The sequence below is a fragment of the Streptomyces sp. NPDC042364 genome (assembly GCF_056437585.1).
Genome location: NZ_JBWKAJ010000016.1, coordinates 57,439 through 113,548, shown reverse-complemented (window position 1 = coordinate 113,548; position 56,110 = coordinate 57,439). Strand labels below are relative to the sequence as shown.

Genomic DNA, 56,110 nt, shown 5'->3' with positions numbered 1-56,110 from the left:
TTGTGCTGGGCGGAACCACCGACGCGGGAGACGGAGATACCGACGTTCAGCGCGGGGCGCTGACCGGCGTTGAAGAGGTCCGACTCCAGGAAGCACTGGCCGTCGGTGATGGAGATGACGTTGGTCGGGATGAACGCCGAGACGTCGTTGGCCTTGGTCTCGACGATCGGCAGACCGGTCATCGAGCCCTTGCCCATCTCGTCGGAGAGCTTCGCGCAGCGCTCCAGCAGACGGGAGTGCAGGTAGAAGACGTCACCCGGGTAGGCCTCACGGCCCGGCGGACGGCGCAGGAGCAGCGACACGGCACGGTAGGCGTCGGCCTGCTTCGAGAGGTCGTCGAAGATGATGAGGACGTGCTTGCCCTCGTACATCCACTGCTGACCGATGGCCGAACCGGTGTACGGCGCCAGGTACTTGAAGCCGGCCGGGTCGGACGCCGGGGCGGCGACGATGGTCGTGTACTCGAGCGCGCCGTTCTCCTCCAGCGCGCGGCGGACCGACGCGATGGTCGAGCCCTTCTGGCCGATGGCGACGTAGATGCAGCGGACCTGCTTGTTCACGTCGCCCGAGCGCCAGTTGTCGCGCTGGTTGATGATCGTGTCGACGGCCAGGGCGGTCTTGCCGGTCTGGCGGTCACCGATGATCAGCTGACGCTGACCGCGGCCGATCGGGGTCATCGCGTCGACGGCCTTGTAGCCGGTCTCCATCGGCTCGTGCACCGACTTGCGCTGCATGACCGTGGGGGCCTGCAGCTCGAGGGCGCGGCGACCGGACGTCTCGATCTCGCCGAGGCCGTCGATCGGGTTGCCGAGCGGGTCGACGACGCGGCCGAGGTAGCCCTCGCCCACGGCGACCGACAGGACCTCGCCGGTACGGGTGACCGGCTGACCCTCCTCGATGCCGCTGAACTCACCGAGGACGATGGCGCCGATCTCGCGCTCTTCCAGGTTCAGCGCCAGCCCGAGGGTGCCGTCCTCGAACTTCAGCAGTTCGTTGGCCATGGCCGAGGGAAGACCCTCGACCTTCGCGATGCCGTCGCCGGCAAGGGTGACCGTACCGACCTCCTCGCGCGAGGCCGCGTCCGGCTTGTACGACTGGACGAAGTTCTCCAGCGCGTCCCGGATCTCCTCCGGCCGGATCGTGAGCTCCGCCATCTGGGTTCCCTGCTCTCCTTGTTGGGCCCGAAGTTTCAACTTGGGGGTCTGGGGGCGACCCCCAGGAATCCTCTGCACGGCCCAACCGGGCCGTAGGTCTGTACTGCGTGTGAAGTTGCTCAGCTCGCCAGGCGGCGGCCGGCGTCCTCGAGTCGGTCCGCGATCGAGCCGTTGATGATCTCGTCGCCGACCTGCACCCGGATCCCGCCGAGGACCTCGGGGTCCACGTCCAGGTTGAGGTGCATCGGGCGGCCGTAGAGCTTCGCCAGGGCGGCGCCGAGGCGCTGCTTCTGGGTGTCGCTCAGCGGGACCGCCGAGGTGACGACGGCGACCATGCGGTTCCGGCGCTCGGCGGCGAGCTTGGACAGGGACTCGAGTCCCGCCTCCAGGCTACGTCCCCGCGGCGCGGTCACAAGGCGCGTCACCAGACGCTCGGTGGTGACCTTGGCCCGGCCGCCGAGCAGGCTGCGCAGCAGCTCGCCCTTGGCCGACGCGCTCGCGGCGCGGTCGGTCAGCGCGGACCGCAGCTCGGTGTTCGAGGAGACGATCCGGCCGAACCGGAACAGCTCGTCCTCGACGTCGTCGAGCGTGCCCGACGTCTGCGCGGCGGTGAGGTCGGCCAGTGCGGCCAGCTCCTCCAGGGCGTCCACCAGGTCGCGCGACTGCGACCAGCGGGAACGCACCAGACCCGCAACCAGGTCGGCGGTCGTCCCGCTGACCTGGCCGCCGAGGATGCGCCCGGCCAGTTCGGCCTTGGCCTCGCCGGCCTGCGCCGGGTCGGTGAGGACCCGACGCAGCGACACCTCGCGGTCGAGCAGCGCGGTGACGGCGGCCAGCTCGTCGGCGAGCGCGGCCGCGTCCACGGACGTGGAGTCCGTCAGCGCGTCGAGACGCTCACGTGCGGCTGCCAGGGCCTCGCGGCTCGCTCCGTTCATCGCGTCGCCTCGGCCTTCTCCTCGAGGTCGTCGAGGAAGCGGTCGATGACGCGGCTCTGCCGGGCGTGGTCCTCGAGGGACTCACCGACGAGCTTGCCGGCCAGGTCGGTGGCGAGCCTGCCGACGTCCTGGCGCAGCGCGGAAGCGGCGGCCTTGCGGTCGGCCTCGATCTGGGCGTGACCGGCGGCGACGATCTCCTCACGCTGCCGCTGGCCCTCGGCGCGCATCTCGGCGATGAGCGCGGCACCCTGCTCCTGCGCCTCCTGGCGCAGTCGCGCGGCCTCGTGCCGGGCCTCGGCGAGCTGAGCCTTGTACTGCTCGAGCACGCTCTGGGCCTCGGTCTGAGCGGCCTCAGCCTTCTCGATACCGCCCTCGATGGCCTCGCGGCGCTCTTCCAGAACCTTGTTGATGTTCGGGAGGAGCTTCTTGGCGAGGAAGCCGAAGACGATGACGAAGGCGATCAGGCCGATGACGAGCTCGGGGATCGGCGGGATGAGGGGGTTTTCGGCCTCCCCAGCCGCCAGGGTAACCAGGCTCATATCAGTGCCTTCCGTCTAAAGGGGCGGTCCGACGAACCTGGTCAGGAGCTCGGGTAGACGAACGGCATGACCAGACCGATCAGGGCGAGCGCCTCACAGAAGGCGAAGCCGAGGATCTGGTTGGCGCGGATCAGGCCGGCCGCCTCGGGCTGGCGGGCGAGGGCCTGGGTGCCGTTACCGAAGATGATGCCGACGCCGACGCCCGGGCCGATGGCCGCCAGGCCGTAACCGATGGAGCCAAGGTTGCCCATGATCTGAGTCTCGGCGAGGGTCTGGAGAGCGGACATGCCGGTTCTTCCTTCTCTTTCAATGACCGGTGGGGGTTGGCCACCGGATGTCTGGTGGTGGGTCGGGGCTCTCAGTGGTGCTCGGCGAGAGCGCCCTGGATGAAGCTGCAGGTCAGCAGTACGAAGACGTACGCCTGAACGGCCTGGATGAAGAGCTCGAAGGCGGTCATCACGATGACCATCGTGAAGGACACGGCGGAGTAGGCGATGCCGATGCCGTTGAGCATGTACCAGGTGGCGATCGTGAACAGCAGCAGCAGCGTGTGGCCGGCGAACATGTTCGCGAACAGACGAACGGCGTGGGTGAAGGGCCGGACGATGAGGTTCGAGAAGAGCTCGATCGTCATCGACAGCGGGAGCACTCCGCCCAGCGACTTGTCGTAGCCGGTGAAGTTCTTGAAGGCGCCGACGAAGCCGTGCCGCTTGAAGGTCAGCGAGACCCACAGGATGTAGACGATCCCGGCAAGGACGGCGGGATACGAGATGATCGCGGTGACCGGGAACTGGGCGATCGGGACGATCGACCAGACGTTCATGATCCAGACGAAGAAGAAGAGGGAGACGACGAGCGGAACGTACTTCTCGCCTTCCTTCTTTCCGAGCGTCTCGTAGACGACGCCCCGCCGCACGAAGTCGTAACCCGCTTCGGCCACCATCTGGAGCTTGCCCGGGACGACCTTCGGCTTGGCGAAGGCGGCCCAGAAGAAGCCCACGATGATGATCGAGCCGAGCAGCGCCAGCAGCATCGTCTTGTTGAAGTAGACGGCGTCGTCCTGGTGGCCCATGAGGGGCTCGAAGAGGAACGAGTGCAGGCCCGGAGCGACATCGGCGAAGCCACAGCCGTCGAAAATGTGGCAGTCGGTCTCGAAGGCGAGCACCTGCGTCGGATCAGCACTCACCGCGGGCTCCTTCAGCGTGGCGCATGGGTACGGCAACCTCGTTGTGTCGGCGCGGCATGCAGCCGCGGGTCGGCACTGGACTGGTGTTACGGATGTGGGGGCGGCTGTGGGGCATCGAGCCTCGCACTAGGGCAGGCGTCAGCTCGATCGCCCGCGCCCGCGATGCCGCAGTTGGCACCGGACGATAGCAGGATCTCCTGCGGACACTTATCCCGGCCCTACCCCTCACGACGAATGCCCCGACTTTTCGGCCTTGTTGCCGGTCGAGGAGTCGGGTTCGACGTAGAGGACCTTGGCCTTCATGTGAGCACGCGTCTGGGCGGCGATCCACACGAGGGTGGTGCCGACCAGCGTGAACGCGAAGGCGCGGGGGTGGAAGAGCGTGGTGTTCTTGAACGCGGCCAGGAAGATGAACAGCAGCAGGATCTGTGCCGCGTAGAGCATCAGGCCCATCGCCTGGAACAGGTGAGGAAGCGATTTGGCGGTGCGCTGCAGAACGTAGAGCCCGATTCCCATGAAGAGGATCGTGATCACCGCGGCGACAATGGCACCGATCGCCCCCTTGCCCCCGACGACCACACCGCTGATGACGGCGGCGATCACGCCGGCGGCAGCCGTGGGTACGGCGGCCTGAAGGAGGATCCGGACGTCATTGGACGGCATGGCGGCAACTCCGCTTACTAAGGGGGCAGGTGTCGTCATGGACGAGCGTAGTCCCCGGGGGCGAGCGGAAATCTCACGCCGGCGGACCGTCGCACTGCGGTCCTTCGGCTCCATCCGGGGTTCTCGTGAACGGTATCACAAACTATTTGATGAGGTCTTTACCTGAACGGTGTGCACGGCGTCACACATGAGAGTGAACGCGCCCGTCTGTGCAAAATCATCGCCGACTTGTCTGGTATAAGGAGGGTTTGCCCTCCCAGGTTCTTGCATGCCATCGGCAAAGGCTTAGTCAGATTCTTACCTTGGCGTCAGCAGCGGAGGGACCACCGCCGCCGCACGACGGACGGCCGGGGGACGTGTGCGGTGCCACACGTCCCCCGGCCGTCCGGGCTCACTCCCCCGCGTCCCCCGCGGAGTCGGGTCAGGCCTTCTTGATCTTGCCCTTGAGCTTGCCGTCGATGTAGCCGGCCCAGCTGCGACCCGCCTGGATCTTGAAGCACTGGTTCTTCTTCAGGGCCTTGTCGAAGGTGTAGTACTGCCCCTTCTTCTTCTTGAACTCCTTCCAGCCCGTCAGCGACTTCCAGTCCTTGCCGCAGGTGATGAGGCGGATGCCGATGCCGTGGTCGTAGGTCTTCTTCGTGATCGTGAACTGGACCTTGCCGGCCGCCGTCGTCTTGAACCTGGCGTCGTCCTCGACCTTCTGCACCTCATTGGTGTTGAAGTTGAACGGGAGCACCTTGGTGGCGGGAGCGGCAGAGGCCTGCGTCGCGGTCAGGCCGAGTGATCCGCCGAGCGCCACGACGGCGAGGGTGGTGGCGATGGACTTGCGCATGGGTCCCCCATGAATGGTCGGGTGGCGGGGGCGTCCCGTCCGCGCGGCCATGTCTCCGGCGCGGACAGCCCCCGCTGTCGGCCACGACCTTTCCAGGGCGGCGCGGAGTGCTCAATTGTCCTTAGGTGAGCTGTACTTGGGGGCGTTGTCCGAGGAGGAGCCCCGCCCGCCCCAGGGCGTCACCGCCGCGCACCCGCCGGGCTCGGCTCCTCGTCCTTGGTGCGGGCGCCGAGGGCCGTGGCGCCGTTGAGAGAGGGCGTCCAGTCCGGCGCGGGGTCGAGGGCCGTCTCGGGGGCCACTCGGCGGCGGCGGTAGCGGGGCGGGACGAAGGCCTCGGCCCAGCGGGGGGCGCGGGGCGTGAAGCGGGGCAGCAGGAGGAGGAAGAGGCCGACGCCGCTGAGGGCGGCGATGCCCAGGACGATCCACATGGACGCGGCGTTCACGGTGTAGGCCAGCGCGCCGAAGGCGATGACCGCCGACCAGAAGTACATGATCAGCACGGCCCGGCTGTGGGAGTGACCGATCTCCAGCAGCCGGTGGTGCAGATGGCCCCGGTCGGCGGCGAACGGGGACTGGCCGCGCCAGGTGCGGCGCACGATGGCGAGGATCAGGTCGGCCGCCGGGATCGCGATGATGGTCAGCGGCATCAGCAGCGGGATGTAGACCGGCACCAACTGGTACACGGTGTCGCGCTCGGAGCGGGAGAACAACTCCAGCACATCGGGATCGACCTGCCCGGTGATGGAGATCGCGCCGGCGGCCAGCACCAGGCCGATCAGCATCGACCCGGAGTCGCCCATGAAGATCCGCGCCGGGTGCATGTTGTGCGGCAGGAAGCCCAGGCACATGCCCATCAGGACGGCCGCGAAGAGCGTCGCCGGGGCGGCGGCCTCGATGCCGTAGCTGTACCAGAGGCGGTAGGCGTACATGAAGAACGCGGCGGAGGCGATGCACACCATGCCGGCCGCGAGGCCGTCGAGGCCGTCGACGAAGTTCACCGCGTTGATCGTGATGACGACCAGGGCCACCGTCAGCAGGGTGCCCTGCCACTGGGTCAGCGCGACGATGCCGACTCCCGGCACGGGCAGCCACAGGATCGTCAGGCCCTGCATGACCATCACGCCCGCGGCGATCATCTGCCCGCCGAGCTTGATCAGCGCGTCGATCTCGAACTTGTCGTCGAGCACGCCGATCAGCCAGATCAACGCGGCGCCGGACAGCAGCGCGCGCGGTTCGTTGGAGTCGGCGAAGACCTTGCTGAGGTTGGTCAGGTGGTCGGCGACCAGCAGCCCGGCGCACAGCCCGAAGAACATCGCGATGCCGCCGAGGCGGGGCGTGGGTTCCCGGTGGACGTCGCGCGCACGGATCTCCGGCATGGCTCCGGCCACGATCGCGAACTTCCGCACCGGCCCTGTCAGCAGGTACGTCACCGCGGCCGTGATGCAGAGCGTCAGGAGGTATTCACGCACGGGCTTCCCCACAGGTCTCGCTGGCCATCTCAGCCCCACACCCTAGCGATGCATGCATATGGTTGGGGACTTCCGGGTAGCGACGATGGTTGCACGTGATGCTGTGTGCAGGGGTGCGTCTACCCCACCTCAGCGCGGATACGGCGGAAATCTTCCGGCCAGGTCCCGTACTTCTTCACGCGTCCGCCTGCCGTCGCCGCCGTCCCGCACCACCCGCGCGAACAGCCCGGCGAGGTGCGTCATCTCCGCCTCCGCCATGCCCTGCGTGGTAAGCGCCGCCGTGCCGAGCCGCAGGCCACGGGCGTCGTCGTGCGGCAGCGCGCAGCAGTCCAGCACGATCCCGGCCGCCGCGAGACGGCCGCGGGCGGTGCGGCCGTCGACGCCGAGCGGCGCGGGGTCGACGGCGAGGAGATGGGTGTCCGTGCCGCCGGTGATGACGACGAGCCCCTCCCTGGCGAGGCCCTCGGCCAGGGCGCGGGCGTTGGCGACGACCTGGTGGGCGTATCCGGTGAAGGCCGGTGTCGCCGCCTCCCCGAACGCGACGGCCTTCGCGGCGATGGTGTGCATCTGCGCGCCGCCCTGCGTGAACGGGAACACCGCCCGGTCCACCCGTTCGGCCAGCTCGCTCCCGCACAGCAGCATGCCGCCGCGCGGCCCCCGCAGCACCTTGTGCGTGGTGGCGCAGACGATGTCCGCGTACGGCACCGGGTTGGGCGCCGCTCCCCCGGCCACCAGCCCGATGGGGTGGGCGGCGTCGGCGATCAGGAAGGCCCCGACCTCGTCGGCGACCTCGCGGAAGAAGGCGTAGTCGAGATGGCGGGGGTAGGAGATCGAGCCGCACACGATGGCCTTGGGGCGGCGTGTACGGGCGAGGGTGCGCACCTGTTCGCGGTCGACGAGCCCCGACTCGGCTTCGACGCCGTAGCCCACGAAGTCGAACCAGCGGCCGGAGAAGTTCGCGGGCGACCCGTGGGTGAGGTGACCGCCGAAGTGCAGGCCCATCGCCAGCACCGTGTCACCGGGGCGCAGCAGGGCCGCGTAGGCGGCCAGCACGGCCGAGGACCCGGAGTGGGCCTGGACGTTGGCGTGTTCGGCCCCGAAGAGCGCCTTGGCCCGCTCCACGGCGAGCCGCTCGGCGGCGTCGGCCATCTCGCAGCCGCCGTGGTACCGGTTGCCCGGATAGCCCTCCGCGTACTTGTTGGCCAGTGGTGACCCGAGGGCCGCCAGCACCGCGGGCGAGGTGAAGTTCTCGGCGGCGACGAGCTGGAGCGTCGTCGACTGCCGGTCGAGTTCGCCGAGGAGGATGTCGGCCAGTTCGGGGTCCTGCCGCCGCAGGACATCGGCCTCTAGGACAGGGGTGACCGACATGGTGGGCTCCGGGCGTCGACGGTGACGTACGACCAATGTAGGCCCGCGTGTCCAGGGGCGCCCGGTGTCGGCCCCGCCGTTACGCCCGGGCGGGGACCCCCGTCAGCGCGGTCACCACCGGATCGAGCGCCTGGTGTATCTCGTCCCCCACGGAGCGGAAGAACGGCAGCGGGGCGCCGTACGGGTCATGGACCTCGTCCGCCTCGGCCGTGGGGGCGAGGAGCCACCCGCGTAGAGCGGCGGCTGCCCGTACCAGCGCACGGGCCCGTACGACCATGCCCTCCTCCAGCGGCGGCAGGGTGGCCGGGTCTATCGCCCGGACGAGGCGCGTGAACTCCTTCAGGGTGAACGTGCGCAGCCCCGCCGAGTGGCCCATCGAGATGACCTGGGCCCGGTGGTCGCGGGTGGCGGTCAGCACGAGGTCGGCCATGATCACGTGCTCGTCCAGCAGTTCCCGCCCGGTGAAGCCGGAGGCGTCCGCGCCGAAGTCGGCGAGGACGGCCTCCGCGTTGGCCTCCATGGGCGCCCCCTCGTGCCCCCAGGTCCCGGCGCTCTCGACGATCAGACCGCCGCCGAGCGGGTCCCCGAGCCGGTCCACCAGGGCATGACGGGTCAGCCGCTCGGTGATCGGCGAGCGGCAGACGTTGCCGGTGCTGACGTGGAGGATGCGGAAGGTGTCACGCGGCAGCCCCGTGAAGGTCCGCGTCTCTTCCCCGTCCCATATGCCACGCCCCGCGTCAGGGGCCGTCAATTCGCCACCTCGAGGTCGGGTACGACCTTGCGCAGCTCCTCCGCCGACAGGGCGCCCGCACGCAGCAGCACCGGCACCTTGCCCGTGACGTCGACGATGGACGACGGCACGTTGCCGGGGGTGGGGCCGCCGTCGAGGTAGACGGAGACGGAGTCGCCGAGCATCGCCTCGGCGGCGTCGCAGTTCTCCGGCGCCGGGTGGCCGGTCAGGTTCGCCGAGGAGACGGCCATGGGGCCGACCTCGGTGAGCAGCTCGATGGCGACCGGGTGCAGCGGCATCCGCACGGCGACCGTGCCGCGGGTGTCGCCGAGGTCCCACTGGAGCGACGGCTGGTGCTTGGCGACGAGGGTGAGCGCGCCCGGCCAGAAGGCGTCGACGAGCTCCCAGGCCATCTCCGAGAAGTCGGTGACGAGGCCGTGCAGGGTGTTCGGGGAGCCGATGAGGACGGGCGTGGGCATGTTGCGGCCCCGGCCCTTGGCCTCCAGCAGGTCGGCGACGGCCTCGGAGGTGAAGGCGTCGGCGCCGATGCCGTAGACGGTGTCCGTGGGCAGCACCACGAGCTCGCCCCGGCGGACGGCGGACGCGGCCTCGCGCAGACCGGTGGCGCGGTCGGTCGCGTCGTTGGTGTCGTATCGCCGTGCCATCTAGCGGGCCTCCTCGTACACGTAATGCTGGGCTTTGAGAGAAACAGCCGTGGGGGGCGTGCTCATCAGGGCAGCGCCTTGCGGGCGGTCGCGAACCGCGGCCGGTTGTTGAGGTCCGGGTGGTCGGCCGCGTCGGCCCAGCCCCGCTCCTCGGTGAAGATCCACGGCACCTGGCCGCCCTGGGTGTCGGCGTGTTCGACGACGACGACACCGCCGGGCCGCAGGAGCCGGTGCGCCGTGCGTTCGAGGCCGCGGATCAGATCCAGGCCGTCCTCCCCCGAGAACAGGGCGAGTTCGGGATCGTAGTCGCGGGCCTCCGGTGCGACGTACTCCCACTCGGTGAGCGGGATGTACGGCGGGTTGGAGATGACCAGGTCGACCTGGCCGTCGAGGTCGCGGAAGGCGTCGAGGGCGTTGCCCTGGCGCAGGTCGACCCTGGAGCCGGCCACGTTCTTGCGGGTCCACACCAGGGCGTCCTCGGACAGCTCCACGGCGTGCACGCGGGAGCGCGGCACCTCCTGGGCGAGGGCGAGCGCGATGGCGCCGGAGCCGGTGCACAGGTCGACGATGCACGGCTCGACGACGTCCATCGCGCGGACGGCGTCTATGGCCCACCCGACGACGGACTCGGTCTCCGGGCGGGGCACGAACACCCCTGGGCCCACCTGCAGTTCGAGGTAGCGGAAGTAGGCGCGCCCCGTGATGTGCTGGAGCGGCTCACGCTGCTCGCGCCGCGCGATGACCTCCCAGTACCGGGCGTCGAAGTCGGAGTCCTTCACGGAGTGCAGCTCGCCCCGCTTCACGCCGTGCACGAACGCGGCGAGCTCCTCCGCGTCGTTGCGCGGCGAGGGCACGCCGGCGTCGGCCAGGCGCTGGGTGGCCTGGGCCACCTCTGCGAGCAGCAGGTTCACGCAAGTCCTCCGGTACTAGGTACTTCGTACTGCCTTACGCGGCCGCCAGCTTCGCCGCCGAGTCCGCGTCGACGCATGCCTGGATCACCGCGTCGAGGTCGCCGTCCAGGACCTGGTCCAGGTTGTACGCCTTGAAGCCGACACGGTGGTCCGAGATGCGGTTCTCCGGGTAGTTGTACGTGCGGATCTTCTCGGAGCGGTCGACGGTGCGGACCTGGCTGCGGCGGGCGTCGGCGGCCTCCTTCTCCGCTTCCTCCTGCGCCGCGGCAAGCAGCCTGGAGCGCAGGATACGCATCGCCTGCTCCTTGTTCTGCAGCTGGCTCTTCTCGTTCTGGCAGGAGGCGACGACTCCGGTGGGGAGGTGCGTGATGCGCACGGCGGAGTCGGTGGTGTTGACGGACTGCCCGCCGGGCCCGGAGGACCGGTAGACGTCGATGCGGAGGTCGTTCGGGTTGATCTCGACGTCGATCTCCTCGGCCTCCGGGGTCACGAGGACACCGGCGGCGGAGGTGTGGATGCGGCCCTGGGACTCGGTGGCGGGGACGCGCTGGACGCGGTGCACTCCGCCCTCGTACTTCAGCCGCGCCCAGACGCCCTGGCCGGGCTCGGTGGCGCCCTGGCCGCCCTTGGTCTTCACGGCGACCTGGACGTCCTTGTAGCCGCCCAGCTCGGACTCGGTGGCGTCGATGATCTCGGTCTTCCAGCCGACGCGCTCGGCGTACCGCAGGTACATGCGCAGGAGGTCACCGGCGAAGAGGGCGGACTCGTCGCCGCCGGCGCCGGCCTTGATCTCCAGGATGACGTCCTTGTCGTCGCTGGGGTCGCGCGGGACGAGCAGGAGGCGCAGCTTCTCCGTCAGTTCCTCGCGCTGCTTCTCCAGCTCCTTGACCTCGGCGGCGAAGTCCGGGTCGTCGGCGGCCAGTTCGCGGGCCGTCTCGATGTCGTCACCGGTCTGCCTCCAGGAGCGGTAGGTGCCGACGATCGGGGTCAGCTCCGCGTAGCGCTTGTTGAGCTTGCGCGCGTTGGCCTGGTCGGCGTGGACCGACGGGTCGGCGAGCTTCTTCTCCAGATCGGCGTGTTCCCCGACCAGTTCCTGGACCGCCTCGAACATCTCCGGCTCCCTGTACGACGTGATAAGTGGGCTGCACCGCAAAGCGCCGGTCCCGGAAGCCCCCGGGACGGGGGCACCGAGGACCGGCGCTGTGAGCTCGCTACTTCTTGGCAGCGGCAGCCTTGCCGAAGCGGGCCTCGAAGCGGGCCACGCGGCCACCGGTGTCGAGGATCTTCTGCTTGCCCGTGTAGAACGGGTGGCACTCGGAGCAGACCTCGGCACGGATGGTGCCGCTCTCGATCGTGCTACGGGTGGTGAACGACGCGCCACAGGTGCAGCTGACCTGCGTCTCGACGTACTGGGGGTGGATGTCGCGCTTCAAGGTGTCTCCTAGTTTCGGGAGGGCGCCGGGTCGCTGCCGCGGGATGCGGGAGCGTGAACCGGAGCCGACGTACCAGTCTGCCAGGACTGGCCGTATCTCCCAAAACCAGGGGGTGCGGACATGTATTCCCGTGGGTGCCTGCGCGGGTGCCGCGTGATCGCCGTGGGCGGCTGCGGCGCCGTCGTGGCTGGTCGCGCGTCCCTTTACCGCCCACCGGTGGCCACGACGCCCTCGGCCGTTCCCGTCGCCGTGCCCTTGGTCGCCGACTTCGGGATGGGCTTGTCGGCCTTGAGGGCGGCCCAGACCCGCCGGGACTTCGCCTCGTCGACCAGGACGCGGTTCAGGTCGGCGGGGTCGTACTGGACCGGCATGGTGACCATGGTCATGTTCTTGGGGCCGATGCCCTTGAGGCCGCCCGCGAAGGAGGCGAGGTCCTTGACCGAGTCGAGGTCGGAGTCGGTGGTGACGGCGTCCGTGGCGGTGTCGGCGAGGTCGTAGAGCTTCTTCGGGCTGCTGAAGACGCCGACCTCCTTGACCTGCTCCAGAAGGGCCTTGATGAACGCCTGCTGCAGCTGGATGCGGCCGAGGTCGGAGCCGTCGCCGACACCGTGCCGGGTGCGGACCAGTCCGAGGGCCTGCTTGCCGGTGAGGGTGTGCTCGCCGGCCTTGAGGTTCAGATGGCTGTCGGGGTCCTTGATGTCCTTGGTCGTGGTGATGTCGACCCCGCCGAGGACGTTGACGAGCTTCTCGAAGCCGGCGAAGTCGACCTCGATGTAGTGGTCCATGCGGATGCCGGTCATGGATTCGACGGTCTTCACCGCGCAGGCGGCGCCGCCGGTGGAGTACGCCGAGTTGAACATCGCCAGGTTCGCCGCCGGGTGGGTCCTGCCGTCGGTGTCGGTGCACTCGGGCCGCTCGACCAGGGTGTCCCTGGGTATGGAGACCATGCTCGCCTGCTTGTGGCCCTCGTAGACGTGCACGATCATCGCCGTGTCGGAGCGGGCGCTGCCGTCGTCGACGCCGCCGCCCAGCTTCTTGTTGCTGCCGGAACGGGTGTCGGAGCCGAGGACGAGGATGTCCTGCGAGCCGTTGTCGACGTCCAGGGGCCGGTCGGTGCCCAGGGCCTGGTTGATGTCGACGCTCTTGAGGTTGCCGTTGAGCTTGAAGTACAGGTAGCCGATTCCGGTGCCCCCCAGCACCAGGACGCCCGCGGCGGTCCAGAGGACGGCGAGCGCCGCCCTGCTGTGCCCGTCGCGCGGCTTGCGGCGGCGTCCCCTGGCCGCGCGGTGGCGGCCTGCGGGGCCGGCCTTGTCCTGCGGGGCGGAGTCGTGTGTGGCGGGATCCGGTGTGCTCTCGACGGACATGTGCTCCTCGGTCCTCTTTCCCGGTCGGTTACCCCCTGCGCTCAGGCCCAGGCCTGCATGGGACGGATGTGGCCGTACCGCTCACGGTCACTCCGATCGGTCAGACGGAGTGATCCGGGAAAGGGTTGCACGACGAACGGTGCCCACCGCGTAGCGCGCGATGGGCACCGTGTGTGCTGGATGAGCCCGGCGGAACCGGCCTCACCTGGTGTTTCAGCCGAGCAGGTCGTACTGGGCGTAGCTGGTGCCGACCGAGATCCGTGTGCTGAAGATCTCGCTCGTGGCCTTCGAGGTGCCCTTGTAGAGGTACAACGTGCCGCCGCTGGTACGGGCCAGCAGGTCCGCGCGGCCGTCGCCGCTCACGTCACCGGGGGCGATGAGCGTGTTGTACGCGCTCCAGTCGGAGCGGACCTTGATCTTCGTGGCGAAGGCGCCCGTGCCGGCCTTGCCGGTGCCCTTGTAGAGGTAGATGTTCGAGCCGGTCTTGGTGCGCGCGATCAGGTCGGCCTTGCCGTCACCGGTGAAGTCGCCGTGACCGAGCACCGCGTTGTACGTGTTCCAGCCCGTGCTCACCTGGACGCGGGTGTTGAAGGTGCCGTTGCCCTTGCCCGGGTAGATCCACAGGGCGCCCGCCGAGTCGACCGAGAGGAGGTCGGGCAGGGCGTCGCCGGTGACGTCGCCGGGGGTGATGATCCGGGTGCGGGTCGCCCAGTTGTCGAAGATCTGCGTGGTCGTCCAGGTGCTCGACGACGCCGAGCGCCGCCGCCAGAAGACGTCACCGTCGGAGGCACGGCGCAGCACGTAGTCCTGGTAGCCGTCCCGGTTCAGGTCGGTCTGCTGGACGAGGTTGTAGCCCGCCCAGCTGCCCTCGGCGGTCAGGGACTTGCGGTCGGCGAGCGCGGAGCCGGTGGAGGCGCGGACGTAGCCCGTGCCGGTCTCCTTGTTGCGCAGGAAGACGTCGGCCTTGCCGTCCCGGCTGATGTCGGTGTCGTCGACGCGCGGGGAGGTGACGCCGACGTACTTGCTGACCTTCGCGAAGACCGGGTACGCGCCCTTCTCCACGCAGTCCACGACGCCCCACGAGACGACGCCGATGATCTTGCCGCCCACGACGAGCGGACCACCGGAGTCGCCGTTGCAGCTGGCGGTGGTGGTGGCGTCGGTGCCGCCGGCGGGCTTGCCCGCGCAGAACATGTTGCCCTTGATGAAGTAGGGGCCCCAGGTGTTCCCGCAGGTCGTGTCACTGACGACGGGCAGCGTCGCCGTCTTCAGCGTCTGCGAGATCTCGTCGCTGGTGGAGCTGGTACGGCCCCAGCCGTAGACCTTCGCGCTGGTGCCCGCCGTGTACGAGGACGTGTCGGTCGACGTCGTCATCCTGATCGGCGTGGCGGTGACGGGCTTGGCCAGCGTCAGGACGGCGATGTCGTTGTTGATCGCGTCCTCGTCGTACGAGGAATGGTTCCACTGGCGGGACACCTCCGTGGGCGCACCGCCGTGGTAGTCCATGCCCACCAGCCGGCCCTCGCCGTCGTAGACGGCGGTGGGCAGCTGGTCGGTGCCGGTCACGACGGAGCCGTGGGAGACCCAGTCGTACTGGGTCTTGTCGACGCAGTGGGCGGCGGTGAGGATCTTCGTCGGCGAGACGACCGAGCCGCCGCAGAAGAAGCCGAGGCCCGTGGTCTTGTCGTAGTACCAGAGCTGCGCCATCCAGGGCGCCGAACCGATGGTGGTCTCGGAACCACCGATGATCTTGGCGTCCGGCTTAAGGCCGTCCGCGTCGGCGTCCGCCGACGAGTCGTTCGTCGACGGTGACGGCTTCGCAGCCGTCCCACCGGCGATGCCGTCCGCCGCCATGGCGTTCGCGATCCGCACGTCCAGCTCGTCGCTCCCCGACGAGCCGGCTCCGTTGGCCGCGCCCGCCGATGACAGGAGCAGAACCCCGGATATCGCGGCGGCGACAACTCCGGACAAAGGTCTGGCCACTCAAGTCCCCCCTGAGAACTCAAGAATCAAAACAAGACAGAAGAAGACCGTGATCGTACACGTGTCTCATACGACAAACTGGGGCCACCCTCGCGAAGGAGGGTGGCCCCAGTTCTTCCGTGTCTTGTCCGCGGCGCGGGCGACCGGTCGGGCTAGTCGCCGTTGCCCGGCGTCGGCGTCGTCTTCTGGATCTGCATCAGGAACTCGATGTTCGACTTGGTCTGCTTCATCTTGTCGAGGAGCAGCTCGATGGCCTGCTGCTGGTCCAGCGCGTGGAGCACCCGGCGCAGCTTCCAGACGACCGCCAGCTCCTCGTTGCCGAGCAGGATCTCTTCCTTGCGGGTACCGGACGCGTCCACGTCCACCGCGGGGAAGATGCGCTTGTCGGCGAGCTTCCGGTCGAGCTTGAGCTCCATGTTGCCGGTGCCCTTGAACTCCTCGAAGATCACCTCGTCCATGCGGGACCCGGTGTCCACCAGGGCGGTGGCGAGGATGGTCAGCGAGCCGCCGTCCTCGATGTTGCGGGCCGCACCGAAGAAGCGCTTCGGCGGGTACAGGGCGGTCGAGTCGACACCACCGGACAGGATGCGGCCGGAGGCCGGCGCGGCCAGGTTGTACGCACGGCCCAGACGCGTGATCGAGTCGAGCAGCACGACGACGTCGTGACCCAGCTCCACCAGGCGCTTGGCGCGCTCGATGGCGAGTTCGGCGACCGTGGTGTGGTCCTCGGCCGGACGGTCGAAGGTCGAGGAGATGACCTCGCCCTTGACCGACCGCTGCATGTCGGTGACCTCTTCCGGACGCTCGTCGACGAGGACGACCATCAGGTGGCACTCGGGGTTGTTGTGCGTGATCGCGTTGGCGATCGCCTGCATGATCATGGTCTTGCCGGTCTTCGGCGGGGCCACGATCAGACCGCGCTGGCCCTTACCGATCGGCGACACGAGGTCGATGATGCGGGTGGTGAGCACGCCCGGGTCCGTCTCCAGGCGGAGGCGGTCCTGCGGGTAGAGCGGTGTCAGCTTGTTGAACTCCGGGCGGCCGCGGCCGTGTTCGGGCGCCATGCCGTTGACGGAGTCCAGGCGGACCAGCGCGTTGAACTTCTCGCGGCGCTCGCCCTCCTTGGGCTGACGGACCGCGCCGGTGATGTGGTCGCCCTTGCGCAGGCCGTTCTTGCGGACCTGGGCGAGGGAGACGTACACGTCGTTCGGGCCCGGCAGGTAGCCGGAGGTGCGGATGAACGCGTAGTTGTCGAGGATGTCCAGGATGCCCGCGACGGGGATCAGGACGTCGTCGTCGGCGAGCTGCGGCTCGGCGGCACCCATGTCGTCACGTCCGCGACGGCCACGGCGGTCCCGGTAGCGGCCGCGTCGGCCACGGCGGCCGCCCGCCTCATCGTCGTAGCCGTCGTCCTGCGGACCGTTGTCGCGCTGGCGGTCCTGACGGCCGCCGCCCTGCTGCTGGCCCTGCTGCGAGCCGCGGTCACGCTGCTGCTGACCGCCGCCCTGCTGCTCGTCGCCCTTGCGGCCGCGGTCCCGGTCCCGGCCGCGCTCACGGCGGTCACGGCGGCCCTGGCGGCCGTCGCCCTCGGCGGCGTCACCCTTGGCCTCGGCCTGCGGCTGGGCCGGCGTCTCGGCCTTGGGCTCGGCCTTCGCCTCGGCGGTGACCGTCTCGGGGCTGCCCGCGTCGGCGGTGGCCCGGCGACGGCGGCGCTCGGTGGGCGCCTCGTCGCCGCCGGCCGGCTGGCCGGGGATCTCGATCTGCTGCTGGGCGACGGCCTTCTCGGTCTTGTCGACCTTCTCGGCGGGCGCCTCGGCCTTCTTGGCGGCCTTCTCGGCCGGGGCCGCGTCCTCGCCCGTGCGCGCCTTCGAGGTGGTCCGGCGCTTCGGCTTGGTCTCGGTGGCGGCCTCGGCCTTGGGAGCCGGGGCACCCCCGCCCGCCTGCGCCTCCTTGATGACCTCGATCAGCTGGCTCTTGCGCATGCGCGCGGTGCCCCTGATGCCGAGGCCGGATGCGACCTGCTGCAGCTCGGCCAGCACCATGCCCTCGAGGCCGGTGCCACGGCGCCGCCGGGAGCCGGCACCGCTGGCAGGCGCGGCGTCCGTGGCGGGCGCGGCAGCGGTCTCCTCGACACGTGCGCCCATCAGATCGGTGGTGTCGCTCACGAAGGGTCCTTCCCTGGAGCGGACGTCGGCCTTCTGGCTCGGCGACCGGTTGTGCTGTCCGGCTTCGGCCCTGTTCGGGTGGACCGTGCCGGGGCGGTGGTCCGCCAAAGCGGCGGAGGAAAATTGCTGGTGATTCGGCGCTTACGGGGCCGTGGCACTCGGTGTCTGTGTCACGCGGCTCGGTCACACCGGTTCCGGAGCCTGCTCGGCAGACCGCTCAGTGCCTGCGTACGGCGTACAGCTTGACGTACGAAGCACAGTGCGGCTTGGGAGACTCCCGGAAGAATGGTTGTCCCGGACGGGGACGATAAGCACCATGCCATGGCTGGGGCAGGTGCAGACTTGAGATTAACACTACCGGATCCAACAAACATTCCCCCTCTCGAAATCCGGCAACCGTACGCCCCTATGCGTCGCCGCTGTCGGCGCCGTTCTCGGCGACGGTGGTGGTGAGCGGCAGGACGCACGCCCCTCGGGCGTCGAGGTCCAGCCGGTTGGCGGCCCAGTCCGCTCCCGCGAGGTGGGCCACCTTGTCGGCGCTGGCCTCGTCGGCCAGGGCCAGGACCGTGGGTCCGGCGCCGGAGATGACCGCCGGGACGCCGTCGGCCCGCAGCCGCTCGACCAGGGCCGCGCTCTCCGGCATGGCGGGCGCCCGGTACTCCTGGTGCAGCCGGTCCTCGGTGGCGGGCAGCAGCAGCTCGGGACGCCTGGTCAGGGCCTCCACGAGCAGGGCGGCCCGGCCTGCGTTGGCGGCGGCGTCGACGTGCGGGACGGTGCGCGGGAGCAGTCCGCGCGCCGTCTCGGTGAGCACGGGCTTTCCGGGGACGAAAACCACCGGAACGATGGAATCGGCGGGATCCATCCTGATGGCCCGCGCGGAGCCGCCCTCCATCCAGGAGAGCGTGAAGCCGCCGAGGAGGCAGGCCGCGACATTGTCGGGGTGTCCCTCGATCTCGGTGGCGAGTTCGAGCAGGGCTGCGTCGTCGAGGCGGTTCTCCCCGCCTATGGTCACGGCGCGGGCGGCCACGATGCCGGCGCAGATGGCGGCCGAGGAGGAGCCGAGGCCGCGGCCGTGCGGGATGCGGTTGGCGCAGACGATCTCCAGGCCCCGCGGCTGGCCGCCCAGCAGGTCGAAGGCGGTGCGCAGGGAGCGGACGAGCAGATGCCGCTCGTCGCGCGGGAGCGTCTCGCTGCCCTCCCCGGCGATGTCGACGTGCAGGCCGGAGTCGGCCACCCGGACGACCACGTCGTCGTAGAGCCCCAGCGACAGACCGAGGGCGTCGAAGCCCGGGCCGAGGTTGGCGCTGGTGGCGGGGACGCGCACCCGTACGGCGGCGGCGCGGAACGCTGGACCGGCCATCGCTCGATGACTCTCCTTGAGCTGCGTGATGGGCGATTGTCGAATGACATTCGATGACGTACGCGGGAACCCGGCGGCCGTCTGAGGACGGCGCGGCGCCGCACCCTTGCGGGGCATATGCAGCGGGCGGGTTCGGTACAGCCTATCGAAGGTGGGTTCTGTGGCGACATAGGGCGCACAGGAGGCGCACGATGCGTGTCGTAAGCCCCCTGTGCACCCCCTGTCGGGTCCTGTCAGGGTTATCCCCCGGAAAACGGCGTCTACGCGCGGCTCGCTGGCCGTTTCGACCTGTTGCCCGAGGGGCTACGCGAGACCGAGGCGCTCGGCCGCCGTCGCCGCGTCGACGGGGACGGTGACGGGCTGCGGAGCGCCCGCGACGGCCCAGTCGGGGTCCTTCAGGCCGTTGCCGGTGACCGTGCAGACGATGGTCTGACCGGGATCGACCAGGCCGTTCTCGGCGGCCTTGAGCAGACCGGCCACGGAGGCGGCGGAGGCGGGCTCCACGAAGACACCCTCCTGCGCGGCCAACAGCCGGTAGGCGCGCAGGATCTCACGGTCCGTCACCTCGTCGATGGCGCCGCCCGACTCGTCCCGCGCGGCGAGGGCGTACTGCCAGGACGCGGGGTTGCCGATGCGGATCGCGGTGGCGATGGTCGACGGGTCCTTGACGACCTCACCGCGCACGATCGGCGCGGAGCCGGAGGCCTGGAAGCCCCACATCCGGGGCGTCCTCGCGGCGATGCCGTCGGCGGCGTACTCCTTGTAGCCCTTCCAGTAGGCCGTGATGTTGCCCGCGTTGCCCACCGGCAGGACGTGGATGTCGGGGGCGTCGCCGAGCATGTCCACGATCTCGAACGCGGCGGTCTTCTGACCCTCGATACGCACCGGATTGACCGAATTGACCAGTGCCACGGGGTAGTTGTCGCTCAGTTCACGCGCGAGGGTGAGGCAGTCGTCGAAGTTGCCGTCCACCTGGAGGATCTTCGCGCCGTGCACCAGCGCCTGGCCCATCTTGCCGAGCGCGATCTTGCCCTGGGGCACCAGCACGGCGGAGACCATGCCCGCGCGGACGGCGTACGCGGCCGCGGAGGCGGACGTGTTGCCCGTGGAGGCACAGATGACGGCCTTCGCGCCCTCTTCCTTCGCCCGGGTGATGGCCATGGTCATGCCGCGGTCCTTGAAGGACCCGGTGGGGTTGGCGCCCTCCACCTTGAGGTGGACCTCGCAGCCCGTGCGCTCGGAGAGCACCTGCGCGGGGACGAGGGGCGTGCCGCCCTCACGGAGCGTCACGACCGGCGTGCTGTCGGAGACGGGCAGCCGGTCCCGGTACTCCTCGATGATTCCGCGCCACTGGTGGGTCATTGCTGGTTACTCTCCTTCAACCCGCATGATGCTGGCGACACCCCGCACGGTGTCGAGGTTGCGCAGCGCCTCGACGGTCCCGTTCAGGGAGGCGTCGGAGGCGCGGTGGGTGACGACGACGAGGGACGCCTCGCCGTCCCCGTCCTGTCGTCCTTGCTGGCGCACGGTATCGATCGATACGCCGTGCTCGGCGAACACGGCCGCCACCTGGGCGAGGACGCCCGGTTTGTCCGCCACGTCGAGGCTGATGTGGTAGCGCGTGACGACCTCGCCCATGGGCGAGACCGGCAGACCGGCGTACGCGGACTCGCCGGGCCCGGTGGCGCCCGCGAGCCGGTTGCGGCAGACGGCCACGAGGTCGCCGAGGACGGCGGAGGCGGTGGGCGAGCCGCCCGCTCCGGGGCCGTAGAACATCAGCCGGCCCGCGGCGTCCGACTCCACGAACACGGCGTTGTACGCGCCGCGCACGGAGGCCAGCGGGTGGGTCAGCGGGATCATCGCGGGGTGCACGCGCGCGGTGACGGAGCCGCCGTCCGCGGCCCGCTCGCAGATGGCGAGCAGCTTGATGGTGCAGCCCATGTTCTTGGCGGAGGCGAAGTCGGCGGCGGTGACCTCCGTCATCCCCTCGCGGTGGACGTCGTCGAGCCGCACCCGCGAGTGGAAGGCGATCCCGGCGAGGATCGCGGCCTTCGCGGCGGCGTCGAAGCCCTCGACGTCGGCGGTCGGGTCGGCCTCGGCGTAGCCGAGCGCGGTGGCCTCGTCCAGGGCCTCCTGATAACCGGCGCCCGTGGAATCCATCTTGTCGAGGATGAAATTGGTGGTGCCGTTGACGATGCCCATCACCCGGTTGATCTTGTCCCCGGCGAGAGACTCGCGCAGCGGGCGGATCAGCGGAATGGCACCGGCTACGGCGGCCTCGTAGTAGAGGTCCTTGCCCGCCTCCTCCGCGACCGCGTGCAGGGCGGCCCCGTCCTGGGCGAGGAGGGCCTTGTTGGCGGAGACCACGGAGGCCCCGTGCTCGAACGCGGTGGTGATGAGGGAGCGGGCCGGCTCGATACCGCCGATGACCTCGACGACGACGTCGATGTCGCCGCGTTTGACGAGGGCGGTGGCGTCGGTGGTGACCAGGGCCGGGTCGATGCCCTCACGGACCTTGGAGGGCCGGCGGACGGCCACGCCCGCGAGTTCGACCGGGGCCCCGATGCGCGCGGCGAGGTCGTCGGCGTGCGTCGTCATGATGCGCGCCACCTCTGAGCCGACAACCCCACAGCCCAGCAGCGCCACCTTCAGCGGACGCGTACGCATCATCCGACCTCGTTTCCTCACATACCGAATACGGTGGAACCAGTCTCACTCACCGGACGGGGGTTTCTATCCCTCGTCCGGATCGTGAGACATATATTTCATTTTCACAGGGCCGTAAGAACGGAGATCTTTCGGCCCCGCAATTCCCGGGCGACGCGCTCCGGTCACCCGGCCGTTCTCGGGGAGCGCGCTCCGGTCACCCGGCCGTTCTCGGGGAGCGCGCTCCGGTCACCCGGCCGTTCTCGGGGAGCGCGCTCCGGTCACCCGGCCGTTCTCGGAGAGCGCGCTCCGGTCACCCGGCCGTTCTCGGGGAGCGCGCTCCGGTCACCCGGCCGTTCTCGGAGAGCGCGCTCCGGCTACCCGGCCATTCTCGGGCGAGGCGTACGGTCTTGCGTACGGCCTTCGACCCGTCCGGGGGCGGGCCAGACCGTCCGACCCGCCCGGGGACGCACCCAGATCGTCCGACCGCCCGGGGGCGGGCCCAGATCGTCCGCCCGTCCGGGGACGCGCCCAGATCGTCCGACCGCCCGGGCGCCGCGTGGATCACCCGACGTCGAGACGCAGGAGATCCTCCTCCGTCTCCCGCCGAACGATCACACGGGCCTCACCATCATTGACCGCGACGACCGGCGGGCGCAGCGCGTGGTTGTAGTTGCTCGCCATGGAACGGCAGTACGCGCCGGTCGCCGGCACGGCGATCAGGTCACCCGGTGCCAGGTCGGCCGGCAGGAACGCGTCCTTCACCACGATGTCACCGCTCTCGCAGTGCTTGCCGACCACCCGCGCGAGCATCGGCTCGGCGTCGGAGGTACGGGACACCAGCGCGACGCTGTACTCGGCGTCGTACAGAGCGGTCCGAATATTGTCCGACATGCCCCCGTCGACCGAGACATAGGTCCGCAGCCCGTCCAGCGGCTTGATGGTGCCGACCTCGTAGAGCGTGAATGCGGTCGGCCCGACGATGGCGCGCCCCGGCTCGACGGAGATCCGCGGGGTACGGAGCCGGGCGCTCTCGCACTCCCGCGTGACGATCTCGGTGAGCGCCTTGGCGATCTCATGCGGCTCGCGCGGGTCGTCGGCGCTGGTGTAGGCGATGCCGAGACCGCCACCGAGGTCGATCTCGGGCAGTTCGACGCCGTGCTCGTCGCGGATGTCCTTCAGCAGCCCGACCACGCGGTGAGCGGCGACCTCGAAGCCGGAGGTGTCGAAGATCTGGGACCCGATGTGCGAGTGGATCCCGATCAGCTCCAGCCCGTCGAGCTTCAGCGCCCGCCGTACGGCCTCGGCGGCCTGCCCCCCGGCGAGCGGGATGCCGAACTTCTGGTCCTCGTGCGCGGTGGCGATGAACTCATGGGTGTGCGCCTCGACACCGACGGTCACCCGGATCTGCACGCGCTGCCGCTTGCCCAGCTCCTGGGCGATGTGCGCGACACGCACGATCTCCTGGAAGGAATCGAGGACGATACGGCCGACGCCGGCCTCGATCGCCCGGTGGATCTCCTCCGCGGACTTGTTGTTGCCGTGGAAAGCGATGCGGTCGGCGGGCATACCGGCGGACAGGGCGGTGGTGAGTTCGCCGCCGGAGCAGACGTCGAGGTTCAGCCCCTCCTCGTGCAGCCAGCGGACGACCGCGCGCGACAGGAACGCCTTGCCTGCGTAGAAGACGTCGGCGTCCTGCCCGAACGCGGTGCGCCACGCGCGGGCGCGGGCCCGGAAGTCGGCCTCGTCGAGGAAGTAGGCGGGGGTCCCGAACTCCTCGGCCAGCGTCTTGACGTCGATCCCGCCGACGCGGACGACACCGTCGTCCCTCCGGTCGACGGTCTGCGCCCACACCTTGGGGTCGAGCGTGTTCAGGTCGGCGGGCGGGGCTGTGTAGTGCCCCTCAGGCAGCACATCGGCGTGTCGGGGCCCGGCGGGGTGTGCGGAACGGCTCATGACTGTCTGAACTCTCTCTGACTCTCTGGACTCTGTGCTCGCGGGGCCTGGGGCTTGGGCTGATGCCTTGGGGCTGATGCCTGGGCTGTGGCCGGTGAGCCTGGGCTTTGGGCTTTGGGCTTGGGCTCGTGACCTGGGGCTTTTCCCTGGGACTTTGTCCTGGTCCGGTGGGCTTGGGGCCTGTCTCGGGCCGGGGGCTTGGGGCCGGTGGGCTCGCTCAGAGGTATTCGGGTGCGTCGATGCCGAGCAGGGACAGGCCGCCGGCCAGCACCGTCCCGGCGGCTTCGGCAAGCGCCAGCCGGGCCCGGTGGGCGGCCGAGGGTTTCTCGTCGCCGCGCGGCAGCACCATGTGCTGGAAGGCCAGCAGGGCGTCGGCGGTGACGACCAGGTGCCGGGCGAGACGATCGGGCGTTCGGAGGGTCGCCGCTCGAAGAACGACGTGGGGGTACTCAGAGATCGCGGCGAGGAGCGGGGCAGCGGGGTCGGAGGCGGTTGTGGCGCCCGGGCCCGTGAAGGGTGCGGCGATCACACCGTGATCACCACCGGCAATGACGCCACGCCTGGTGGCTGCCCCGGCGGTGCCGGTCCTGGTGATGGCTGTCTCAGCGGCGACGGTACCGGTGGTGACGGCGCTGGTCGTGAGGCCATGGCCGGACCCCGCGGGGGCACGGTCGGGGGCAGACCTGTCGGGACCGGGAACTCCAACGGCGCCGGGGGTGGTGCGGGGCGCGGAGGCGACGTCCGGGTGGCCGGACTGCGGCTCGGCGGCCACTGCGGTGGCGTCGAGGCGGCCGGGTGTACTGGTGAAACCGAGGGTGGCGGCGTTGCGGGTGAGTGCGCGGGCTCGGGCGTGGGCGTAACGAACGCGGAAGAGGGGATTGCCGGCGCGCTGCACGAGGAGGTCCGCGGTGATACGTGGCCGGTCGTGCGCGGCGGGATGCAGCAGCGCCCAGCGGAGGGCGTCGGGGCCGAGGGGCGTGGGGTCCTCCGGGGCGGGGACGGGCCGGAGGTCGATCGGCTCGGCGGAGTTGTCCGGCTGGTCCGACCCCCCGGAGGCTTCCGACGCTTGCGACGTGTCCGTGTCCCCCGCGGTCCGCGATCCCCGCCCCCGGCCCGCCGACGGCCTGACGTGGTCGACCTCCACACGGCCCCCTTGGCTGGCGACGATCCGCACCACCGCGTCGGCGACGACTTCCGCACGGATGTCGTACGGAATACGCAGTCGGACGACCTGCCCGGCGAGGGCGTCGCCATGGCCGTAGGGAAGGCCGTCGTCCCGCCGGTCGAGCACCTCACCCACGAGGGAGGTGACGGCGGCCCGGTCGAGGTGGATGTTGAGAAACCCGGGCCCGGTGATCTCGACGGCTGCGACGCCCTCGGTCCGGGAGAGATGGGGCCGCAGGATCTCGGCGACCTGCCGGGGCGGCCGCCCGGCGGGCCGGGCCAGCTGCAACGCGATGTTCGTGGCGTAGTCCCCGCTGCCACCGGGCCCCGGCGGAGTGACCACGGCCCGTGCGGGCACCGCCACGCTCAGCTCCCCCTGATCCACAGCACGACGCACCGCGTGCAACACGGTGCGGGAGAGCTCGACGGGGGTCACGGGGACAAGCGTATGGGAGGAGGGGGGTGGGTATGCGAGCAGGTTTCCCGTGTGGTCCGGGATATGGACGCCGTGAGGGGCGAGGTCCGGCGGGGAAGACCGGACCCGGGTGGGTGCGGAGCCCGTAAGCGGGCCTGCGGTCCCACCCGATCAGTACGCGCTGGAGCAGGCACCGCCCGGCGACGCACCCAGTCGGCCTGGGGCACGGCCGAGGCCTCGGTCGAAACTCAGTGCCCGTGGCGCCCGGCGCACTCCGCGCCCTCGCCCACACCCACGTCCCCACCATCCGTGCCGCCCGCCGGAGCGTCGGCGCCGATCCCTAACGGCGAGGAGGGATCGGACTCACCCCGTTCGACCAACTGCCTGACAAGGGCAACCAGTTCATTGGGCTCGAAGGGCTTGGCGAGGAAGGCGTCGACGCCGACGTCCAGCCCGGCCTCGACCTCATACTGCGAGCAGGCGCTGACGATGGCGAGAGGCAACCGCTGTGTACGGGAGTCACCGCGAAGCCGGGCGGCGGTACGGAGACCATCGAGCCGGGGCATCACCACGTCAAGGGTGATCACGTCGGGGCGAACCTGATGAACGACATCCAGACACTCGGCACCATCGGCCGCGGTCACCACCTCGAAGCCCTCCAGCTCGAGATTGACCCTGATCAGCTGCCGGATGACCTTGTTGTCGTCCACAACAAGCACCCGACCGGACACGCCTGGCACAACTCGAGAGTAGGTCCAGCCCCACCGCCGCGTCCGGGTTTTCCCCACTTCCGCCCCTCCGGGCGACGTCCCCCAGCTCACCCCACCCCCACACCGCCAAACCCGTTCCTGATCTCCCTCGCAGAGCTGGTAGGGTTCTACCCGTCGCCGCCAAACAAGGCGCCCGACACGCCCCCGTAGCTCAGGGGATAGAGCAACGGCCTCCGGAGCCGTGTGCGCAGGTTCGAATCCTGCCGGGGGCACTTAGCAGAAAGCTGCGCAGTTGTGCTGCTGACCTGCGGAAGTGCCAATATTGAGAGCCGGATCCAGTCCCACTGGGTCCGGCTCTTTGTCGTTGTGTGGCACGGGTTCCGAGTGAGTAGTGAGTGGGCTTCTGCCTAGATCTCACACTCGGAAGGTGGCTGGCACCCCAGGCGTGTGACCGGATGACCTCCATCGCACGCGTCGCGCGAGAGAACCATTCTCTACCCAGAATCGTTGAAACTTAAACGTCTACACCCCGCCACACTCCACCCTCGCGACTGGTAGAACTCTCAGACATCGACTGCACAAGATCTACCCGAAGCGCACAAAGCGTCGCTGGCCACCTTAGGAGGAATCATGACTAATCAGAGCCCCGAGGAAATGATCCCCGTCGACGACGCGTCAGGCGAAAGCGAAGAGGACGTCATTGACCGCCTCACTGCCGCTCGAGCGAGCATTTCTGCCACAGACTGGACGATTGAGACCATCATCACTCAAATGAGGAAAGGGCGGATTGACCTTAATCCAAAGTTTCAGCGACGCGCTGCTTGGACGAACCCCACAAAGAGCCGCTTTGTAGAGTCAGCGATTTTGTCATATCCAATCCCACAGATCGTCCTCGCAGAAAAGCATGAACGCCCGGGCCATTACTTCGTGATCGACGGCAAACAGCGACTGCTCGCACTGCGACAGTTCTACGCCGGAGCAGGGGTTGAGGCGGATTCTGGGTTCGAACCATTCAAGATCACAGGAACATCAATTCTAGAAAGCGTGCGAGGTTTCGACATTAAGAAACTCGAACAACAGAGGACAGACCTGTTCGACGCGTTCGAGAATCATACGATTAGGACCGTCTCAATCAAGGGGTGGGAGTCTGAAGACTTCCTTTACACACTCTTCTTGCGCCTCAACACCGGCAGCGTCCCTTTGTCAGCCCAAGAACTCCGGCAAGCTCTAGTACCTGGCGATTTCGTCAACTTCGTAGATGAACAATCTGGAACAAGCCCGGGACTTCAGCACCTCCTGGGAAACAAGGGGCCAGATCGACGAATGTACGATGCTGAAATTATGGTTCGCTACCTAGGTTTTCAAAGCTCAGCGACTCCATACAAGGGGAATCTGAAGGATTTTCTGGACAAAACTTGCATTTATTACAACAAAACGTGGCAGTCCGCTTCTCACGAGATTGTCAGCAAGCTCTCAGAAATGGAACGGGCGATTGATGCCGCGCGAGAGATTTTCTCTGACGATGGTGCTTGCCATAAATGGTCCGGCGTAAAATGGGAGCGGAGTCTAAATAGGGCAGTCTTTGACGTGCAGATCTATGCACTCTCCGACGAGAGAGTGCGGAACATCGCATTGGGCCGGGCCCCTGAAGTTCTGGCAGCATTCAAAAAAATCTGCATCGAGAACGAAAAGTTCGTCGCCGCCATCACCAGCACAACCAAAAGTATCGAGGCGACTAAGAACCGCTTCGATATTTGGAATCGGGAATTGAGCGAGGTGCTGGGTATCACCATTCAGCGCCCAGCATGCCTCACAAACTGAGAGGTCACCATGGACCTAGTGACCTGCCTCAGAAGTGATATCGAGGAACTGAAAAACTCTCTCCTCGACAACGAAGTGCTAGCAGTCTTGCCACCAGATGACCTCAGCAGGCGTCAGCAACTGCTGATCACATCGTTTGTAATCCTCTCCCACGCTCACATCGAAGAGTTCATCGAAGATCTTTTCTTGACCTACATCGAGAATCGAGAAAAGGAAGTAGGAGATCTAGCAACGCCTCGATGTTTTGTAGAGCTGGCCCTCCATTTCTCCGGAGACCTTATCGGCCAGAGAGCTGGGAAGAAGTTCGACACAAAGCAGGTCTGCGTAACGGCAAAGAATCTTTACATCTCTAAAGTCGTGAAAATCAACAACGGCCTTAAAGAGGCCAACGTTACCTCTCTAGCAAAGCCGCTGGGCCTGCACGGTGACCAACTCTCCAACAAGTGCGATGACCTCTTTAAGGCCCTCAATACACTCGGCGGAAAAAGAGGAAAGATGGCTCACACGTCTTCGTCCCAAGCGGCAAGCGAGACCGTCTACCCATCGCAAGCCATTGCTTGGGTCGAAGACGTAGTGAGTCAGGTGCAAAGCCTGGTGGACTACCTCAACCCGAAGCCATGATCTTTGCACCAGATGGCGCACCATGCGCTAAGGAGCCGGACTCAGTCGCGCGTCCGGCTCCTTGTCGCCCTCAATCTGCGATCGCGAGTTGCTGGCAAGCGAGCAATCAGGCACTTTCCCTACCCCCACCCCATCGCCCTCTCGATCTTCTTATTGTTCACCTCCTCATGACCATCAATACATCCCTCGTACCGGCGGTGGATGACCTCAGGTGAGTTGCCAGCACGGCGGGCGACCTCTGCCACGGGCACTCCTGCATTCAGCCAGTTCGTGATGCAGGTATGCCGCAGGTCGTACGGTCGCTTCGCTAGCAGTGAGACCGTCTTGTCCGGTGGCAGCGCGAAGGGTCGCGATTCCTGCCACACCCTCCAGTAGCTGGAGGTCCCCAGAACACCACCGCGCTCGTTAGCGAAGAGCCTGCCGTCCTTGGCCGTACCGAATTCCTTGATGTGCTCACGGAGCATCTCGACCAGCAGCGGCGGTATGGGAACAGGCCGGTCAGCTTTGATCTCACGCGACTTGAGCCCCCGCCTGTCGTGGCGCTGCCCCGAATCGGTCCACTTCTTGCCGGACACCGGGCGGGTTTCCCGAAGGGTGAGGGTCCCCCAGCCCGTCTCGGGCAGATAGCAGTCCTTCTCTCGCAACCCGACCGCTTCCGCCGGCCTCATTGCGGCGTAGAGTTGGCAGCCGAAGAATGCGACCAGTCGACGGCCGCGATTGCGATGCACGGACCCCACGTACGAGACGGCCGTGAGAAGTGAATTCCCCTGAACGGCATTAACCAGGACCCGAGGATCCACCACATCACCAGCCGGGGATCCGATCCGCTTCACGTTGACGAGCGGATTTTCGTCCAGGTAGCCCGACTCGATCGCGTACTCCATTGCGGTGTTGAAGCCGCGGCGGCGCCGCTTGTACGTCTCCCCTGCCGCTGGCGTGCCGTCCAACTTGAAGGAGAGCCGGTACTGGACGTCCCGGAGAATCCTCGGGTCCGTCAGCGAGGACAGCGGAAGCGAACGGTTGGAGAGCCACGTACAGGCGGCCACGAGGTCGGGCGGGGGCTCTTCGCCTTTGTGGGCCGGTACGACAGCCCAGCGCACGGCTAGCCGCACTTCCTTAGGTGTCGGTGCCTTCGCTCCATCGCCCATCATGGCGAGCGCCACCGCGGCCAGGCTGTCGGCAATGCCTTCACGCGTCTTCGCTGCTGTAGTACGCCACCGCGCCGACATGTACTCGCGACTGAAGTCCCACCATGAGACGTCGGGATTTGCGTTCTCTCTCGCGGCGACGGCTCGAAGTTCGGACTCAGGCAAGCCGCTGTCGGCGGCGAACGCCTCGCCCCTACGCATTGCCTGCCACAACTCGGAGCGACGGCTCTCCGCGAGTGCCAGAGTGGCGAAGCTGGCCGACTTCACCTTGCCGGCCACAGTCCAACGAACCTGGTACGGAGCTCTCTTGCTCCGCACCTTGTTCACCTTCCATACGCGCACGTCGGTGGAGAGAACGGGTTCGTCCGACGCGGGCGGGCACCCCCGACGGGGGATGCCCGGATCCTGATGGTTGCTGCGACGGTTCACGCGGTTTCCTCCAGGCTGGAGATCCAACGCTCCAGATCTGACCTGCGGATGCGCACGGCACCGTTCGGGAGCTTGATCGCCTTGGGCCCTTTCCTGAGTTGTCGCCAGCGATAAAAGGTCGCGCGTGGAACGCCAATTTCGGCGATGACCTGGGGGATGCTCAACATCTCGTCTCGCGCCACAGTCACTTCCTTCCGTGCTGGACGGCAGACGTAGAGTCGGACAGTCGGACACCGGGGTCTTGAAGGTGTCCGGCCTGTTCGTGCAGGTCAGATGGGACAGTCGGACAGTCGGACACCTGGGACACCTCCGGGGGTGGGGTGTCCGGGTAGTAGCGGCCGCTGACGCCCTTGGTGAGCTGTCCCGCTTCCGCCATGCGGGAGCAGTACCGGCGCACGGTGTCCGCATCGATGTCCGGCAGCGCGGCGACGATGTCCCGCGGGCGCACGCCGGGGTTCTCCCTGACGTGCCGCAGGATCGATGCGCGGGTGTCGCCAATGGTGTGGTCCGAGACCGGTCCATCGAGCATCTGCCAAGCGCCGGAGGCTGCTTGGAACTTCAGGGCGTATTCGGCTTCGTCGACGTCGCGTCCCGTGACGTGCAGGATGCCGTCCGCCTGCCCGCGCGCCCGTTTCAGCACGAGCGTGGCGTCTGCCGCTCCGGCAATGCCGTTGGTGCCAGACACCTCCGTGAGGAAGTCCTCTGAGCCTGCCTTGCGGACGTGGTGGACCAGTACCACGGCGATGCCGTAGTGGTCGGCGATCCGCTTGGCGTAGCCGACGGCGACGTAATCCGCGTCGTACGCGGACACGCCCTGCGGTGCGGGACCGCGCATCTTGGCGAACACGTCGACGACGACCATGCGCGCGTCCGGGTTGCGCTCCAGCCAGTTGGCGATGGCATCACTACCCCCCTGAGGGAAGGAAGGACACTCGGTGACCAGGGTCAGCCCGGCCGGGGCCGCCTGTCCCCCCAAGATCTTGCGCATGCGGGTCTGGAGACGGCGGGGGGTGTCCTCCAAGGCGAGGTAGAGGACCGGGCCGCCTTGCACGGGCACGGAGTCGAAGGCATGCCCGCCGGCCGCGACCGCAAGGGCCAGACCGAGGGACAGCCAGGACTTTCCGACCTTGGGCGGACCGGCGAGCAGAGTCACGCCCTCAGCGAGGATGCCGGGCACGGCCCACTTCGGTTCCGGGAAGTCCGCGGCCATGAGCTGATCGGCAGTCCATGCGGTGCGGGGGCGCTCCCGCTTCGGCAGCTCGCGCGGAGCCGCCTCAGGGTCGCTGGGAACGGAGTACAGGTGCAGCGGTGGGATGGGGTTGGTGCTCATGCTGCAACCTGCCTGGGGCGGTGGGCTCCGGCGCGCAGGCCGGAGGCGACGGTGCGGCGGGCTTCGCGCTCGCCCTGGCCGACGCTGAGTGCCGCTTCGATGAGCTTCTCTGTCACCTCATACGCGTCTAGCTCTCCCCCGGCGACCAATTGACCGAGGGCAATGGAGGCGATGTAGAGCGCGTTGTTGTGCTGGTGCTCGCCAGAGCCGGTGACGCGGGCCAACTCGCCGTTGACTGCGGCAGTCAGGAACCTGCCGCGCCGATCGCGGGCCGTGAGCGGGACCGTGACCGGACGCTGCGGGGGCAGCGGTGCCGGGCGCAGCAGCTCGACGAGCCAGGCCGGTAGCAGTGCCACAGGGCCGTGGTGGGCGACTGTGTAGGACATCCACCGAAGGTGCTGCCTGCGCCGGCGACGAGCCCGCCGACGGCGCGTGTGTCGACCTTCCAGCCGAGCCCACGGGCGCTGTCCCCGGCTGTGTTGCGCAGGGGCTCACCCTCGGGTGCGGCGAAGTACAGGTGCGTGCCGCCGCTCCAAGTGCGGACCGTGTACGTATCGGCTGGGAAGGGCTGGCCGTGGCGCTCGCAGAGCAGGGCGAGCACGTCGGCACCGTCGGTGACACCGTGCGCGGCCCATTCGGCCGGCGGGATGTCGTCCGGGCCCTTGGGGGTGTCGAGGTCGACGACGACGAGCCCGGAGGGGCCAGTGGCGATGCCGACGTTGTAGGGGGCGTGCGTCCAACACCGGGTGATGCGCTCGCGGTCAGTGGTGGCGCGAGTCTCCCAGCCACGGACGGCAGGGCGCTTGGCGCCAGGGATGAGGGGGAAAACGTGCCAGCCGCGCGACGCAGCGCCAAGCGCAGCGCTGAGCTGGGCAGGGCCGTCCAGTTGAGGCATGCTGGAGGTTCTCCTGTTCTGTCGAAGGGACAAGGGAGCCGGGGCGGGCGCGGTCTTGTGGTGAGAGGCGCCCGCCCCGGGCGTGTCTAGAACGGCGGCTCGTTGCCCGCAGCCGGAGCACCGGCCGAAGCGGGCGCGCCCCATCCGCCGGAGGCGGGGACAGCGGTGTTCCACGCGTCGGTGGCCGGGCCGGAGGCGGCGCCGTTGCGCTGGACGCGTTCGACCTTGGCCGTGGCGAACTGGAGCGAGGGGCCGATGTCGTCGACTTCCAGGCCGAGCATCGAGCGGTTCTCGCCCTGGTCGTTCTGCCAGTTGTGCTGACGCAGACGGCCGGTGACGACCACGCGCATGCCCTTGGTCAGGCTCTCGGCGATGTGCTGGGCAAGGTCTCGCCACGCGGTGCAGCGCAGGAACATCGCGGTGCCGTCCTGCCACTGCCCGGAGGTCTTGTCGTAGCGGCGCGGGGTGGACGCAACGGAGAACTTGACCAGCGCGGCACCGGACGGGGTGAACCGCAGCTCGGGGTCTGCGGCAAGGTTGCCGATGACGGTGATGGGGGTCTCTCCCACGGACATGGGATCACTCACTTTCGGAACAGGGCCGTCAGGCCGCATCGAGGGTGGGTTGCTGCCAGGTAGGCAGCGCGCTGAGGACGCGAGTACGCCAGCGCAGCGCGTAGGGCAGGCAGTTGGCGCAGTTCTTGTGCGTGTGGCCCGGCAACGGGGGTCTGCGGCGTGCGTGGTAGCTCCATGCAGCAGAGTCCGCGGAGGCGAGCAGGTGGCCGACTTGTTCCAGACCGAGGGTCTTGAAGCCGAAGCCATGCAGGCGCAGCCCGCGCGCGGCCATGGCAGTGACGATCGCGGCGCCCTCGCGGGTGGACTGCAACCGGCACACCGATCCCAGACCCACCACCGGCTCACGGGCGAGGTCGACACCGGCCCGCGCGTACTGCTCGGCGCACCATTCGTAGTCCGGGACCGTGCGGCCTTGCAGGACGGGGATGATGCGCAACTCCGGGGCGAGTGAGCGCAATTCCAGAAAGTTCGCCACGGTGCGGTGCTGGTGATCGCGCACGCTCAGGTGCGTCCCGGCGAAGGTGAGCGGGCCCGCGGTACCGCCGTGGATGATGAGGTCTTCGCACATCCAGTCCTGCGGTGCCGCCCAGTCGTAGGGGCCCACGCACTCCCATATGCGGCGCAGGTCGTCCACGTACTGCCGCGGGGTGCGCGTCCAGCGGCCGTGCCGCTGGAGTTCGGTGAAACCGCCGGAGTCCACCGCGTACGGGCCCTGCGCCGCATCGAGCTTGACGGCGGCGGCGAAGTGCTCGGACTTTAGGAACAGCGGCACGCGGGTCAGGCGCACCCAGTGCCGTTTGTGGGTGGTCAGGTAGAACCTCACCGCTCCCCCCGCGCGGCCGGGAGCTCCGGCAGCCCCGCGGCTTCCACCGCCTGGGGGTCGAAGCCGGGCAGCGCGGCGCGGGTGACGAGTGCCTGCGCGAGCTGTTCGGCGTAGGCGGCGCCGGTGCGGGCCACCTCGATCTGTGTCGTGGCTCGCAGGGTCTCGACGCGCTCGATGTGGGCGTGTTCCTCACGCCGGTCGCTCACGTGCCGCTCGTACGCAGCGGTCTCGCGGCGGTCCTTGCGCCAGTAGCGGGCGGCGAGCCCGTACGCGCCGGCGGTGGCCACCGACCACAGCAGCAGTGGCAGCGGGAGCCCGTCGGCGTATCCGGCAACGCCCGCGAAGGCGAGGGCGCCGGAGGCGGCGAACGCGGTCCCGGCAATCGTGCTGTCTCCGGCGCGGCCGACGCTCGCGCACGCTCCCGCGGCGGCGGCGCCGATGGACAGTGCGGTCATCAACACGGCGTTGCCGACGGAGTGTTCGGCGCCGTTGGCGTTCCAGATGCGCGCCAGCGCGAGCACGGTCGTGGTGGCGAGTGCAGGTGCAGCCTTGGGTGCGGCGATGGCGAGCCAATGACGCTGCACGATCGGTTCGTTCACGGTGTCGGTCTCCCGTCAGTTGCCGAGGTCGCTGAGGGCGTCGGCGCACGCCTGCACGACGTCGTGGATGGGCTCGTACGCGCCGGTCCCGGCGGCGAAGAAGCCGAACAGGAACAGCACCAGGGCGGCGCCGCCTCCGGCGGACTTGGTCTTGACGGCGAAGGCGGACGCGGCGCCGAACAGCAGCACGGCGGAGATGTCGAGGATCATCGGGAGCCTTCCGGGCGGGGGGTGTCGGTGCCCGCGCAGTAGATGCGGGCCCAGCGGTTGTAGAGCCAGCGGCCGGCGCGTATGCGCTTGCCGGTCGCGCGGCAGCGGCGGCAGTCCTTGCCGCGCTTGAGCCGTCCCTTGCGGTCGGTCTTGAGCGCGTGGCCCATGCCGCGGCACGTGCGGCAGTTACCGAACGGCGAGACCGCACACACCGCGACGTAACACAATGTGACGCCGAGCAGGAGGGTGATAGCGAGCAGGGCAGGGGTCATGAGGGGCCCTTCCAGGCGGGTTTCAGGGGTTTCCGCAGGTGGGCCGCTATCCGCTAGCGGCCTGGTCAAAGGCGGTTTGGGGTGCTAGCGGGGTCGCTAACGTTAGCGGGGCATGCCGCTATCGTTAGCGACCCCGGACACTCAGCCCGCGTCCCGGTTTACGTCACGCTCCGCAATCACCGTGGTGATGTGGGAGCGGTCGATGCCGCGCCGGTTGACGACCTTGCCCTTGATCCGGCGCCCCACCTGGATCGTGGAGACGCCGTGCGGCTTCAGGGCCGCGGCCAGCCCCTCGGGGTCCCAGCCGCCATAGACGTCCTCGCGCAGTTCGGCGAGCCGGGCGACGACGGTTTCGGACCACACCTTGGGCTCATCGGCCGGGACCACGGCGAGGATGTCGGCGAGCAGGTTGTAGCCGCTCGCGACCGGCTCGGGTGCCTCCCCGAGCGCGTACCCGGACAGCAGTCCGGCCTTCTCGCGGGCCCTGCGGGCACGGGCGGCGATGTTGTCCGCGCCCGGCGCGTCCACGTAGACGGAAGACACGATGCGGGCATCGGAGCCTTCACCGACGAAGTAGTGAATGCCCTTGTCACCCCAGGCGAACATGGTCGCCCGCACGCCGCGCTTGTACGCGGACGTGCCGAGCACCATGTCGTTCTCCAGCTGGCCCATAACCTTCAGGCACCAGCGGGCCGACGCGTTCGCAGAGATGCCCGTGGGCAGCGCCTTGGCATCCGGCCGCTGCGTGGCCAGCAACAGCACGATCCCGGTGGCGGGACCGCGCTTGACCAGGTCGGTGCCGATCTCCTCGAACTCCTTGCCGTGCTCCGGGTGCTCGAAGAGCACCTGGCACTCATCCACCCCGATCACGATCGGGTGCAGACCCAGGGAGCGCTTGTCGGCAAGAGCGCTGGTCACCTTCGACTCGGGGCAGATATCCCGGGGCAGCGAGCGGATCACCTTGGTACGGCGCCGCAGTTCCTCGCGCAGCGCCCGCCAGTCGTTGAGCGCGTACAGGATGGCTTCGTCGTCGTCCCCGGCGGCGTGCCGGTGGGAGACGGCGTTGCCGACCGGGTCCAGGTCGCCCGTGCCCTTCATGTCGTAGGTGTGCAGCTCCGCGCGCGGGTCCAGGGCGGCGATGAGCAGCAGCAGCCTGAGCAGGAACGTCTTACCCATGCGCGGGATGGCGCCGATGATGCCCGCGATGTACATCAGCGTGACCTCGACCCAGCGTCCGCGCTGGTCAGTGCCATAGGCGACCGGCTTGAACAGATCCACCGATCCCGACTTGAGCAGGGGCCATGCGGGCTTCTTGGCCTTGTTCATGTCCTGGTCGCCCACCCACAGCACGAGGTGGCCGGTGTGCTCGTCCGGCACCGCTTCGGGCCACACGCAGCCCAGCGGGCGGCGCAGGCCGGAGGCGAGCCGGTCGCGGCGCTCGATGACGTCGGTCACGGTCACGCCGTAGGGCAGGTTGCCCTCCGCACGCCAGCCGGGGCCGTCGCGGGTGATCGGGGCGGTGAACTCGAACCCGTCCCGGCCCTTGGACTGCGCCTGGTTGATGGCCGGGATACCCAGCGCACCGAGCGCCCGCAGCACGATGTCACTGGTGAGCTTGACCGCCTTGGGCAGCTCAACCGCGCGGTGGATGACCGGGGCGTCCGCACGGCGGCCGGCGAACCCGAGCGTCATCACGACCGCGCTCACCGACACCGCCTGAAGCCAGTCGGGGGCGAGCACGTACAGGGCGAGCGCGGAGCCCAGCCCGACGAACATCGCCAGCACGGCCACGAGGGTGCGCAGTCGGACCCTGCCGTCACGCTGCCGCGACAGCTTCAGGTACTCGGCGGCATCCTCGCGCCGGACGGCGGCGAGTCGGACCGGCTCGCCCTCGCGGTCGGCCACCCACCGCATGGTGCCGCCCACGAACCGCGCGGCACCGGTCGGCGCCTGAAGCGCGAGGCGGGCGGCGTAGACCGGGGCACGCAGCGCGTGGTACCCGGCGGCGTGCGCGTAGTGGTGGGCCACCCACGCGGACGCGGTCCGCAGTTCCGCCAGCGAGCGCAGCCACACCGGCACGACCGCCCGGCGCTGCGCCGCTGCCAGCCGACCGAGGTAGCCGGGACCGGTGGCGGCCGGCGTCGGCTGGTCGACCATCACGGGCGCGGTCGGGTCGGCCGACTCGGCACCCGACCGGCTCGCGTCGGAGTCGGGCGACCGGTCGGCGTCGGGTCGGGCGCTCGGGTCAGCCGACTCGGTGCGTGCCGACCGTGCCTTGTCGAGGTCGACCACGTCACCCCCGGACGGGGCGTCGGAGTCGGCGGCCATCTCGGCTTCCAGCCGGTTGAAGAGTTCGTTGTCGTCGTCGGGGTGCTTCACTGAGACTTCCTTCCGGAATTGGCGGGAGGGTGGGCCCGGCCGACGCTGTAGGAGGTGGGCGGCCGGGCCCGTGTTGGCGATGGTGAGTGCAGGGCAGCGCTGGAGAGGACCGGAATCCGGTCGCCAGAACGCGCGTGCTACAGGTCGAACAGGCCGCACTGATCCGTAGCGGCCGCGGGCAGTCGCTTGCGGGCGAGCCGGGCGGCAGCGGTGTGGCAGTCGGGGCACCACGCCCGCAGCTCACTCGCAGGGAGGCGAGCGGCGGCGACGTCGGTGGCGAGCGGGTCGACCGGCGCGGCCATGAGCCGTACCCGGCGCCCGTGCTTGCTGGTGTAGTGGTCGTGCTCGTGCTGGCACCGGCCGTCGCCCTTGGCGTGCGCGTTGCCGCACTCGCCCTCGCACTGGCAGCGGTAGTTGGCCGCACCCATGACCGTGGTGAACACGGCGGCACCGACGAGGGGCTGTGACTTCACGCCGCCACCCCCGCCACGGGCGAGTCCTGGCGGGCGCCCGTTCGGCCGGCGCGTCGTCCGGTGACGGTGGCGAACAGCCAGCCGAGCCCGGCGCGCCGGGTTCCGGCGCGAGCCTGTTTGGCCGCGTACATCGCCTCATCCGCCCGCCGCAGCAGCGCGGACAGGTCGTCGGCGGGGAAGTCCGCGGCACGTACCCAGCCGAGCGAGACCGTGGTGGATACGGCCGGGTCCTGGCCGTCGACCGGCCGGGCGAGCACACCGTGTAGCACGGGGAGCAGATCTCCAGCCGTGCCGTGGTCGTCGATGAGGACGGCGGCGAACTCATCGCCCCCGAGCCGCCCGGCGACCCCGGTACGGCCGACGTGGTGAGCGAGCCGGTCCGCGGTCGCCTTCAACAGCGCGTCCCCGGCCGCGTGCCCGTAGGCGTCGTTGATCTGCTTGAACTTGTCGACGTCGGCCAGCACCACGACCGCGCGCGGGTCCTTGAGTAGAACCGTGGCGCGGCGGGTGAAGCCGTCGCGGGTGCGTAACCCGGTGAGCGGATCACGCCGGGCGGTGTTCAGGGAGCCTCGCAGCCACCACACATGGACCGCCCAACCAGCGGCGAGCGGCAGCGCGGACAGCAGGACCGTGGCCAGAGTGTTCACGCTGCCACCCCCTGGGCACCGTCGCCGGACGCGTCCGACTCGGGGTTGTCGACAGAGTGCAGGGCGCACCCGTCGGCTCGCTCGGCGAGCAGGGCGTCACGCACCTGCCGGGCAGGGCCGGAGCCGCAGTGCAGTTCCTTGCGCAGCGCCTCGGCGTTGATCTGAGCGTCCGTCCAGTCGGCCGTGGCGGTGCGTGCCTCGGCGAGCAGTTCGGCCGTCGTGCGCTGCACCGTCTTGGCCTTGCCCGTCGTCGGCCGCTTGCGCGGCGGCTTCGTTGCCTCGCTCTTCGGCTTCTCGGGTGCCTGATCCGGCTTCGGGCTTGGTACGTCGTCGCCAGCGGGGGCGAGTTCGCCCGTGCGCAGCATCACGCGCTCGCGCCGCGGGGTCTTCCACCGCCACTTCCAGCCGTACCGCTCGTGCAGGTCCGCACGGGCCAACAGCCGCTCCCGCTCGCAGGCAAGCGCCCGGCTGTAGGAAGTGACCTCCCACAGCGTCATGCGCCGCCACAGCGCGAACGTGGACAGCGGGGCCAGGAACCAGCGAGAGAACCGGATCTTTTCCATGCGGCGGCCGGTGGCGGCGCCGATGCGGACGGCGTAGATGTGCGCGCCGATCTCGGAGAACACCACCCATAGCAGCGGCATCGTGCCGTGGGCCACCTTCGCCCACACGTCGTGTCCGGCGGCGATGTTCAGGCCGCAGGTGACCAGGGTGAGGACCCAGGGCACGAACCGCACCCAGGCAAGCGCCATGTCCATCCTGATCAGCAGCAGGTTGGCCACGGTGAACACCGGAATGGCCACGTCGATGCCGACCGGCAGCATCCACGGCTCGCCGAACCCCCAGCGGGCAGCAGCGGCCGACACTGCGTCGAAGGAAGAGATGAGACCGAGCGCGCCGACTCCCGCGGCGGCGAGCGCTCCGACTCCGGCGAGCCCCATCTCCGGCTTCGTCAGCGGCGGTATCGCCGAACGTTCGGCCTGTGTCGCGTCGGTGTTGGTCATGCCGCACCCCTGTCCAGCGGCCGGATCTGGGCCGCGGCCATCAGTTCCACCTGCTCCGGGTGCGGGTGGTACTCAGGGGTGGTGCTCTCGCACCACTCCCATTCGACGTCCTCGGCGAGCGCGAAGCCGAGCGAGGCAAGCGCCGCCGCGCGCTCTTCGACCGTCGGGACCTGCGGCGACGTGGGCCATGTAAAGACGGGCCAGTCATCCACCCGGCCGATCATCACAACGAACAGTTGCCAGCACAGCCCGGCGGTCCGCTCCGGAGCCGTCGTGCCGCAGCAGCGCATCGTTATCTGTGCCCGCAGCACCCGCCCGTTCATCGCGTACTCCCGACCGCGAGCAGGGCCGCCAGGATGAGCAGCGCACCGCCCACACAGGTCACGTCGACCGCGCGACGCAGGCAAGTGAACTTGGCGACCGCGAGACGGGACAGACCCGCAATGTCGGCAGCCAAATCACGACAGACGGCGTCGCTGATCTGCTCGGGGGTCAGAGTGGCCCACAGCGGGAAGCCGTGCCGCCCCTTGACGTTCGGCCGCACCGACCGCAGCAGCAGACCGGCCGCCGCGACCAGCACCGCCATACCGAGCCCGCCCACCACGTACGCGGGCAGGTTCATCGGCAGGTCACGGGCGACCGTCCAGGCGCCGGCGAGCACCGCGCCAACGAACGCCAGCAACAGGCCGGTCTTGGTGTCGGTCCGTGTGATCTCCGCCTTTACCTCCGCATGCGCAGCGGCGAGCTGGGCGTTGGTGTCCGGGGCGCTCATGCCGCCGCTCCCTTCCGGGAGGGCCGACGACGCACGGCCGGACGGACCAGCGGGACGACGTTGAACAACTCCGGGGCGTGCGCCTCGATCACCTCGGCGGCGATGCGGGCCACGTCGTCCGGGAGCTCCGGGTTGTCGGCGAGGATGTCGCGCGCCGCGTCCTTGCGGGCGGCGCACTCTTCCTCGCTCTCGCCCTCCTTCCCGAGCCACAGCTCCGGCGGGGTACCAAGGGCCAGTTCAATGAAGTCGTCGATGGAGACGGCCTGATGGCCGCCGATGTACGTGCGCATGCTGCGCTCCTGATGTCGAAGGGATAGGGAGTGCCGGGCGGTCGTGGCCTGGTGGTGAGAGGCGACCGTCCGGGATGTGCAACCCCATGCCGCGTACGCGGCGGGGCAGCGCCCCGGAAGCAGATTTGATCTGCCGCCATCACGGCTGTCCGGGGCCCGCAGCGCCAGAGCGCTGCGAGGGTTGGAGTCGTCCAGGTGCGCGGTCTTGCATCCGCGCGGCCGTCACTGCGGGGAGACGGCTCAGAGGCCCACGTATGCAGCCCCACCAGCGGCGGAGCGTTCTCAAAGATCAGCGGCTTCCTTCGAACCCGTTTCACGGGGCCCTCCGGACCGTTCCAAGAGGAACATGTATTACCTGTTCTTCATCATGCAGAGAGGGGTTCACCCCCGTCAAGCCCTTCGGCTGTTGGAGTTCGGCGAGCCCCTCGCCGCGATGTATCTACAGACTGGCGTCGGCGCGGACGACGCTCGACTTCGCACCTGTACGGCTCGGGTCGTTCTTAGCTAGCGTGAAGTCGTACCAAGTCGTCCCGGCTAGGCGGAGGTTGGTGTGGCAAACGAGCGACTGCGCGGCGCGATAGTGGACTTGGGCCTGACGCTCGATGAGGTCGCTGGACGGCTCGGAGTCGCACCCAAGACGGTCGAACGCTGGATCAACGACCCCGAGCGCAAGCCGTACCGCCGCTTCCAGTACGCGACAGCCTCACTGTTGAAGTGCGAGGTGTCGTATCTGTGGCCCGACGAACGGACATCAGCAGAGGTCACAGCCTCTGGCAACGCAGAGTTGGTCAGGCTCTATCCGCACCGCTCCGTGGTGATGCAGACCCTTTGGACAGACCTCTATTCCAAGGCGAGGCGCCAGTTCGATGTACTGGTGTACTCCGGCTTCTGGCTGACCGAAGACGCTACGTTCCACCGCATCGTCAAGGAGAAGTCAGCCGAAGGGGTGTCCATCCGCTTCCTCCTGGGAGAGCCAACATCGCAGGCCGTGGCCGCACGTGGGGACGACGAGGGGATCGGCCCGGCGATGGCAGCGAAGATCCGAAACGCCCTAGTCAACTACGGACCGCTCTTCGGCCTTCCCGGCGTGGAGTTCCGGCTGCACAGCACCACGCTCTACAACTCGATCTACCGAGCTGATGACGAGATGCTGGCCAACGGCCACATCTACGGCGTCGGCGCCTACATGGCCCCCGTGCTGCACCTGCAACGCGTTCCCGGTGGCGAGCTCTTCGACGCCTACGCTGAGAGCGTGGAACGGGTGTGGGAATCGGCCCGCCCTATCTCCTCGCCGGCCGACTGGGAAGGCACTAACTGATGGGCCGTATCGACTACTTCCGCGACCCGAACGCCCCAAAGGCCAACTCTGTGGTGCCCTCGGTCACGGCGATCGTGCGAGACGATGCGGGACGACTTTTGCTCATCCACAAGACCGACAACGATCTGTGGGCACTGCCGGGCGGCGGCCACGATATCGGCGAGCGCATCGCCGACACCGTCGTCCGTGAGGTCCTGGAGGAGACGGGCATCCAGGTGGAGGTAGACAGCGTCGTCGGGCTCTACACCGACCCTGAGCACGTGCTCGCCTACGACGACGGAGAGGTCCGGCAACAGTTCTCCATCTGCTTCCGAGCTCACTCCGTCGGCGGTTTCCTGCGCACCAGCAGCGAATCGAAGGAGGTCCGTTGGGTCGCCCCAACGGACCTCGATGGTCTGGACATCCACCCGTCGATGATGCTGCGCATCCGGCATGGCCTCGACGAGTCGCGCCGTGAGCCCTACATCGGCTGATCGCCAACCGATGCCTGCATCAAGCGTTCTTCAACACGGTCCGCAGCCGCGTGGATCTCAGGGGCCGCGCGCTGAATGAACCGCCCGACGATCGTATCCGGGCCGTATCGCTGCACGATCTCGTCCAGCCGTTCGGTTGGCGTGGTCTGCGTCCCGTCCGGTGTCGTCGTCATGTCGCAGAAGAGCAGAGCGTCAACGAGGTCCGGCCGCTCCAGCTCGAACTCGTTCTCTAGCTCATGCCTCAGTCCGCGTTCCTCAGCTTCCAGAAGCGCGCATGAGTGGTGGGCTACCAGACGAACGACCCGCTCGTCCGCGCCCTCCTGGTGCCGGAGGAACCTCGCGCCGTCCAGGGGGTGGAAGCCGGTGACTGCGATGGCCGGCGAGTACCCGACGTCGTGCAGCACAGCGGCGGCTTCCAAGAGCTCAGCGTCGTCCCCCAGGATCGGGTTGAGGGAGCGAGCGCGCTTGGCGACCCCGAGGGAGTGCGCCCACCGACGCGGGAGCGGATCGGACAGCAGCGATTCGGAGAGCGAGTACGCCCACTCAGTGAGTCCCATGGCGGTCAAGACTACGGCCGGGCGGTGGGAGCCGGGAGAACGCGCACCGTACGCCCCTTGCCGTGGACAGTGGCCAACAGACCGTGCCCCTCCATCTGTGCCAGGACGCGGCGTACGGCAGTGCGGGAGGCGCCGAAGCGGTTGCAGAGCTGGGACTCGGACGGGTACGGGTCGCCCACCGACAGCGATTCCTCGGCGATCAGGTCAGACATCCGTTCCGCGAGGGAACGGCGATCGCCGTCCCGCACGATGCGCCACCCGATTCCGGGAGCAGACTCCAGGACGCCCTCAGCTTCGAGAACCTTGAGGGCTCGCCGGACCGTGTTTCGGCCGACACCGTGCTCACGCATCAGGTCAGACTCCGACGGCAGTACCTCGGCGTGCTCGTCTGCCTCGATCCGCTCCCGTAGCTTCGCTGAGATGACCAGGTAGGTTCCGCGCGGACTGGCCTCCGACACTCTGACTCCTCTCGCTTCCTCCACTGCCCGCTGCCAAGAGTGCCACGAGGTACGCAGGGCAGCGCCGGGCCGATGGTGTCCCACCTGTCCGACTGTCCCAGCAGTGAGGGTGACCTGCGAAAACAGGTAGGACAGCGAGAATCCGAGCTGTCCCACCTGCCGTCCGGCCCCCGCTTCTACGTGATTAAGGAGAGTCCGGGAAAGCCTGAGAAATGACGATGATTCCCTGTAAGGAGAGGCGCATTGTAGTAGATCGCCGTTGCAGCAATCCAAAGATCATTAGCCTGGTGAGGCTGCCCAAGAGGATGCCCCAACCCTTGAGCCTGACTTTTCAACTTGCCCCACAGCCGTGCCATATCTACGTCATACGGCGCAACGAGATAACGCCTAATGGCCTCTTCAAGAGCGCTTACTCGCCGATCTCCCCACCCGGCCTTTGCCGCGCCATAGTAGAGTTCCGCCACCGAAGTGAAGGAAAGAGTGGGGACAACGCCCGTGAGGTGGCCCTTGTAGCGATCAACGTCAATTCCGGCAAAAAGATTTGAAAATACGTCCGTATCGACTACGACATAATTCACTGGCCATCACCACGAACAGAGGAGATAGCAGCCAAGAAGTCGTCAAGGCCGTCGATGTCACCTCCGGACAGTTCGTCAACAGAGGCGAGCGGTGCAACATGCTGCTCCGCAGCCAGATCATTCAAGGATCGAGACGATGAGGAGCTAACTGGACTGATGTCCGAGATTCGCAGGACCCGGATAGTGGATCCATCAGGCTGCATCTCGGCGACCCCATGCGCCATGACCAGTTGATCCATGCAATCAAGGACCCTGTCTCGGATCTCAGCGCCAAAACCGCACTGGATACTACCGGCGTAGGTATCAATGCGGCACAGGAGAGAGGCAGGCGAGAAATCGCCCATCTGCAAACGGCCCACAACAGTCGCCTCACTCTCAACCAGTGAGAGAGAAACTTCACGTAGCGCCTTCCTCAGTCCGCTATTGAACTCAAATTCTGGCGCACTCGTCGAGGTCACGCGAATCCGCGTGATCCCTCGCGCTCCAAGGCCACCCGTAAGCGAGCGCAGCCCATTGACTACTTGCGGCGTGAAGGAATCAGGAAGCGACCGCCCTTGCTCAAGAGCCCTCACTCCACTGGCCAGGCTCTCAAATGATTCCTCTAGCAGATCGTCACCACCCCAGGCCTGTTGCCCGGTTCGAGCAACTTGAAGGATGGCAGATCCTTTTTCGAAACCGACAAAATCCAAGCGGACAGCGTCAACAATTTCACGCGGACGGCGTCCTGCCTTTATCTGGTTTCCGCTCAAGGCCAGCGCAAGCCGTTCCAATGTGGCTTGCATTTCACTCGCGATGCGCGCCAACTCAGCTAGAGGGATCCGGCCACCATCAGTAGATGGACCCAATGCGTAAAGCGTTGCCCGGAATCCTTCTTCCCCCAACTCCGATGAGGTCATCGGCTCACCTCCTCCACCCCAGTGATGCAGCACTCCCGTGCAGTGACTGTACCCGGGCGCGATCCACTTCACTACGCTTTCGCGGGGCGGTGCCCCGCATCCAGCGCACGTTGTCGCTAGCTGAGGTGTCCCGACTGTCCGGCTGTCCGGTTAGAGCTCTGACCTGCGCAAACAAGTTCGGGCAACGAGATTCGCCAGTGTCCCACCTGTCCGACCTAAGTACAGGGCTGCAACATCCCGGGGGCAGCCCCTCACGTCGTCGTCTCCCGTCGGGCCTCAGCAACCGGAGGCGACCTCCCGCCCCTGTCCCCGCGTTCGTGTGAGGGGCGGGCGGGTGAGCGAGACGAGATCACGCGCCGAACGCGGCTCCCTTGCAGATCATGAGCACAACCGCGCATGCCATGAGCATGCTCTCCAGAGCCATCTGCGTCAGTCACAACGCGCTCAGGGTGCTAGTGGCGTTCCGCTTCAGACTGCCGTCTGCACCGCTTCCAGGAACTCTGTCCACAGGGGCGCGTTCCGGCCGGGCAGGACGCCCTTGAGGCTGAGTTGCAGGGTGCGACGCAGAGGGTGGGGGGACTGCATGATTGCCTCGTTCCGGGCTGCTAGACGGGTGAGTTCCACCTGGGTGGGCAGCCGATCGCTCTTGGCCCCATTGCAAGCAGCATGCGCCGGAGCGAGGTTCCAGATGGCATCAAGATCCGGGCCGTTCCAAGAGCCGACGCTACCGAAGCGGTGCATCAGGCAGAACGGAAACACGTGATCGACAGCTACGGCATCGCTCGCGCTCAGGACGTTGTCGCAGATCAGGCAGCGGCCATGTTGGAAACCAACCGTGGCCTCAATGATGCCGGTCACCGAGCGGCGGCGGCGTTTGTCAGTGATCTTAAGCGTGTCCCAGTCGACCGTGACGCCCTCCTCTACCAGGCTGCGACCGACGCCGGCAGCGAAGGAGCTCTCCACGATGCTCCAACGCGCGCCCAACTCCGCAGCCAAGACTGGTGCCTGCTCCGACTGTGCCAAGCGGAGCAAGTCTGAGGTCAGCCGCACCACGCGCTGCCGCCCCGTCCCAGTCAACTCATAGAAGGTATGGGGCACCGCAGTGTCACCGCGCAGGTTGTGGAACTTCTGCATCACCATTGTCGGCATTGAGCGCACCGCGGACGCCAGCAGCCGCTCAGTGGGATTGTCAGCGGCCAGCGTCGCAGCACTCTCCTGCTCGGCCACGGCTAGGAAATCATTCTCGCCCAACTCCACGGCTTGTGGCGCCTGTGGGTCCCGGGCCAGGTGGCGCACCATGCCCAAGCTGTAAGAGGCGGCGAACTCGGCAAGCGGAACATCGTCTCGCCCGTGCCTCCCGAACTCCAACAACGCCTGGCCAAGAGCGAACTTATAGGTGCGCGAGTTGGCGCCCATCAGAACTGCCAGCCTCCACGACGCGCGCGGCGAAGCATCCTGGGCGTAGAACTCCCGCCCGCTCACTCTCTCCCCTTACGCAGGGCGACCGTCTGCCACCACACCTCGGCACGGCCGAGCCGGTCCGTGCCCTCCTCTATGAGTCGCACCAACCGCAGCCCCGCTCGTTCCCCATCCCGCACGACCTCCTCGGCGGGCACGTCGAACATCACGCGGTCCGTCGGCGGAGCTCCGCGTCGTAGCGAAATGACCAGCAGTCCTGACGGAGCCAGCAGCGCGGCAAGGCGCTCCATCGCTTGTCCACGCACCGGCGGGGGCAGGTGCATCCACACCGCCGACAACAGCGCCAGCTCAAAAGACCCTGGCAGCCGGGACAGCTCAGGCAACGATTCCTCCACCCAACAGACGTTTTCGCTCGGGTTCAGGCTGCGCGCGACCTCCCGTAGCTCGCGCACCGGCTCTGCCGCCACCACCTGGTAGCCGCGCTGCGCCAGTGCCGCGGCGTCCCGCCCAGTGCCAGCCCCAACATCCAGCACTTTCGCTGGAGCTGGCGGCAGCAGATCCACCACCCCGCCATGAACTTCCTCGAAGGTGACGCTGCCGTACCGCTGCCCAAGGGTTCCGGCGTTTTGTGCGTAGTAAGGCTGGACACCCGCAGCGGGCTGGCCAACCGCCGGCGACTCGCCGGGGTGAGTGAAGTTCTCGCCTGTAGCGACCATGACCTCAAGCTACGGGAACGCTCTGACAACGGCCGGCGTGCGAGGGCCAAAGGGAAAGCCAGCTCAGGACCGCGAACACCATGGTCCGATGTGTCCGGCTGTCCGGTTAAAGCCCTGACCTGCACAAATGGACCGGACACCGTCATCGGCCCAGTGTCCGGGTGTCCGGTCTGGAAGGCTGCAACACGCAGAACACGGTGTTGCAGCCTTCATGCGCGCAGCACTCAGCGGGGCGCCCAGCGCCAATATCTCCTAGGCACTGTGGATCTTCCGTGAACACGCCACCTCGTTCGCCTGCATCTCCAAGAACAAGCGATCAGCCGGCATGCTTGAGCAGTGACCACCCCTGCGAGAAAGACCCATGAAGAGCCTGTGGCCCCGGTGCTGCTCTTCGCCGCTGACGGCCATATGGATGTCATTCATGACCTGGCGGTAACCGACGAGCTCATAGACGCGCCCGACGAAATCCATAAAGCCTTCGACGGCTTGGGCCGCCCCCTGCAAACAGTTGGCCCGGCCGGCAAGGTTTCGTTCCGTCTGACATCCGACCAGCCAGAGGAAGCCAAGCTTCGAGCACGCGTTGAACGCTACTACTCGGTCTACGCCAGCCGACATCCGACCGGGATCCCGCCTCAGGAGACAGATCTCGCCGCGTTCGTGCGCGCAGTAGCCAACGACGAAGTCGTCGAGTAACAGCAGCAAGGCCACTCCCTGTGCCCCAATCAGAGACGGGGCGAGCTCTTGACGGCCGCAGCGGCCCCAGGACCTGCTTTGGCAGGTCCACAGAGCTGCCTGACGCGCTGGAAGGCTATGGAGCCACGCTCACTCGCGGCGGCGCCGCGCGAAGCTGTTGTAACCAGGACCCACTGTCAGACCCTTCGCGTAGCCTCCGTCCAGTGCCGAGAGACGGCACCTCGATATGCAACCGCCGCGGGGGTGACGTTCGTGACTGCTTGGCTCCTTACCTGCAACCCTGACGTCTTTAATCTGGAAGCATTCCGACGTGACGGCAGGCCGTTGGAGGCCTGGAGTGTGGCTCGCTACCGGTCGGAGCTCTCAGATGGCGACAGCTTCGTCATGTGGCTAACTGGTCCCCGAGGAGGGTTGATCGGACGCGGCCACCTGACCGGCGAGCCGTTCTTCAGCGAGGGCGCCAGCAACGGCGACTACTGGCAGCAAGACCCTGGACCTCGCTGGTACGTCCCGTTGAAAGTCGACGACTGGCTCGACACCCCAGTTGCTCGCAGCCAGTTCACAGAGGATGAACGCTTCACGGGCACCACGACTCTGCGGACTCTCTTCGCAGCCAATCCGCACCGCCTCACCGACGCTCAGTGGGATGCCTTCGACGAGGCGTTCGTGAAGGCCTCCTCTGCCCTACCCGAGGAAGAAGAGTGGCATCTCCGGCCTGGAGACATGATCCGTCGGGTGGAGCTACATGACCGGTACGGCGGGAGCCGGCAGGGCGGTATCTGCAAGTCCGCTCGCACCGACAACGTGCTCATCTTCACCGACCCCAAAACAGGGCATCAGCACGGCTACTTCGACGAGTGGGCGGAGGATGGTTCGTTCCACTACACCGGCGACGGCCAAGAGGGGCCCCAGACCTTCGACAGCTTGGGCAACAGGTCGATCCGTGACCACCTTCAACTGGGCCTCAAGCTAAGGCTCTTTGAGGGATCTCGTGGAATCGTGCGCTACGTGGGCGAGTTTGCCGTTGACCCAGCTTCGCCTTATTCCTACGCGCAGGCTCCTGAAACAGGCGGTGGACCGCTTCGCCAGGTCATTCGGTTCCACCTCGTGCCCGTGGGCTCAACCGAACAGCCGCCCACAGTCCCCATCGGCTGCGGCTATCGCCCCGTCGATGAATCCGTGCAACCTGCGCCAGCACAGCCAGGCACTCCAGACGCAGGGCTGACCGAGCGGAACCTCCAAGCGCACCGAAGGCTTCAAAACGAGTTGGCGACGGCTGCCGCAGCTCGTGGTCTGGAGGTCCTGTCACCACGTGCCACCGATCCTGACTTTGACCTTGCTTGGCGCAGCTCTGAGGAGAACCTCACCGTCTGCGAGGTTAAGTCGCTTACGGAGGCAAATGAAACTCGGCAACTCCGTGCTGGCGTCGGGCAGTTGCTCGACTATCACGACAGGCTTCAGGGGCGAGCCACGAAAGTTCAAGCCGTCCTCTGGGTCGAGCATGAGCCGAGCGAGGCACGGTGGATCGACCTGTGTCAGCGAGTAGGCATCACTCTGGCGTGGCCCGGCAAAGAAGACGACGTCCTCGCCTAGGTGCCGTCACCCCGTCGGCGCCCAGCAAGGTCACGTTTGCGAGTGAGCGGCGAGTGAGACCCGAGCCCTGACCTGCTTCACGCCCCAGAAGCCGCAGGTCAGGCGCGTTTCCAGGCATGCCATGCGCATGCTCTCCGGAGCCGTGTGCGCAGGTTCGAATCCTGCCGGGGGCACTCCGGATCGAGGCGCTGAACAGCGGAGACGCGGTTCAGCGCCTTGCTTGTGCATGCCAAAACATACGCGGCCCACCTTGCTGTCACTTCCCTCATGGAAATCGCCCTGACCTGGCCTTTTACCACGTCAGACCCGCGAGCTCCCGTATGTTCGATCCCGCGAAACGCAGGCTTCGCGGGACATGAGCTCCACACGGAACGCCCGCTTGAGGGACAGAAGTACTCCTACCTCCAGGTTCACCGATCGACCGCAGGCCGTTGCATTTGATGGGGTCGTACCCGAGCACGGCGGAAGCGTCCCCTCCTCCGCTCCTACCTGCTTGGCCGTCAGGTGCTGCCCGGCTGACGCCCGACACCTACGGCAGGGACCTTGAGGTGGGAAAGCTGACCGGCCCTCAACTGTATTCGTCCCCCAGCGCCGCGTTGCGCCTGTTCCCGACGGTCTGGCGCCCGCCGGTACCCGCGACACAGGAGACCGCGTAGAGCTGGTTCCTGGCGCCTGCACGGGGTTGATGACCACCCCGGGTCCCTCCTTGACGGTCTCTCGGTGATCCGCCAGCTCTCGTTGGACAGGGGTCAGCCGGGAGCTTGCCTTGCTCGATCGCCTACCGCACCGCGTTCACGATCGTCATGCGCTTGCTCCGCTGTGTCACGGCGGCCGCAACCGTGCCTTCCCGTTGCATCCGGAGGGCCGGCAACACACTCCGCATCACGACTGGGTGCAGAAGGTCACCCAACGGACTTGAAGTCCGGGCGCCCCAGTCCGGGGTCGGCCGGGTGTCCGCGAGCTCCGTGCGCACATCATGCCGAGGCATGACGAACGCCCTGTACTTAACGGCCGCTGCAACAGTTCGTCATTCGGACGCCCTCGTGCCCCTCGGGGCATGGCCCCTCGTGATCACACACAGGACCTCATTCGAAGGCGTACCAGCTGATGGAAGCCGGACCGTACCCTCTCACCAGTCGGCCAGGGGCATCAGCGGCGGGTTTCACTGAACGGCTCTGACCAACGAGGACCCAAGCTCGTCGGCCGGCGCCCTGATGTTCGCCCCGTCTCCCGCAGCCCGTCCTCGGCAGGGCTGCGCTGCAATCACCGTTCGGGGCCCACGCCTCCTCCTGGGGGCACCCCGTGCCCGACCTGTCGCACTCCGCATGGCCTTCACCGCCTCTCAAGGTCAACACATCGCCTGCAGCAGCAAGGCCGGAGAGGCAGAGCGCGTCATAGGGGAGCATAAGAGGTAGGATTGGTGGCATGAGTGAGCCTACCGGCAAGTACTCGATCACCATGCCGCGCGACATCGCCGAAGCCGCCAAGGCCCGCAGCGGCCCCTCCGGTCTGTCCGCCTATGTGGCCGCGGCCGTCGCCCGCCAGATCGAACGGGACAACCTCAACGAGCTGATCCAGGTGGCCGAGGCCGAGCACGGACCCATCACAGAAGAAGAGGTCCAGTCCCTGCGGGACCAGCTCCACCGGGCGCGCGAGCAGCAGACGCAGGGCGGGGCGAACGCGGCGTGACCCGTACACCCGCCGTCCCCGGCGGCACCCTGGTCCTCGACAGCGAAGGGCTGGCCAAGGCCGTCCTGCGCGACCGCACGGTGACCGGCTGGCTCGCCCTGGCCCGCGCCGACGACCTGCGCGTGATCACTTCGGCGGCCACCCTCGTGGAAGTAGTCCATCCCCGGATCAACCGCCCGGCGCTGGAGTGGACCCTTTCCCGCCTCGTCGTCGAACCGGTCACCGAGTCGATCGCCCGGCGCGCCGCCACTCTCCTCACCGACGCCGGCCTCCACGGCCACAAGTACGCCATCGACGCCATGCTCAGCGCCACCGCCCTCACCGCGCCCGGCCCCGTCACCGTCCTCACCTCCGATCCTGAGGACGTCACCGCGCTGTGCGGCGGGCGTGTCACAGTGATCAAGGTCTGACGGCGTACGGGGAACGCCCGAGTCCGGAGCGGGGCGCGTCAGGCAGAGGTGGCCGGGCCGGTCGTTCGTCGCCGAGCGTGCTCTCGCGCTCATGGCCTTGGTCGTCGAGCAGCGGTCTTCTTCGCCGCCCTCCGCGCAGGTACAGCCGCGGTCCCGGGGTCCGTCGGCTCGGCGTCCAGGACCTGGGAGGCGAGCGTGAGCCAGGCTCGGGCGTCCGCGCCGTCGAGGTCGTCGGTCCAGCCCCCGACTGGCAGACCGAGATGCGGGCGATCGCCGCGCTTCTCAGGGAACGCCACGACCGTTACGGAACGCCCTACGCGGCGATGGCAGTCGGTGTCCCGTCGCGTGACGCGGTCACGCAGTTGGCCGTCACCCTGGCCGATGAGCAGTACGGCATCCGCGCCTGCGAGATCGGCAGGGACATCCCGTCAGGGGTTGACGCCGTGCGCATCGGCACGCTGCACGGCTTCAAGGGGCTGGAGTTCCAACGGGTTCTTCTCGCCGGGGTGAGTGAGGGTCTCGTTCCGCATCAGCGAATCGAGGCTTACCGGCACGACCAGACGGAACGCTACCGGCAGGAGGAGCAGCGCTCCCGCTCGCTGCTCTTCGTGGCGGCCACGCGGGCCCGCGACGAGCTGTTGATCACGTGGAGCGGGAAGGCCAGCCGATTTCTCCCGGACCATGCCATCAGGGGCGCCGGCCACGCTGCAGAACTGCTTGCAGACGGCGGACCGCCGTCAGGAACCGCGGTGGCGTAGTCGGACAAGCCGCTCGCGTCGCCCTGCCGACTGCGTGTCGGAAGCCCTCGAACTCCTTTGATCCGGTCTGAGCCGACTGCCGCATCCACCTCCAGGCTGGAGTCGCCACACAGGGCATTTTGGATATTTCGACACCACGGGACATGCGCGGGACGACACCCGACACAGCATCAGTCAACTCACTGACCTGCAGAAACATCCAGGAAACTCCCGGCCTCCGGAGTCGTGTGCGCAGGTTCGAATCCTGCCGGGGGCACCTTGCATGAGGTGCCCAAAGACCCCGTCACCAGCGGAAACGTTTTCGTGTATGTGAGTCGTGTGCCGCTCGGAGCGGCTGTATGTCGGGGTCTATGGATGAGGCGTGGACGGGATCTTGGAGCATCGCCCCAGGTGGGCGTGGTTGCGGTTTCGCCCTAGTCGGCGGTGACTCCCCAATAGCCGACTTGCGCAGGCCTACCGTCGCGGTAGAGCACTGTGCAGTTCCCCTGGGCGCGGCCCGGGAAGTCCAACCGCTCGGAATCGAGAGCGGCATCCCACTCCTCGTAGGTGGGCCGGCCATGCGGAGCCCACGCACGCACCTCACCCTCGGTCAAGGGTCGCATGAACGGGCCGTCGTCGGTGTCCGCGGCCTCGATCATGAGAGGGAAGTCCAGCACGGTGCCCGTGCCTCCGGTGAAGATGTACTCCTGCCACTCCGGGTCACGCCACAGTTCCTCGACGGACCGTCCTTCGAAGCCGTGGTTGTCCCGCGCCAGCTCGTCAGCCTGGGCCTGTCGGAACGCAGCCACCAGATCACGCTGATACGGGCCCGTGTGGCTCCATCCGTTGCCGCCCATCGGCGTCACCTCTCCATTCGAACTGCTTGTTCAAGAGCGGAGCGTAAGAGACGGCACTGACAGGCCACCCCGACGATGGTCAAACCCTGGAGGCCACCCACAGCTCCAGCCTCGCCTGGCCGAGGCGAAAGTCCGCACCGGCCGGGTGGCACACGCCGGTCGGGACGAGGGCCACACACGGCCTTCCGCCACGCATCCCGCCGAATCCGCGGATTCGTTCAGCGAGGTGCCGACCACGGTCTCGACCGTCCTGCTGCTTCTCGGTGAACCGGCTCCGGAGGGGCCGCAAAGGAGATTGTCCGTGCGGCGCTGCGTCCGACGAGTCCCCGAAGCCCCGACGTCTCCTTGCGCGACGCCCGCTGTAACGCGGTCGTGGCAGTGGTCCGGTCCCGGCGGCGCGCGGCCCAAACCTGATGGTCGAGCAGGGCTGCGCGACGATGATCGGGGGCAGGACTGGTCGAATAGGCCGAATAGGCAGGACCTGGTGGAGCAGGACAGCCCGGGCGGCTGACGGTTCCCACGGTGACCACTCCACCGGCCAGGTGAGCATCCGAGGCGCCGTCCGGCTCACAGACCGTGGTCGTCCATCAGGCGCATCAGGTTCCGCTTGCGTTTCTGGGCGGTGCGCAGAGTCGCGACGTACACGCCGAACTCGTCCTCCGTGCCCAGGCGGCGGTGGCAGTCGCGGACGCTCAGCAGCAGGTCGACGAGCTGCTCGTAGACAGCGTTGCCGGTCTGCTTCAGTAGTGGTTCGGTCAGGCGCAGGTAGACACCGAGCGCGTCGGCGGGGCGGTCGGCGCGGGCCTGGTCGGCGAGGGCGAGCCACTGCCGGTCGTCGGCACCCGCGTCGGTGGCAGCCTGCCAGGCGGCGTCGGTGTCCTTGTCGTCGAGCAGGACGTCGACCAGGACGGGGCCGCCGTACCAGCCCCCTGGCCGGGGTCCCGCGGCGTCGGCGCGGAGCAGGGCCAGGGCCGCCTCACGTTCGGTCGGCCAGCACTCGGCGGCGCGGGCGGCGGCCCGCAGCTGCTGGTAGGTGAGCAGGGAGAGGCGGGCGCCGAAGTGGTCGCGGCGCAGGGCGACCGCGTCGGCGTGCCGGGCCGTCTGCGCGTAGCGCTCGCAGAGGTGGTCGACGAGGGCGGTGTCGATGGTGGCGAGGTCCTCGGCCTCCCGGATACCTCGTTCCGCCCAGCTCAGCGCCTCGTCGGGGCGCCCCGCGGTGTCCAGCTCGCGGGCGATGACCAGGTGCGTGTGTCCGTTCGGCGCCAGGTCGGCCGCGTGTACGGCGATCACCGTGTCGACGTCGTCTCCCGCCTTGGCCAGACGCTCCATCAGGTATTTCTCGGCCCAGCCGCGACGGTTGCCCCGCCATGCCTCGACCGCCAGCTTCCGCAGGACGCTCATTCCCTCTTGGCCGAGGATGTCCTCGTAGTCGAGCGGATCGATGTCGGTGAGTCCGTCGTCCAGGTCTCCGAGCGCATGGCCGACCAGCCAGTGCGCGAGCTCCTCGGGGTCGGGGCGAGCCGCACGGCAGGCAGTGATGTGGGCGTCGGCGAGGTCGGCGCCGATCTGTCCGAGCCAGCCGTCGGAGTCGTCGACGCTCTCCGCCGCCCCGGCCAGCAGCCGCATCGCCTCCCGCGCCAGGGTGATCGCGTCGACCGCCCGGCCCGAGCCGGTGAGCGCGCCGATGGCGGACACCGCCTGCCCCGCCTGGTCGGCGTAGGCGCGGGCATCGGCGTACTCGACGTATCCGTACTGCGCGAAGGGACCGATGTCGAGCAGGTCGCGGATGCGGGCCCGGACCGCGGCGAGGTCTCCGCGGGCGCTCGCGGCCCGCAGTTCCAGACGGCGCCGCAGCTGCCTGTTCTCGTCGATCTCTTCCCGCAGCAGAGCGAACAACTCCGACTGGGAGAGGGCGGACAGCCACGCGTCGAGGTCCTGTGCCCGGTCCCGGGCCGCCTTCCGCTGGCGCGGCAGGCTCTCCCGCTGGGCGAGCACGGTCAGGCCGAGGGCGACCAGGTGCTTGCAGAAGTTGCCCTCCATGCCGTACGGGCAGTCGCACCGGCCGGACAGCCCGCCGGGCGCGTCCAGGGCCAGCTCCACCTCGTACCGTTCCGTGCCGTGGACGCTTGCGGTGACCCAGCCGTCACCGACCTCGACCCCGGACACGGCGTCGAGATAGCCGCGCCCGCGGTCGAAGGAACGGGAGCCGGCCAGCGTCTTGAGGTTCGCCTCGGTGAGGCCGCGCATGATTCTCTTCCGCCCTGCTGTGGCTGTGCACTTGATGCGTCGCCAGCCTAGGGGCTGCCAGGGGAGCGGGCCCACGACTTCGGAGGGTCTGACCTACAGCCCGTGGAGTGCCAGGGCTGGTCGGCCGGCCACGAGCCACAGCCAGGCGCGTAGTGGGCGGGGCCGGGCTTGGCTGACGAGAAAGTAATAGTTGCGGAGTCCAACGGGTCGGCGCCGGACCGGGCCCCTTCGGTCGAAGCAGCCACGGCGCAGTGGCGCGTGGCCGACTCAAGGCAACGGCATCAGAATTCCCCGGCGCTGCAGTTCCCGGATGTGTTCGGCGGCTCTCTGCGGAGCGGTGCCGCCGGTGACGAGCACCCCGGCTTCCAGGTTCCTGCGTACTCCGGACTCGGTGAGGTTCGCGCTGCCCCCCAGCGGGACGCGGCGGTCGGCGACAGGCAGTTCGGCGTGCTGACGGGCACGCTCGTGCTCGCGTGCCTCGGGAGCCCAGTGCCACAGTCGCGGACCGGGCACCGCGGTGAAGGCGGCAGCCGGTTCGGGTCCGTCGAGCAATCCGGCCGCGCATTCCCGGGTTTCGACGACGACATGGACGTCCACGTCTCGATCGACGGCTGGCTCGGCCCGGCCCCGCTCCCCCATCGTGTCGCGGATGTTGCGCTTCTCCCCGCAGGCGATGCTTGTCCGCCTGGTTGCCGTCGTGATGCCACCCCGAGGACGGTGCCCCCCGAGGCTCTGGCTCTCGCGGCGCATCAGCTCCGGCAGGCGCCCGACCTGCCGGACGCGCTGAGTCTCCCGCTGCCCCTGCACCTCGCCGGTCTCGCGCAGGAGTACGTCCTGCCGACTCGGGCCGCAGAGGAGGAGCCCCCCTCGGCTGATGCCGCCGCCGACGCCGATCCGGACGCCGGTCCAGCCCCGGGGCTGGCGATGGAACCGGAGCCGCGGGAACAGCAGGGACAGTTGTCCTTGTTCGACGTGATGGCGCAGGCAGTGCAGTAGTAGATCTGCTTCGTCTGCTGTCACGGCTCCCGTCTGTCGTCCTGCTCCGGGCAGGGCCCACGGCCCCTACCCGCGGCCTCCCATGACATGCGCCGTGTCGCGTGACGGGCGGGACTTGGGTCCGTCCCCGATGCTTCGGTCGAGGCCGTTCGGGTGACCGGGAGCGCGAAACCGGTCTCCCGCTTCAGCGGGATTACCGGATGGGTGGTCAACCTGATCGTGGTCCTCACCGGACAGCGCGATCTGGTGCCAGGCGTTCTTGGTGTGGTCGCCCGGGGAGCGCCCCGGCTCGCCGCGGGGACCCGCTGCTAGATTCGTCCGCCATGCGTTCGCGTGAGTACGACCTCGACTTCCGTGACCGGGCCGGGCGGCAGCGCGCCTGGGGGATCGGTCTGCTGGCTGTGGCGGCGCTTCAGTGGGCATGGTGTGCTCTGTTGTTGCTCACGCCCTACACGGTCGACGAGGAGCCCGAGGACCGTCATCCCGCGGAGTGCGAGTCACGGTTGCTGACCGAGCGGGGGACCGCCAACGAAGGCG

General features: G+C 68.2%; 58 protein-coding genes, 1 tRNA gene and 1 pseudogene (2 of these 60 running past the window's edge). 12 read left to right on the top strand and 48 right to left on the bottom strand.

Annotation, left to right across the window (positions count from 1 at the left end; translation table 11 throughout):
- The 23 genes from atpA to AC067N_RS27870 form a co-directional block, all read right to left on the bottom strand.
- On the bottom strand, window positions 1–1,154 hold the 5' portion of the coding sequence (atpA, locus tag AC067N_RS27980; RefSeq protein ID WP_478681640.1) for a F0F1 ATP synthase subunit alpha. 445 nt of this gene lie to the left of the window's left edge; 1,154 of the gene's 1,599 nt are visible here — the first part of the coding sequence; the start codon lies at window positions 1,152–1,154; its stop codon lies off the left edge, out of view.
- 119 nt (window positions 1,155–1,273) lie between these two features.
- Window positions 1,274–2,089, bottom strand: coding sequence for a F0F1 ATP synthase subunit delta (locus AC067N_RS27975; RefSeq protein WP_478681639.1), 816 nt, complete (start codon window positions 2,087–2,089; stop codon window positions 1,274–1,276).
- Entirely contained in the window at window positions 2,086–2,628 is a 543-nt protein-coding gene (locus tag AC067N_RS27970; protein WP_478681638.1) for a F0F1 ATP synthase subunit B, read from the bottom strand. Before AC067N_RS27970 ends, AC067N_RS27975 begins: the two co-directional genes overlap by 4 nt.
- Before the next feature lie 41 nt (window positions 2,629–2,669).
- Complete coding sequence (locus AC067N_RS27965; protein ID WP_107466621.1) at window positions 2,670–2,915, bottom strand: ATP synthase subunit c family protein; 246 nt, start codon at window positions 2,913–2,915, stop codon at window positions 2,670–2,672.
- A 71-nt stretch (window positions 2,916–2,986) separates the two neighbouring features.
- The gene (atpB, locus tag AC067N_RS27960; protein WP_478681637.1) at window positions 2,987–3,814 is read right to left on the bottom strand and encodes a F0F1 ATP synthase subunit A; all 828 of its coding nucleotides are present in this window, start codon (window positions 3,812–3,814) and stop codon (window positions 2,987–2,989) included.
- A gap of 225 nt (window positions 3,815–4,039) precedes the next feature.
- Window positions 4,040–4,477, bottom strand: a complete 438-nt coding sequence (locus tag AC067N_RS27955; RefSeq protein WP_478681636.1) for a hypothetical protein — start codon at window positions 4,475–4,477, stop codon at window positions 4,040–4,042.
- Between the two features lie 421 nt (window positions 4,478–4,898).
- Window positions 4,899–5,309 (bottom strand): hypothetical protein, encoded by a 411-nt coding sequence (locus tag AC067N_RS27950; protein ID WP_478681635.1) that lies wholly within the window; start codon window positions 5,307–5,309, stop codon window positions 4,899–4,901.
- 179 nt (window positions 5,310–5,488) lie between these two features.
- The gene (locus AC067N_RS27945) at window positions 5,489–6,778 is read right to left on the bottom strand and encodes an MraY family glycosyltransferase (protein WP_478681634.1); all 1,290 of its coding nucleotides are present in this window, start codon (window positions 6,776–6,778) and stop codon (window positions 5,489–5,491) included.
- A gap of 129 nt (window positions 6,779–6,907) precedes the next feature.
- Window positions 6,908–8,146, bottom strand: a complete 1,239-nt coding sequence (locus AC067N_RS27940; RefSeq protein ID WP_478681633.1) for a serine hydroxymethyltransferase — start codon at window positions 8,144–8,146, stop codon at window positions 6,908–6,910.
- A gap of 79 nt (window positions 8,147–8,225) precedes the next feature.
- Entirely contained in the window at window positions 8,226–8,897 is a 672-nt protein-coding gene (locus AC067N_RS27935; RefSeq protein WP_478681632.1) for an arsenate reductase/protein-tyrosine-phosphatase family protein, read from the bottom strand.
- Entirely contained in the window at window positions 8,894–9,541 is a 648-nt protein-coding gene (locus tag AC067N_RS27930; RefSeq protein ID WP_055514844.1) for an L-threonylcarbamoyladenylate synthase, read from the bottom strand. Before AC067N_RS27930 ends, AC067N_RS27935 begins: the two co-directional genes overlap by 4 nt.
- Before the next feature lie 65 nt (window positions 9,542–9,606).
- Complete coding sequence (gene prmC, locus AC067N_RS27925) at window positions 9,607–10,452, bottom strand: peptide chain release factor N(5)-glutamine methyltransferase (protein ID WP_159773100.1); 846 nt, start codon at window positions 10,450–10,452, stop codon at window positions 9,607–9,609.
- A 34-nt stretch (window positions 10,453–10,486) separates the two neighbouring features.
- A complete protein-coding gene (gene prfA, locus AC067N_RS27920) occupies window positions 10,487–11,563 on the bottom strand; it encodes a peptide chain release factor 1 (protein ID WP_478681631.1) in 1,077 nt (358 codons plus the stop codon).
- A 100-nt stretch (window positions 11,564–11,663) separates the two neighbouring features.
- Window positions 11,664–11,885 carry a 50S ribosomal protein L31 gene (gene rpmE / locus AC067N_RS27915; protein ID WP_055514850.1) on the bottom strand — a complete coding sequence of 74 codons (222 nt, stop codon included), beginning with the start codon at window positions 11,883–11,885 and terminating at the stop codon, window positions 11,664–11,666.
- A gap of 203 nt (window positions 11,886–12,088) precedes the next feature.
- Window positions 12,089–13,249, bottom strand: a complete 1,161-nt coding sequence (locus tag AC067N_RS27910; protein WP_478681630.1) for an LCP family protein — start codon at window positions 13,247–13,249, stop codon at window positions 12,089–12,091.
- Window positions 13,250–13,462: 213 nt separating this feature from the next.
- Entirely contained in the window at window positions 13,463–15,232 is a 1,770-nt protein-coding gene (locus tag AC067N_RS27905) for a trypsin-like serine protease (RefSeq protein ID WP_478681629.1), read from the bottom strand.
- A 152-nt stretch (window positions 15,233–15,384) separates the two neighbouring features.
- Window positions 15,385–17,397, bottom strand: coding sequence for a transcription termination factor Rho (rho, locus tag AC067N_RS27900; protein ID WP_478681628.1), 2,013 nt, complete (start codon window positions 17,395–17,397; stop codon window positions 15,385–15,387).
- Between the two features lie 406 nt (window positions 17,398–17,803).
- Entirely contained in the window at window positions 17,804–18,757 is a 954-nt protein-coding gene (gene thrB, locus AC067N_RS27895) for a homoserine kinase (RefSeq protein ID WP_478681627.1), read from the bottom strand.
- A gap of 303 nt (window positions 18,758–19,060) precedes the next feature.
- The gene (gene thrC / locus AC067N_RS27890; RefSeq protein WP_478681626.1) at window positions 19,061–20,119 is read right to left on the bottom strand and encodes a threonine synthase; all 1,059 of its coding nucleotides are present in this window, start codon (window positions 20,117–20,119) and stop codon (window positions 19,061–19,063) included.
- Window positions 20,120–20,125: 6 nt separating this feature from the next.
- Window positions 20,126–21,424: a homoserine dehydrogenase gene (locus AC067N_RS27885; RefSeq protein WP_478681708.1), complete on the bottom strand. Its 1,299-nt coding sequence runs from the start codon at window positions 21,422–21,424 to the stop codon at window positions 20,126–20,128.
- Window positions 21,425–21,967: 543 nt separating this feature from the next.
- A complete protein-coding gene (gene lysA / locus AC067N_RS27880; protein ID WP_478681625.1) occupies window positions 21,968–23,359 on the bottom strand; it encodes a diaminopimelate decarboxylase in 1,392 nt (463 codons plus the stop codon).
- A 217-nt stretch (window positions 23,360–23,576) separates the two neighbouring features.
- Complete coding sequence (nrtL, locus tag AC067N_RS27875) at window positions 23,577–24,959, bottom strand: ArgS-related anticodon-binding protein NrtL (RefSeq protein ID WP_478681624.1); 1,383 nt, start codon at window positions 24,957–24,959, stop codon at window positions 23,577–23,579.
- Window positions 24,960–25,186: 227 nt separating this feature from the next.
- Window positions 25,187–25,726: a response regulator gene (locus tag AC067N_RS27870; RefSeq protein WP_478681623.1), complete on the bottom strand. Its 540-nt coding sequence runs from the start codon at window positions 25,724–25,726 to the stop codon at window positions 25,187–25,189.
- 122 nt (window positions 25,727–25,848) lie between these two features.
- Here AC067N_RS27870 and AC067N_RS27865 point away from each other — a divergent pair.
- The 3 genes from AC067N_RS27865 (at window position 25,849) to AC067N_RS27855 (ending at window position 28,090) form a co-directional block, all read left to right on the top strand.
- Window positions 25,849–25,920 (top strand) — tRNA-Arg (locus tag AC067N_RS27865).
- A gap of 358 nt (window positions 25,921–26,278) precedes the next feature.
- Window positions 26,279–27,469, top strand: coding sequence for a DUF262 domain-containing protein (locus AC067N_RS27860; protein ID WP_478681622.1), 1,191 nt, complete (start codon window positions 26,279–26,281; stop codon window positions 27,467–27,469).
- A 9-nt stretch (window positions 27,470–27,478) separates the two neighbouring features.
- Window positions 27,479–28,090 carry a HEPN domain-containing protein gene (locus AC067N_RS27855; protein ID WP_478681621.1) on the top strand — a complete coding sequence of 204 codons (612 nt, stop codon included), beginning with the start codon at window positions 27,479–27,481 and terminating at the stop codon, window positions 28,088–28,090.
- 119 nt (window positions 28,091–28,209) lie between these two features.
- Here AC067N_RS27855 and AC067N_RS27850 read toward each other — a convergent pair whose 3' ends face one another.
- From AC067N_RS27850 to AC067N_RS27770, 17 genes and pseudogenes are all read right to left on the bottom strand, one after another.
- Complete coding sequence (locus tag AC067N_RS27850) at window positions 28,210–29,667, bottom strand: tyrosine-type recombinase/integrase (protein ID WP_478681620.1); 1,458 nt, start codon at window positions 29,665–29,667, stop codon at window positions 28,210–28,212.
- On the bottom strand, window positions 29,664–29,855 hold the full coding sequence (locus tag AC067N_RS27845) for a helix-turn-helix transcriptional regulator (RefSeq protein WP_390104273.1): 192 nt from the start codon (window positions 29,853–29,855) through the stop codon (window positions 29,664–29,666). Before AC067N_RS27845 ends, AC067N_RS27850 begins: the two co-directional genes overlap by 4 nt.
- Window positions 29,852–30,997 carry an AAA family ATPase gene (locus tag AC067N_RS27840; protein WP_478681619.1) on the bottom strand — a complete coding sequence of 382 codons (1,146 nt, stop codon included), beginning with the start codon at window positions 30,995–30,997 and terminating at the stop codon, window positions 29,852–29,854. Before AC067N_RS27840 ends, AC067N_RS27845 begins: the two co-directional genes overlap by 4 nt.
- Window positions 30,994–31,383 (bottom strand): hypothetical protein, encoded by a 390-nt coding sequence (locus tag AC067N_RS27835; RefSeq protein ID WP_478681712.1) that lies wholly within the window; start codon window positions 31,381–31,383, stop codon window positions 30,994–30,996. The genes AC067N_RS27840 and AC067N_RS27835 overlap by 4 nt, the downstream gene beginning before the upstream one ends.
- A 65-nt stretch (window positions 31,384–31,448) precedes the next feature.
- A pseudogene (locus AC067N_RS27830) lies at window positions 31,449–31,892 on the bottom strand (bifunctional DNA primase/polymerase); the annotation flags it as partial.
- An 86-nt stretch (window positions 31,893–31,978) separates the two neighbouring features.
- The gene (locus tag AC067N_RS27825) at window positions 31,979–32,467 is read right to left on the bottom strand and encodes a single-stranded DNA-binding protein (RefSeq protein WP_478681618.1); all 489 of its coding nucleotides are present in this window, start codon (window positions 32,465–32,467) and stop codon (window positions 31,979–31,981) included.
- A 28-nt stretch (window positions 32,468–32,495) separates the two neighbouring features.
- Window positions 32,496–33,290 (bottom strand): deazapurine DNA modification protein DpdA family protein, encoded by a 795-nt coding sequence (locus tag AC067N_RS27820; protein WP_478681617.1) that lies wholly within the window; start codon window positions 33,288–33,290, stop codon window positions 32,496–32,498.
- Window positions 33,287–33,889 (bottom strand): hypothetical protein, encoded by a 603-nt coding sequence (locus AC067N_RS27815; RefSeq protein WP_478681616.1) that lies wholly within the window; start codon window positions 33,887–33,889, stop codon window positions 33,287–33,289. Before AC067N_RS27815 ends, AC067N_RS27820 begins: the two co-directional genes overlap by 4 nt.
- Before the next feature lie 15 nt (window positions 33,890–33,904).
- On the bottom strand, window positions 33,905–34,099 hold the full coding sequence (locus tag AC067N_RS27810) for a hypothetical protein (RefSeq protein ID WP_399942888.1): 195 nt from the start codon (window positions 34,097–34,099) through the stop codon (window positions 33,905–33,907).
- Window positions 34,096–34,371: a hypothetical protein gene (locus AC067N_RS27805; RefSeq protein ID WP_478681615.1), complete on the bottom strand. Its 276-nt coding sequence runs from the start codon at window positions 34,369–34,371 to the stop codon at window positions 34,096–34,098. The genes AC067N_RS27810 and AC067N_RS27805 overlap by 4 nt, the downstream gene beginning before the upstream one ends.
- Before the next feature lie 141 nt (window positions 34,372–34,512).
- Complete coding sequence (locus tag AC067N_RS27800) at window positions 34,513–36,750, bottom strand: serine/threonine-protein kinase (RefSeq protein WP_478681614.1); 2,238 nt, start codon at window positions 36,748–36,750, stop codon at window positions 34,513–34,515.
- 137 nt (window positions 36,751–36,887) lie between these two features.
- Entirely contained in the window at window positions 36,888–37,223 is a 336-nt protein-coding gene (locus tag AC067N_RS27795; RefSeq protein WP_399942880.1) for a hypothetical protein, read from the bottom strand.
- Window positions 37,220–37,870 (bottom strand): GGDEF domain-containing protein, encoded by a 651-nt coding sequence (locus AC067N_RS27790; RefSeq protein ID WP_478681613.1) that lies wholly within the window; start codon window positions 37,868–37,870, stop codon window positions 37,220–37,222. Before AC067N_RS27790 ends, AC067N_RS27795 begins: the two co-directional genes overlap by 4 nt.
- A complete protein-coding gene (locus AC067N_RS27785) occupies window positions 37,867–38,874 on the bottom strand; it encodes a DUF2637 domain-containing protein (RefSeq protein WP_478681612.1) in 1,008 nt (335 codons plus the stop codon). Before AC067N_RS27785 ends, AC067N_RS27790 begins: the two co-directional genes overlap by 4 nt.
- Window positions 38,871–39,197 (bottom strand): DUF6303 family protein, encoded by a 327-nt coding sequence (locus AC067N_RS27780; RefSeq protein ID WP_478681611.1) that lies wholly within the window; start codon window positions 39,195–39,197, stop codon window positions 38,871–38,873. Before AC067N_RS27780 ends, AC067N_RS27785 begins: the two co-directional genes overlap by 4 nt.
- The gene (locus AC067N_RS27775) at window positions 39,194–39,646 is read right to left on the bottom strand and encodes a Pycsar system effector family protein (RefSeq protein ID WP_478681610.1); all 453 of its coding nucleotides are present in this window, start codon (window positions 39,644–39,646) and stop codon (window positions 39,194–39,196) included. Before AC067N_RS27775 ends, AC067N_RS27780 begins: the two co-directional genes overlap by 4 nt.
- Entirely contained in the window at window positions 39,643–39,936 is a 294-nt protein-coding gene (locus AC067N_RS27770; RefSeq protein ID WP_478681609.1) for a hypothetical protein, read from the bottom strand. The genes AC067N_RS27775 and AC067N_RS27770 overlap by 4 nt, the downstream gene beginning before the upstream one ends.
- Before the next feature lie 550 nt (window positions 39,937–40,486).
- Between AC067N_RS27770 and AC067N_RS27765 the strand changes: the two genes are divergently transcribed.
- Together AC067N_RS27765 and AC067N_RS27760 are read left to right on the top strand one after the other, a co-directional pair.
- Window positions 40,487–41,254 carry a helix-turn-helix domain-containing protein gene (locus AC067N_RS27765; RefSeq protein ID WP_478681608.1) on the top strand — a complete coding sequence of 256 codons (768 nt, stop codon included), beginning with the start codon at window positions 40,487–40,489 and terminating at the stop codon, window positions 41,252–41,254.
- Complete coding sequence (locus tag AC067N_RS27760) at window positions 41,254–41,727, top strand: NUDIX domain-containing protein (RefSeq protein ID WP_478681607.1); 474 nt, start codon at window positions 41,254–41,256, stop codon at window positions 41,725–41,727. The genes AC067N_RS27765 and AC067N_RS27760 overlap by 1 nt, the downstream gene beginning before the upstream one ends.
- On the opposite strand, the gene AC067N_RS27755 is transcribed toward AC067N_RS27760, so the two are convergent.
- From AC067N_RS27755 to AC067N_RS27730, 6 genes are all read right to left on the bottom strand, one after another.
- Window positions 41,715–42,284 carry an HD domain-containing protein gene (locus tag AC067N_RS27755; RefSeq protein ID WP_478681606.1) on the bottom strand — a complete coding sequence of 190 codons (570 nt, stop codon included), beginning with the start codon at window positions 42,282–42,284 and terminating at the stop codon, window positions 41,715–41,717. The two genes, AC067N_RS27760 and AC067N_RS27755, sit on opposite strands and share 13 nt — an antisense overlap.
- Before the next feature lie 11 nt (window positions 42,285–42,295).
- Window positions 42,296–42,742, bottom strand: a complete 447-nt coding sequence (locus AC067N_RS27750) for a winged helix-turn-helix domain-containing protein (protein WP_478681605.1) — start codon at window positions 42,740–42,742, stop codon at window positions 42,296–42,298.
- A 176-nt stretch (window positions 42,743–42,918) separates the two neighbouring features.
- A complete protein-coding gene (locus AC067N_RS27745) occupies window positions 42,919–43,320 on the bottom strand; it encodes a PIN domain-containing protein (RefSeq protein ID WP_478681604.1) in 402 nt (133 codons plus the stop codon).
- Window positions 43,317–44,216, bottom strand: a complete 900-nt coding sequence (locus tag AC067N_RS27740) for a hypothetical protein (protein ID WP_478681603.1) — start codon at window positions 44,214–44,216, stop codon at window positions 43,317–43,319. Before AC067N_RS27740 ends, AC067N_RS27745 begins: the two co-directional genes overlap by 4 nt.
- Before the next feature lie 468 nt (window positions 44,217–44,684).
- Window positions 44,685–45,698, bottom strand: coding sequence for an HNH endonuclease (locus AC067N_RS27735; RefSeq protein WP_478681602.1), 1,014 nt, complete (start codon window positions 45,696–45,698; stop codon window positions 44,685–44,687).
- The gene (locus tag AC067N_RS27730; protein WP_478681601.1) at window positions 45,695–46,351 is read right to left on the bottom strand and encodes a class I SAM-dependent methyltransferase; all 657 of its coding nucleotides are present in this window, start codon (window positions 46,349–46,351) and stop codon (window positions 45,695–45,697) included. The genes AC067N_RS27735 and AC067N_RS27730 overlap by 4 nt, the downstream gene beginning before the upstream one ends.
- A gap of 336 nt (window positions 46,352–46,687) precedes the next feature.
- On the opposite strand from AC067N_RS27730, the gene AC067N_RS27725 reads away from it, so the two are divergent.
- The 5 genes from AC067N_RS27725 (at window position 46,688) to AC067N_RS27705 (ending at window position 51,494) form a co-directional block, all read left to right on the top strand.
- Window positions 46,688–47,044: a hypothetical protein gene (locus tag AC067N_RS27725; RefSeq protein ID WP_478681600.1), complete on the top strand. Its 357-nt coding sequence runs from the start codon at window positions 46,688–46,690 to the stop codon at window positions 47,042–47,044.
- 252 nt (window positions 47,045–47,296) lie between these two features.
- Window positions 47,297–48,637 (top strand): SRA domain-containing endonuclease, encoded by a 1,341-nt coding sequence (locus AC067N_RS27720; protein ID WP_478681599.1) that lies wholly within the window; start codon window positions 47,297–47,299, stop codon window positions 48,635–48,637.
- Window positions 48,638–50,062: 1,425 nt separating this feature from the next.
- Window positions 50,063–50,326 (top strand): CopG family transcriptional regulator, encoded by a 264-nt coding sequence (locus tag AC067N_RS27715; protein WP_478681598.1) that lies wholly within the window; start codon window positions 50,063–50,065, stop codon window positions 50,324–50,326.
- Complete coding sequence (locus AC067N_RS27710; protein ID WP_478681597.1) at window positions 50,323–50,736, top strand: DNA-binding protein; 414 nt, start codon at window positions 50,323–50,325, stop codon at window positions 50,734–50,736. Before AC067N_RS27715 ends, AC067N_RS27710 begins: the two co-directional genes overlap by 4 nt.
- 260 nt (window positions 50,737–50,996) lie before the next feature.
- The gene (locus AC067N_RS27705) at window positions 50,997–51,494 is read left to right on the top strand and encodes a 3'-5' exonuclease (RefSeq protein WP_478681596.1); all 498 of its coding nucleotides are present in this window, start codon (window positions 50,997–50,999) and stop codon (window positions 51,492–51,494) included.
- Window positions 51,495–51,907: 413 nt separating this feature from the next.
- On the opposite strand, the gene AC067N_RS27700 is transcribed toward AC067N_RS27705, so the two are convergent.
- Window positions 51,908–52,330 carry a hypothetical protein gene (locus AC067N_RS27700; RefSeq protein ID WP_478681595.1) on the bottom strand — a complete coding sequence of 141 codons (423 nt, stop codon included), beginning with the start codon at window positions 52,328–52,330 and terminating at the stop codon, window positions 51,908–51,910.
- A 567-nt stretch (window positions 52,331–52,897) separates the two neighbouring features.
- The gene (locus AC067N_RS27695) at window positions 52,898–54,577 is read right to left on the bottom strand and encodes an SWIM zinc finger family protein (RefSeq protein ID WP_478681594.1); all 1,680 of its coding nucleotides are present in this window, start codon (window positions 54,575–54,577) and stop codon (window positions 52,898–52,900) included.
- 585 nt (window positions 54,578–55,162) lie between these two features.
- Between AC067N_RS27695 and AC067N_RS27690 the strand changes: the two genes are divergently transcribed.
- Window positions 55,163–55,573, top strand: coding sequence for an RNaseH domain-containing protein (locus tag AC067N_RS27690; protein WP_478681707.1), 411 nt, complete (start codon window positions 55,163–55,165; stop codon window positions 55,571–55,573).
- 323 nt (window positions 55,574–55,896) lie between these two features.
- A protein-coding gene (locus AC067N_RS27685; protein ID WP_478681593.1) for a hypothetical protein crosses the window boundary here: on the top strand, window positions 55,897–56,110 show its 5' portion. 194 nt of this gene lie beyond the right edge of the window; 214 of the gene's 408 nt are visible here — the first part of the coding sequence; the start codon lies at window positions 55,897–55,899; its stop codon lies off the right edge, out of view.

What these genes read in the sequence shown, in the direction of transcription:
- AC067N_RS27975 (WP_478681639.1), bottom strand. Translation starts at nt 2,089, where the DNA reads ATGAACGGAGCGAGCCGCGAGGCCCTGGCAGCCGCACGTGAGCGTCTC.
- AC067N_RS27970 (WP_478681638.1), bottom strand. Translation starts at nt 2,628, where the DNA reads ATGAGCCTGGTTACCCTGGCGGCTGGGGAGGCCGAAAACCCCCTCATC.
- AC067N_RS27965 (WP_107466621.1), bottom strand. Translation starts at nt 2,915, where the DNA reads ATGTCCGCTCTCCAGACCCTCGCCGAGACTCAGATCATGGGCAACCTT.
- AC067N_RS27955 (WP_478681636.1), bottom strand. Translation starts at nt 4,477, where the DNA reads ATGCCGTCCAATGACGTCCGGATCCTCCTTCAGGCCGCCGTACCCACG.
- AC067N_RS27950 (WP_478681635.1), bottom strand. Translation starts at nt 5,309, where the DNA reads ATGCGCAAGTCCATCGCCACCACCCTCGCCGTCGTGGCGCTCGGCGGA.
- AC067N_RS27940 (WP_478681633.1), bottom strand. Translation starts at nt 8,146, where the DNA reads ATGTCGGTCACCCCTGTCCTAGAGGCCGATGTCCTGCGGCGGCAGGAC.
- AC067N_RS27930 (WP_055514844.1), bottom strand. Translation starts at nt 9,541, where the DNA reads ATGGCACGGCGATACGACACCAACGACGCGACCGACCGCGCCACCGGT.
- prfA (WP_478681631.1), bottom strand. Translation starts at nt 11,563, where the DNA reads ATGTTCGAGGCGGTCCAGGAACTGGTCGGGGAACACGCCGATCTGGAG.
- AC067N_RS27910 (WP_478681630.1), bottom strand. Translation starts at nt 13,249, where the DNA reads ATGTCCGTCGAGAGCACACCGGATCCCGCCACACACGACTCCGCCCCG.
- thrB (WP_478681627.1), bottom strand. Translation starts at nt 18,757, where the DNA reads ATGGCCGGTCCAGCGTTCCGCGCCGCCGCCGTACGGGTGCGCGTCCCC.
- thrC (WP_478681626.1), bottom strand. Translation starts at nt 20,119, where the DNA reads ATGACCCACCAGTGGCGCGGAATCATCGAGGAGTACCGGGACCGGCTG.
- AC067N_RS27885 (WP_478681708.1), bottom strand. Translation starts at nt 21,424, where the DNA reads ATGCGTACGCGTCCGCTGAAGGTGGCGCTGCTGGGCTGTGGGGTTGTC.
- lysA (WP_478681625.1), bottom strand. Translation starts at nt 23,359, where the DNA reads ATGAGCCGTTCCGCACACCCCGCCGGGCCCCGACACGCCGATGTGCTG.
- AC067N_RS27860 (WP_478681622.1), top strand. Translation starts at nt 26,279, where the DNA reads ATGACTAATCAGAGCCCCGAGGAAATGATCCCCGTCGACGACGCGTCA.
- AC067N_RS27855 (WP_478681621.1), top strand. Translation starts at nt 27,479, where the DNA reads ATGGACCTAGTGACCTGCCTCAGAAGTGATATCGAGGAACTGAAAAAC.
- AC067N_RS27840 (WP_478681619.1), bottom strand. Translation starts at nt 30,997, where the DNA reads ATGAGCACCAACCCCATCCCACCGCTGCACCTGTACTCCGTTCCCAGC.
- AC067N_RS27835 (WP_478681712.1), bottom strand. Translation starts at nt 31,383, where the DNA reads ATGTCCTACACAGTCGCCCACCACGGCCCTGTGGCACTGCTACCGGCC.
- AC067N_RS27825 (WP_478681618.1), bottom strand. Translation starts at nt 32,467, where the DNA reads ATGTCCGTGGGAGAGACCCCCATCACCGTCATCGGCAACCTTGCCGCA.
- AC067N_RS27810 (WP_399942888.1), bottom strand. Translation starts at nt 34,099, where the DNA reads ATGATCCTCGACATCTCCGCCGTGCTGCTGTTCGGCGCCGCGTCCGCC.
- AC067N_RS27805 (WP_478681615.1), bottom strand. Translation starts at nt 34,371, where the DNA reads ATGACCCCTGCCCTGCTCGCTATCACCCTCCTGCTCGGCGTCACATTG.
- AC067N_RS27785 (WP_478681612.1), bottom strand. Translation starts at nt 38,874, where the DNA reads ATGACCAACACCGACGCGACACAGGCCGAACGTTCGGCGATACCGCCG.
- AC067N_RS27780 (WP_478681611.1), bottom strand. Translation starts at nt 39,197, where the DNA reads ATGAACGGGCGGGTGCTGCGGGCACAGATAACGATGCGCTGCTGCGGC.
- AC067N_RS27775 (WP_478681610.1), bottom strand. Translation starts at nt 39,646, where the DNA reads ATGAGCGCCCCGGACACCAACGCCCAGCTCGCCGCTGCGCATGCGGAG.
- AC067N_RS27770 (WP_478681609.1), bottom strand. Translation starts at nt 39,936, where the DNA reads ATGCGCACGTACATCGGCGGCCATCAGGCCGTCTCCATCGACGACTTC.
- AC067N_RS27760 (WP_478681607.1), top strand. Translation starts at nt 41,254, where the DNA reads ATGGGCCGTATCGACTACTTCCGCGACCCGAACGCCCCAAAGGCCAAC.
- AC067N_RS27755 (WP_478681606.1), bottom strand. Translation starts at nt 42,284, where the DNA reads ATGGGACTCACTGAGTGGGCGTACTCGCTCTCCGAATCGCTGCTGTCC.
- AC067N_RS27740 (WP_478681603.1), bottom strand. Translation starts at nt 44,216, where the DNA reads ATGACCTCATCGGAGTTGGGGGAAGAAGGATTCCGGGCAACGCTTTAC.
- AC067N_RS27730 (WP_478681601.1), bottom strand. Translation starts at nt 46,351, where the DNA reads ATGGTCGCTACAGGCGAGAACTTCACTCACCCCGGCGAGTCGCCGGCG.
- AC067N_RS27715 (WP_478681598.1), top strand. Translation starts at nt 50,063, where the DNA reads ATGAGTGAGCCTACCGGCAAGTACTCGATCACCATGCCGCGCGACATC.
- AC067N_RS27705 (WP_478681596.1), top strand. Translation starts at nt 50,997, where the DNA reads ATGCGGGCGATCGCCGCGCTTCTCAGGGAACGCCACGACCGTTACGGA.
- AC067N_RS27700 (WP_478681595.1), bottom strand. Translation starts at nt 52,330, where the DNA reads ATGGGCGGCAACGGATGGAGCCACACGGGCCCGTATCAGCGTGATCTG.
- AC067N_RS27695 (WP_478681594.1), bottom strand. Translation starts at nt 54,577, where the DNA reads ATGCGCGGCCTCACCGAGGCGAACCTCAAGACGCTGGCCGGCTCCCGT.
- AC067N_RS27690 (WP_478681707.1), top strand. Translation starts at nt 55,163, where the DNA reads ATGGACGTCCACGTCTCGATCGACGGCTGGCTCGGCCCGGCCCCGCTC.